The sequence below is a fragment of the Micromonospora sp. NPDC049044 genome (assembly GCF_040649215.1).
Taxonomy (GTDB): domain Bacteria; phylum Actinomycetota; class Actinomycetes; order Mycobacteriales; family Micromonosporaceae; genus Micromonospora.
The window spans coordinates 56,060-109,224 of record NZ_JBEZFA010000025.1; the positions used below are offsets into that span (position 1 = coordinate 56,060).

General features: G+C 71.8%; 45 protein-coding genes and 1 pseudogene (1 of these 46 cut by a window edge). 29 read left to right on the forward strand and 17 right to left on the reverse strand.

Features of this window, described 5'->3' with window-relative positions:
* Nucleotides 1-620, forward strand: the 3' portion of a protein-coding gene (locus AB0B85_RS21035) for an alpha/beta hydrolase (RefSeq protein WP_357409731.1). It extends 214 nt beyond the left edge of the window; only the last 620 of its 834 coding nucleotides appear in the window; the start codon falls outside the window, past its left edge; its stop codon occupies nt 618-620.
* A 73-nt stretch (nt 621-693) separates the two neighbouring features.
* Here the strand turns inward: AB0B85_RS21035 and AB0B85_RS21040 are convergent, their stop codons facing one another.
* From AB0B85_RS21040 to AB0B85_RS21070, 7 genes are all read right to left on the reverse strand, one after another.
* The gene (locus AB0B85_RS21040) at nt 694-1,023 is read right to left on the reverse strand and encodes a TraR/DksA C4-type zinc finger protein (protein WP_357409734.1); all 330 of its coding nucleotides are present in this window, start codon (nt 1,021-1,023) and stop codon (nt 694-696) included.
* A 407-nt stretch (nt 1,024-1,430) separates the two neighbouring features.
* Complete coding sequence (locus tag AB0B85_RS21045) at nt 1,431-3,398, reverse strand: discoidin domain-containing protein (protein ID WP_357409736.1); 1,968 nt, start codon at nt 3,396-3,398, stop codon at nt 1,431-1,433.
* A gap of 152 nt (nt 3,399-3,550) precedes the next feature.
* Entirely contained in the window at nt 3,551-3,730 is a 180-nt protein-coding gene (locus tag AB0B85_RS21050) for a hypothetical protein (RefSeq protein ID WP_357409738.1), read from the reverse strand.
* 19 nt (nt 3,731-3,749) lie between these two features.
* Nucleotides 3,750-4,628 (reverse strand): carbohydrate ABC transporter permease, encoded by an 879-nt coding sequence (locus AB0B85_RS21055; protein ID WP_357409740.1) that lies wholly within the window; start codon nt 4,626-4,628, stop codon nt 3,750-3,752.
* A 10-nt stretch (nt 4,629-4,638) separates the two neighbouring features.
* Nucleotides 4,639-5,613: a sugar ABC transporter permease gene (locus AB0B85_RS21060; protein ID WP_357409742.1), complete on the reverse strand. Its 975-nt coding sequence runs from the start codon at nt 5,611-5,613 to the stop codon at nt 4,639-4,641.
* A 70-nt stretch (nt 5,614-5,683) separates the two neighbouring features.
* A complete protein-coding gene (locus AB0B85_RS21065) occupies nt 5,684-7,006 on the reverse strand; it encodes a carbohydrate ABC transporter substrate-binding protein (RefSeq protein WP_357409744.1) in 1,323 nt (440 codons plus the stop codon).
* 148 nt (nt 7,007-7,154) lie between these two features.
* Nucleotides 7,155-8,132, reverse strand: a complete 978-nt coding sequence (locus tag AB0B85_RS21070; protein ID WP_357409746.1) for a substrate-binding domain-containing protein — start codon at nt 8,130-8,132, stop codon at nt 7,155-7,157.
* A 118-nt stretch (nt 8,133-8,250) separates the two neighbouring features.
* On the opposite strand from AB0B85_RS21070, the gene AB0B85_RS21075 reads away from it, so the two are divergent.
* Nucleotides 8,251-10,074, forward strand: coding sequence for a glycoside hydrolase family 35 protein (locus AB0B85_RS21075; RefSeq protein WP_357409748.1), 1,824 nt, complete (start codon nt 8,251-8,253; stop codon nt 10,072-10,074).
* Between the two features lie 61 nt (nt 10,075-10,135).
* Here the strand turns inward: AB0B85_RS21075 and AB0B85_RS21080 are convergent, their stop codons facing one another.
* Nucleotides 10,136-11,464, reverse strand: coding sequence for a hypothetical protein (locus AB0B85_RS21080; RefSeq protein ID WP_357409750.1), 1,329 nt, complete (start codon nt 11,462-11,464; stop codon nt 10,136-10,138).
* A gap of 301 nt (nt 11,465-11,765) precedes the next feature.
* Here AB0B85_RS21080 and AB0B85_RS21085 point away from each other — a divergent pair, with 301 nt between their 5' ends.
* The 8 genes from AB0B85_RS21085 to AB0B85_RS21120 all read left to right on the forward strand — a co-directional run bounded on the left by AB0B85_RS21085 (nt 11,766) and on the right by AB0B85_RS21120 (nt 18,632).
* Nucleotides 11,766-12,746 carry a DUF2804 domain-containing protein gene (locus AB0B85_RS21085; protein WP_357409752.1) on the forward strand — a complete coding sequence of 327 codons (981 nt, stop codon included), beginning with the start codon at nt 11,766-11,768 and terminating at the stop codon, nt 12,744-12,746.
* Nucleotides 12,747-12,894: 148 nt separating this feature from the next.
* The gene (locus AB0B85_RS21090) at nt 12,895-13,878 is read left to right on the forward strand and encodes a dehydrogenase (protein WP_357409754.1); all 984 of its coding nucleotides are present in this window, start codon (nt 12,895-12,897) and stop codon (nt 13,876-13,878) included.
* 2 nt (nt 13,879-13,880) lie between these two features.
* Nucleotides 13,881-14,279 carry a 6-carboxytetrahydropterin synthase gene (locus AB0B85_RS21095; protein WP_357409756.1) on the forward strand — a complete coding sequence of 133 codons (399 nt, stop codon included), beginning with the start codon at nt 13,881-13,883 and terminating at the stop codon, nt 14,277-14,279.
* Nucleotides 14,279-15,361, forward strand: coding sequence for a glycosyltransferase family 4 protein (locus AB0B85_RS21100; RefSeq protein ID WP_357409818.1), 1,083 nt, complete (start codon nt 14,279-14,281; stop codon nt 15,359-15,361). Before AB0B85_RS21095 ends, AB0B85_RS21100 begins: the two co-directional genes overlap by 1 nt.
* Nucleotides 15,358-16,176 carry a class I SAM-dependent methyltransferase gene (locus tag AB0B85_RS21105; protein WP_357409758.1) on the forward strand — a complete coding sequence of 273 codons (819 nt, stop codon included), beginning with the start codon at nt 15,358-15,360 and terminating at the stop codon, nt 16,174-16,176. Before AB0B85_RS21100 ends, AB0B85_RS21105 begins: the two co-directional genes overlap by 4 nt.
* Nucleotides 16,177-16,242: 66 nt before the next feature.
* Nucleotides 16,243-17,181, forward strand: a complete 939-nt coding sequence (locus tag AB0B85_RS21110) for a lysylphosphatidylglycerol synthase transmembrane domain-containing protein (protein ID WP_357409760.1) — start codon at nt 16,243-16,245, stop codon at nt 17,179-17,181.
* Between the two features lie 57 nt (nt 17,182-17,238).
* The gene (gene ribA, locus AB0B85_RS21115; RefSeq protein ID WP_357409762.1) at nt 17,239-17,904 is read left to right on the forward strand and encodes a GTP cyclohydrolase II; all 666 of its coding nucleotides are present in this window, start codon (nt 17,239-17,241) and stop codon (nt 17,902-17,904) included.
* Nucleotides 17,901-18,632 (forward strand): dihydrofolate reductase family protein, encoded by a 732-nt coding sequence (locus AB0B85_RS21120; RefSeq protein ID WP_357409764.1) that lies wholly within the window; start codon nt 17,901-17,903, stop codon nt 18,630-18,632. The genes ribA and AB0B85_RS21120 overlap by 4 nt, the downstream gene beginning before the upstream one ends.
* Here AB0B85_RS21120 and soxR read toward each other — a convergent pair.
* On the reverse strand, nt 18,575-19,123 hold the full coding sequence (gene soxR, locus AB0B85_RS21125; RefSeq protein WP_357409766.1) for a redox-sensitive transcriptional activator SoxR: 549 nt from the start codon (nt 19,121-19,123) through the stop codon (nt 18,575-18,577). The genes AB0B85_RS21120 and soxR overlap by 58 nt on opposite strands.
* 84 nt (nt 19,124-19,207) lie before the next feature.
* Here soxR and AB0B85_RS21130 point away from each other — a divergent pair, with 84 nt between their 5' ends.
* From AB0B85_RS21130 to AB0B85_RS21145, 4 genes are all read left to right on the forward strand, one after another.
* Nucleotides 19,208-20,095 (forward strand): NmrA/HSCARG family protein, encoded by an 888-nt coding sequence (locus AB0B85_RS21130; RefSeq protein ID WP_357409768.1) that lies wholly within the window; start codon nt 19,208-19,210, stop codon nt 20,093-20,095.
* A gap of 51 nt (nt 20,096-20,146) precedes the next feature.
* A complete protein-coding gene (locus AB0B85_RS21135; protein ID WP_357409770.1) occupies nt 20,147-20,608 on the forward strand; it encodes a GNAT family N-acetyltransferase in 462 nt (153 codons plus the stop codon).
* 71 nt (nt 20,609-20,679) lie between these two features.
* Complete coding sequence (locus tag AB0B85_RS21140) at nt 20,680-23,409, forward strand: Hsp70 family protein (protein WP_357409772.1); 2,730 nt, start codon at nt 20,680-20,682, stop codon at nt 23,407-23,409.
* A gap of 37 nt (nt 23,410-23,446) precedes the next feature.
* The gene (locus tag AB0B85_RS21145) at nt 23,447-24,019 is read left to right on the forward strand and encodes a nucleosidase (protein WP_357409774.1); all 573 of its coding nucleotides are present in this window, start codon (nt 23,447-23,449) and stop codon (nt 24,017-24,019) included.
* Between the two features lie 9 nt (nt 24,020-24,028).
* On the opposite strand, the gene AB0B85_RS21150 is transcribed toward AB0B85_RS21145, so the two are convergent.
* Complete coding sequence (locus AB0B85_RS21150; RefSeq protein ID WP_357409776.1) at nt 24,029-25,216, reverse strand: low temperature requirement protein A; 1,188 nt, start codon at nt 25,214-25,216, stop codon at nt 24,029-24,031.
* Between the two features lie 171 nt (nt 25,217-25,387).
* On the opposite strand from AB0B85_RS21150, the gene AB0B85_RS21155 reads away from it, so the two are divergent.
* The 4 genes from AB0B85_RS21155 to AB0B85_RS21170 all read left to right on the forward strand — a co-directional run bounded on the left by AB0B85_RS21155 (nt 25,388) and on the right by AB0B85_RS21170 (nt 32,031).
* Nucleotides 25,388-26,248 (forward strand): S1 family peptidase, encoded by an 861-nt coding sequence (locus tag AB0B85_RS21155; protein WP_357409779.1) that lies wholly within the window; start codon nt 25,388-25,390, stop codon nt 26,246-26,248.
* An 84-nt stretch (nt 26,249-26,332) separates the two neighbouring features.
* Nucleotides 26,333-27,358 (forward strand): sugar kinase, encoded by a 1,026-nt coding sequence (locus tag AB0B85_RS21160; RefSeq protein WP_357409781.1) that lies wholly within the window; start codon nt 26,333-26,335, stop codon nt 27,356-27,358.
* Nucleotides 27,359-27,420: 62 nt separating this feature from the next.
* Nucleotides 27,421-28,035: a bifunctional 4-hydroxy-2-oxoglutarate aldolase/2-dehydro-3-deoxy-phosphogluconate aldolase gene (locus tag AB0B85_RS21165; RefSeq protein WP_357409783.1), complete on the forward strand. Its 615-nt coding sequence runs from the start codon at nt 27,421-27,423 to the stop codon at nt 28,033-28,035.
* Nucleotides 28,036-28,320: 285 nt separating this feature from the next.
* The gene (locus tag AB0B85_RS21170) at nt 28,321-32,031 is read left to right on the forward strand and encodes a S8 family serine peptidase (protein WP_357409785.1); all 3,711 of its coding nucleotides are present in this window, start codon (nt 28,321-28,323) and stop codon (nt 32,029-32,031) included.
* Nucleotides 32,032-32,094: 63 nt separating this feature from the next.
* On the opposite strand, the gene AB0B85_RS21175 is transcribed toward AB0B85_RS21170, so the two are convergent.
* Nucleotides 32,095-34,143, reverse strand: a complete 2,049-nt coding sequence (locus AB0B85_RS21175) for a penicillin acylase family protein (RefSeq protein ID WP_357409787.1) — start codon at nt 34,141-34,143, stop codon at nt 32,095-32,097.
* Between the two features lie 279 nt (nt 34,144-34,422).
* On the opposite strand from AB0B85_RS21175, the gene AB0B85_RS21180 reads away from it, so the two are divergent.
* The 4 genes from AB0B85_RS21180 (at nt 34,423) to AB0B85_RS21195 (ending at nt 39,720) form a co-directional block, all read left to right on the forward strand.
* Nucleotides 34,423-35,961 carry an aspartate aminotransferase family protein gene (locus AB0B85_RS21180; protein WP_357409789.1) on the forward strand — a complete coding sequence of 513 codons (1,539 nt, stop codon included), beginning with the start codon at nt 34,423-34,425 and terminating at the stop codon, nt 35,959-35,961.
* Nucleotides 35,962-35,996: 35 nt separating this feature from the next.
* Entirely contained in the window at nt 35,997-37,274 is a 1,278-nt protein-coding gene (locus AB0B85_RS21185; RefSeq protein ID WP_357409791.1) for a SidA/IucD/PvdA family monooxygenase, read from the forward strand.
* On the forward strand, nt 37,271-37,879 hold the full coding sequence (locus AB0B85_RS21190) for a GNAT family N-acetyltransferase (RefSeq protein WP_357409793.1): 609 nt from the start codon (nt 37,271-37,273) through the stop codon (nt 37,877-37,879). The genes AB0B85_RS21185 and AB0B85_RS21190 overlap by 4 nt, the downstream gene beginning before the upstream one ends.
* A gap of 89 nt (nt 37,880-37,968) precedes the next feature.
* The gene (locus AB0B85_RS21195; protein ID WP_357409820.1) at nt 37,969-39,720 is read left to right on the forward strand and encodes an IucA/IucC family siderophore biosynthesis protein; all 1,752 of its coding nucleotides are present in this window, start codon (nt 37,969-37,971) and stop codon (nt 39,718-39,720) included.
* A gap of 93 nt (nt 39,721-39,813) precedes the next feature.
* Here AB0B85_RS21195 and AB0B85_RS21200 read toward each other — a convergent pair whose 3' ends face one another.
* Nucleotides 39,814-40,296: a MarR family winged helix-turn-helix transcriptional regulator gene (locus AB0B85_RS21200; protein ID WP_357409794.1), complete on the reverse strand. Its 483-nt coding sequence runs from the start codon at nt 40,294-40,296 to the stop codon at nt 39,814-39,816.
* Nucleotides 40,297-40,432: 136 nt separating this feature from the next.
* Here AB0B85_RS21200 and AB0B85_RS21205 point away from each other — a divergent pair, with 136 nt between their 5' ends.
* Both AB0B85_RS21205 and AB0B85_RS21210 read left to right on the forward strand, forming a co-directional pair.
* Entirely contained in the window at nt 40,433-40,993 is a 561-nt protein-coding gene (locus AB0B85_RS21205) for an NAD(P)H-dependent oxidoreductase (RefSeq protein WP_357409796.1), read from the forward strand.
* 84 nt (nt 40,994-41,077) lie between these two features.
* Nucleotides 41,078-42,367, forward strand: coding sequence for an MFS transporter (locus tag AB0B85_RS21210; protein ID WP_357409798.1), 1,290 nt, complete (start codon nt 41,078-41,080; stop codon nt 42,365-42,367).
* A 189-nt stretch (nt 42,368-42,556) separates the two neighbouring features.
* On the opposite strand, the gene AB0B85_RS21215 is transcribed toward AB0B85_RS21210, so the two are convergent.
* On the reverse strand, nt 42,557-42,946 hold the full coding sequence (locus tag AB0B85_RS21215; RefSeq protein ID WP_357409800.1) for a GNAT family N-acetyltransferase: 390 nt from the start codon (nt 42,944-42,946) through the stop codon (nt 42,557-42,559).
* 132 nt (nt 42,947-43,078) lie between these two features.
* Between AB0B85_RS21215 and AB0B85_RS21220 the strand changes: the two genes are divergently transcribed.
* Nucleotides 43,079-43,741, forward strand: a complete 663-nt coding sequence (locus tag AB0B85_RS21220) for a fasciclin domain-containing protein (RefSeq protein WP_357409802.1) — start codon at nt 43,079-43,081, stop codon at nt 43,739-43,741.
* 51 nt (nt 43,742-43,792) lie between these two features.
* Here the strand turns inward: AB0B85_RS21220 and AB0B85_RS21225 are convergent, their stop codons facing one another.
* Entirely contained in the window at nt 43,793-44,812 is a 1,020-nt protein-coding gene (locus AB0B85_RS21225) for an aminoglycoside phosphotransferase family protein (protein WP_357409804.1), read from the reverse strand.
* Nucleotides 44,809-45,882, reverse strand: a complete 1,074-nt coding sequence (locus tag AB0B85_RS21230) for a LacI family DNA-binding transcriptional regulator (protein WP_357409806.1) — start codon at nt 45,880-45,882, stop codon at nt 44,809-44,811. Before AB0B85_RS21230 ends, AB0B85_RS21225 begins: the two co-directional genes overlap by 4 nt.
* A gap of 216 nt (nt 45,883-46,098) precedes the next feature.
* Between AB0B85_RS21230 and AB0B85_RS21235 the strand changes: the two genes are divergently transcribed.
* From AB0B85_RS21235 to AB0B85_RS21245, 3 genes are all read left to right on the forward strand, one after another.
* Nucleotides 46,099-47,250, forward strand: coding sequence for a Gfo/Idh/MocA family oxidoreductase (locus tag AB0B85_RS21235; protein WP_357409808.1), 1,152 nt, complete (start codon nt 46,099-46,101; stop codon nt 47,248-47,250).
* 56 nt (nt 47,251-47,306) lie between these two features.
* On the forward strand, nt 47,307-48,458 hold the full coding sequence (locus AB0B85_RS21240) for a dihydrodipicolinate synthase family protein (RefSeq protein WP_357409810.1): 1,152 nt from the start codon (nt 47,307-47,309) through the stop codon (nt 48,456-48,458).
* Between the two features lie 68 nt (nt 48,459-48,526).
* A complete protein-coding gene (locus AB0B85_RS21245) occupies nt 48,527-49,291 on the forward strand; it encodes a sugar phosphate isomerase/epimerase family protein (protein WP_357409823.1) in 765 nt (254 codons plus the stop codon).
* An 87-nt stretch (nt 49,292-49,378) separates the two neighbouring features.
* Here the strand turns inward: AB0B85_RS21245 and AB0B85_RS21250 are convergent, their stop codons facing one another.
* Nucleotides 49,379-49,723, reverse strand: coding sequence for a cupin domain-containing protein (locus tag AB0B85_RS21250; RefSeq protein WP_357409812.1), 345 nt, complete (start codon nt 49,721-49,723; stop codon nt 49,379-49,381).
* Nucleotides 49,724-50,303: 580 nt separating this feature from the next.
* On the opposite strand from AB0B85_RS21250, the pseudogene AB0B85_RS21255 reads away from it, so the two are divergent.
* Nucleotides 50,304-52,454, forward strand: a pseudogene (locus AB0B85_RS21255) (S8 family serine peptidase); the annotation flags it as partial.
* 553 nt (nt 52,455-53,007) lie between these two features.
* On the opposite strand, the gene AB0B85_RS21260 reads toward AB0B85_RS21255, so the two are convergent.
* Nucleotides 53,008-53,139, reverse strand: coding sequence for a phosphopantetheine-binding protein (locus tag AB0B85_RS21260; RefSeq protein WP_357409825.1), 132 nt, complete (start codon nt 53,137-53,139; stop codon nt 53,008-53,010).
* Nucleotides 53,140-53,165 lie beyond the last annotated feature (26 nt).

Below are 53,165 nucleotides of genomic sequence, written 5' to 3' on the forward strand. Positions count from 1 at the left end.
TCACCGCCGCGCTACGCGCCGGATTCGCTGTCGCCTCAGCGCAGTACCGGCTCAGCGGCGAGGCGGCTTTTCCCGCTCAGCTCGACGACGTCAAGGCGGCCGTGCGCTGGCTACGTCGCAATGGCGACCAGGTGGGCGTGGACCGCGAACGGATCGGGGTGTGGGGAGAGTCGGCCGGCGGGCATCTGGCCGCGCTTGTCGCGCTGACCGGGAACGATCAGGACGACAGCCGCGTCCAGGCGGCGGTCTGCTGGTACGCGCCGACGAACCTGCTGACCATGCAGTCGCAGGCGCACCCGGCCGCGACGATCGACCACGACGCTGTGGACTCACCCGAGTCCCTGCTGATCGGAGCCGCGTTGGCCGAGCACCCGGAGGTGGGCCGGGCGGCCAGTCCGATCGCCTACGTGACCGGCCAGGCCCCACCCATCCTGTTGGTGCACGGCGACCAGGATCTGGTGGTGCCGGTCGGGCAGAGCGAGGAGCTTGCCGCAGCACTGGCCGCCGCGGGTGCCGAGGTCGAGTTGTCGGTGGTGCCGGGCGCCGACCACTGCTTCGCCGGCGTACCGCTGGAACCACTGGTCCAGGACAGTCTGGCGTTCTTCACCCGCGTCCTCTGATCATTGCCCGGCCGGACCGCTCGCGGGGTCGGACCGGTTCCGTCCGGTCCGACCCCGCGCGCCCTGCCCGGTGTCACCCCTTCTGCTTCTCCTGGCACGGCACGCAGCAGCGGACATGCGGGAGAACCTCGAGGCGCTCGGCCGGGATGCGCTCGCCGCACCTCTCGCAGACACCGTAGGTGCCATCCGCGATCCGGCTGAGCGCACCGGTGATCTGCTCGAGGTGGCGGCGGGTGGCCACCAGCAGAGCGGCCCGGTTGTGGGCCTCGCCGGGGTCGCCGGTGTCCGCGTTGAGTTCGGTCAGTTCCCGTAGCCGAGCCGTCTGCGTCGCGAATTCGTCCGCCAGGGACGCGCGCAGATCAGCCAGCCAACCGTGCTCGGCTGCGCGTTGGTCGATGCTCATGGTCAGCCCTTCGAAAAGAGTGGGAAAAAGAAAAAGGGCCGAAGCCTGAGTAGCTTCGCCCTGCGGTCGTTCTGGGATGCAACGATTCCGCGGGTGGGCCTCGGCCGGCGCGCACCGGGCGCGACATGCGGTGCGTGGGCACGATGTAAAGGGCGCCGACGACCGGCACTCCCATGCACGCCTTGCCGAGGGCAGCCGTCACGACCTGGACAGCACCGGCTGCCGTCACGTCAGTGACGGCTGGCGAGCGGAGGGGCACCGGCGGCATGCCTCCACCATAGGGCGGCGACTGCGCTAAAGCCAACGCCCCCTGATCGATGCCCAACGCCTCGGGACAGGCAGTGGCAGCCGGAACGGCAGGGAGCCTCCGGCGCGATGCCGGAGGCTCCCTGGTCTGTCTGCCCCGCTCAGTTGAGGGCGTAGATCTCCGCGGCGGTGGTCCACGGGTTGCCGTTGACCTCGCTCAGAGCGCGTAGCCGCAGGTACTGCCCGGTCTTCGCGGTGAACCGGACCTCCTTCTGGCTGGCGTTGTTGGCGAACGTGCCGGTAGCCACTGCCGTACCCCAGTTGGTGCCGTCAGTGCTGACGTAGACCTCGTACTGGCCGATGCGCCCGTTGGCGGCGCCGGAGCCGCTGTCCTGCCGGGGCAGGTAGCGGATTCCGGAGACGGAGTAGCTGGCACCCAGGTTGATCTGGATCTCGTGGGGCATCGGGGCGTTGCCGCCGGTGTACTTCGTGTGCCAGATCGTGCTGAGATTTCCGTCGAAGGCGTTGGTCGCGGCGCCGTTCTCGGCGGTCGTCTCCTGGCTGTCCACGTACTTCAGGGACCAGCCGGTGCGCGGGATGACGCCGGCACTGGGCACGCAGACCGTGCTCAGCTGATGCGCGCCCCGGTCGGGACGGCAGCCCGCCGTGACGGCGCCGCCGAAGTAGTCACGGCTGCCCGGGTTGGTCATGACCTGGCCGCTGGCGAGGGCCGGGGAGCCGGCGCGGAGCCGGTAGCCACCGGCGTCACTGATCGACGTGGCGGTGCCCGGCGCGACGAACAGCGGGTCGGCCGTGATCTTGTTCGGGTCGGTGGGCTCACCGGCCGGGTGCTGACCGTAGAACACGTTGGAGTCGAACAGCAGCGCCCCGGCGTTGTAGCTGGCCTGGGTCGTGGTCACGTAGAAGATGTTGTTGTAGAACTCGGCGTTGGCGCCGGTCGAGCCGTTGCTGTTGTTGATGATCTGGGCTGCCTGGCCGACGTAGAAGACGTTGTTGTAGATCTTCGTGTTGGTGATCTTCCCGCAGACGAGGTCGAAGATCTGCCCGCGGTCGTTCTGGCTGATGTTGTAGCGCACGATGTTGTCCTTGGTGGTCGATCCCCCTCCGTTGCAGAGCAGGATGAAGCCGCCCTCGTTGTCGTGGCTGTAGTTGTACTGGTAGATGGTGCGGATGTTGCCCTCGTCCAGGTCGAAGCCCTGCCCGTCGCAGGTGCTCCGGCCGCCGCTGACCTCGTTGAACTGGAACAGGGCGTCGTTGATGTTCCAGCCCCAGATGCCGGCGGCGCACTGCGCGGGCTCGCGAACCCGGAAGCCGTCGACCCGGTTGTTCTCCACCAGGGCGCTCTGGGTGTGGTGCACGTCGATGGCGTCGCCGCCGATGTCGGTGACCGTGTTGCCGCGGACGACGACCCGGGTCTGCGGAAGCCAGTTGCCGCAGGTGGAGCCGCAGTTGGGGTTGGCCAGCTCGGGCCGGACCATCCAGCGGGTCCAGAAGTGGATGCCGTAGCGGTCGACGGTGCTGATCGTGTTGTTGTTGATCAGCACGTCGTCGAACTTCGTCTGGGTGGTGTTGCCCAGGACCTCGAAGAAGATGCCGGCGCTGGCGTCGTCGTCCTTCTTGGTCTGGTTGCCGTTGACGTCGTGGACGCTGAGCCCGGTCACCCGGTAGTAGGTGCCGGTGCCGGAGTTCTCGCGGATGATGTGCACGCCGCGGCGGGTCGCGATCGCCGACCCCTTGTTGGAGATGTCCAGGTTGCGGATCTCCCAGTACTGCTGGTTGTAGAGCTTCACCACGTCGGCGACGACGCCGTTGCCGGGCAGCGCCGGCTTGGCGCCGCTGCCGTACGCGTCGATGACGATCGGTGCGCCGGCCGCGCCGGAACCCTTGGGGAAGAGTTGCTGACCGGCGCAGGTGGTGCCGCGCCGGATCAGGATCTGGTCTCCGGCGGCGAACGTCCTGGCGTTCACCGGCGTGAAGCTGTTCCAGGGGCTGGCCTGGGTGCCGCTGCCCGACGTGCTCGCGGAGCAGTCGACGTAGTAGTTCGTTGCGGCTGCCGCGGCGGGGGGCGCGGCGACAAGTATTGCGGTGGCTAGCGTGGTCAAAGCCACAAACGAGGACCTGAACAGGCGCATCGAGAGTCCTAACCGTGGGGGTGGGGAGCGGTTCACTTTCTTGGAGCTGTCCTGCGCGTACGACCGGGGGGTATCGCCAGTGACGGGGCCCGGGGGGCCGCGGGCCCGTCCGCCGACGGGGGGCCGAGTCACCGGAACTTGCGGTTGTAGTCCGCGAGAAGACCGATCAGCACGGCGAGCGCCACGAGCATGATCGCGAGGCTGCCCCAGCCGACAGTGGGTCGGACGACCACGACGGTGACGACACAGGCGAGCGCGACCAGAATCCGGGCGACGACGAGCAGCACGGCACGCGTCGGTTCCTTCATGACATCCCTTTCTCGGGCCTCAGCCCTTGACGCCGCCGGCGGCCATGCCCTGGATCAGGCGACGCTGGATCAGCGCGTAGAGGAGCAGCACCGGCACGATGACCATGACCATGCCGGCGTAGAGCCGCCCGGGGTCAGCGGCCGCCTTCTGCGCGGCCATCAGGTTGAGCAGGCCGACCTGCAACGTCTTGCCCTCGCCGGGCAGCAGCGTCAGCGCGATGATGAAGTCGTTCCAGTACGCCAGGAAGTTGAAGAGGATCACCGTGGTGACCGCCGGTCGGGCCATCGGCAGCATCACCCGCGTCATGATCCGGAACCGGGATGCCCCGTCCAGCAGCGCGGCCTCCTCGAAGTCCCCCGGAATCGACCGGAAGTACGCGGTCAGCAGGTAGATCGTGAACGGGATCGAGGTCGCCGCGTAGACCAGCGAGAGCATCGCCGGGTTGTCGAGGAAGAACCCGTCGGGGAACACCTCGACCAGCGCGCGGTCCCAGTCGACCAGCATCAGGAAGATCGGCACCACGATGTAGTTGACGTTGACGAACAGCCCGGCCAGCAGCGCCGTCTCGACGATGCCCTTGCCGCGGAACTCGTACCGGGCGACGACGTACGCCGCCGGCACCGAGACCGCCAGCACGAGGACCAGGCCGAGGAGCGTGACAAGTACCGACGTGGCGAAGTAGCGGCCCATCTGCGCGCCGCCGAACGCGTCGACGTAGTTCTGCAGGTGCAGGCCCTCGGGCAGGGTCCAGGGGCTGCCGAAGAACTCGCTCTTGCGCTTCAGCGAGGCCACCAGCACCCAGCCGACCGGGATGACGATGAGCAGGGTGATCGCACCGACGAGCAGGTGGGTGAGGCCACGGCCGGGCCGTGGACCGGATTTGTTGATCGTGGTCATGGAGTGTCCTCTAGAACTGGAGGGGCTCACGCCGGGTCGCGCGGCTCACCAGGAGCGACACGAGGAACGAGAAAGCGAAGATCACCACGCCGATGGCCATGCCGTAGCCGTAGGCCGAGTTCGTGTACGCCTGCTTGTACATGTAGCTGAGCAGCACTTCGGAGGCGCCGTCCGGACCGCCGCCGGTCATCGCCCGGACCAGCACGAAACTGAGGTTGACCGCGCTGAGGATGAAGAAGGTCAACGTGGTGCGCAGGTTCTGCCAGATCAGCGGCAGCGTGACGGCGAAGAACTGCCGAGTGGCCGTCGCGCCGTCGAGCGCCGATGCCTCGTACAACTCCTCCGGGATGCCGGCCATGCTCGACATGTAGATGACCATGTAGTAGCCGAGCGACTGCCACAGCATCGCGATCGCTACCGAATAGAGCACCAGTTTCTGGTCGCCCAGCCAGACCTGTTGCAGGCCGTCCAGCGAGAGCAGCCGCAGCGTGCCGTTGAGCAGCCCGTTCTCCTGGTCGTAGACGGCCGAGAAGATCGCCGCGATGACCACTACCGAGAGCACGTTGGGGATGTAGAGCACGAACCGGTAGAGGGTGTGGCCGCGCAGCTTCTGCCGGGTCATGACGGCCGCGAGGAACAGACCCATCCCCATCGTCACCACTGTCACGACCACGAGCAGCGCGACGGTGTTCTGGAACGCGCGGAGGAACTGCTCGTCGTCGACGAGCTTGGTGAAGTTGTCCAGGCCGACGAACCTCATCTGCGCCGAGAAACCGCTCCAGCTGTAGAGCGACATCCGGAACACGCTGACGGTCGGCCAGATCATGAACAGGGCGAACAGCCCCAGCGCCGGGAGCAGGCAGGCGGCGACGAACCGACCGTCGCCGCGCCGGCCGCGTGCGCCGGAGCCACGCGTCGACGCCGGGGATCGGGTCGGCGTACGCCTGCTGGTGCCCGTTGGTGGTGGAGTGAGGGTCGTCGTCACCGTGACCAGTCCTTGCTTCTCGCGGGGGAGGGGATCGGCGGCAGCCCGGGACCGGGCTGCCGCCGGTGCGTCACTTGCCCGCTTGCCGCAGCTTCTCGCTGGCGTCGTTCAGTGCGGTCTGCCACTGGTCGACCGTCTTGTCGCCGCTGATGATGCTGTTCGCGGTGTCGAAGAGCGTGCCCTTGATGTTCACGCCCTCGACCGGGGCGGTGCTGGCGAAGCCGCCGACCAGAGCGGTGACGGTCGGGTCCTCGTAGAGCTGGTAGAACGGGGCGATCTCGGCGGGAAGCGTCTTGGCGATGCCCTTGACCGGCTGGATCGCGTTGGACTTGGCGAAGATGCCGGTCGCCTCGTCGGAGTAGAGGTACGCGACGAAGTCCTTCGCGGCGTCCTTGTTCTGGGCTCCGCTCGGCACCCAGGCCGACTCGACGATAGTGGTCAGGTAGCGCTTGCCTCCGGCGCTGACCGCCGGCAGCGGAGCCATCGCCCACTCGAACCCGCTCGCGCGCGGCGCGTCCTTCATCTCACCGACGACCCACGTGCCGTTCGGCATGAACAGCGTCTTGTTGTCCAGGAGCGACTGCTGGTTCTTGGTGAAGTCCTGCTCGTTCGCGTACCCGACGGTGGTCTTCGCCGCGTAGCTGAGCAGCTTGGTGGTGATGTCCAGGACCTGGCGGGCCTGGGGGGTCTTCCAGACGCCGTCGGAGTAGGTCATCACGTCCTTGTAGAACTGGTCCCCGCCGACGTCGGCGAGCAGCGCGAAGAAGAACGAGTCGAGGTAGCCCGCGGTCGGGTACGTGAACAGCGCGATGCCCTCGGCCTTGGCCGTGTCGCCGAGCTTGAACATGTCGTCCCACGTGGCGGGGACCTGCCAGCCCTTCTGCGCGAAGAGGCCCTTGTTGTAGACCAGGCCGGTCGGCGCGTAGTACATCGGCATCAGGTAGGTCTTGTCGTCGTTGTACGGGTTCGTGCTGAGGTTGCCCACGATCCCGTCGGCGAGCTTGGCCCGCACCGTGGTCTGCTCGCCCGGCACTGTCATGTCCAGGACGTCGGTGAGGTTTTCCAGCGCCTTGTCCTTCACCAGCGTCTCGGCGAGCGCGGCCTTGCGGCCCTGGGGCAGCACCACGACGTCCGGGAACTTGCCGGCCTTCATGTTCGGGCTGATCTCGTCCTCGAGTGTCTTCGAGAGCTGCAGCTGTACGTCCACATCGGGGTGCTTCGCCTTGTACGCGTCGACGACCTGCACGTACATGTCCCGGCCGTAGCCGCCCTCGAAGGCCGCGATCTTCAGAGTCTTCTTGCCGTCGGCGTTCTCGTCGCCACCGGAGCAGCCCGTGAGCAGGCTGAGCGCCGTCGTGACGGCGACCGCTAGGACTATGGGTTTTCTCAACATGGGGGGTCCTCCATGGGCGGTGCGCACAACTGTGCGGGAGTCGGCGGCGTGCACGGGGCGTGGTCCGCTAGATCGCTGGGCGGGCCGCGCGTTGTTACTGTGGCACCCGTAACATGAGCCGTCAAGAACGGTGCGTCGATACCAACGGTCAGCGGGACCGCGGCGCCGCAGTGGACTCCCGGACGATCAGGCTCGCCTGCGTCAGCGATTCGCCATCTGGATCGGTGCCGAGCAGGAGCGCGACGGCGGCAGCCCCTGAGCTGTAGAAGTCCTGCCGGACGGTGGTGAGCGGCGGGTGGCAGTACGCGGCCAGCTCGATGTCGTCCACGCTCACGATCGACACGTCCTGCGGCACCGATCGCCCGCGCTCCCGCAAGGCTTTGATCACGCCGAACGCCATCTCGTCGCTGGCCACGAAGATGGCCGTGACCTCGGGAATCATTGCCAGAATCTGCCCCTGGCGGTAGCCGGACTCAGGCGACCAGTCGCCCTCCAGCGCCGGTGGCGCGTCGATGCCGGCGGCGGCCAGGCACTCCTGCCAGCCCTGTCGACGCTGTCGGGCCTCGATCCACTCGTCCGGCCCGGCCACGTGCCACACCTGGCGGTGTCCCGCGTCCAGCAGGTGCTGGGTGGCCGTACGCCCCGCCTCGTGCTGGTCGATGCCCAGCACCCGCGCCCCGGTGGTGCGCGAGCCGTCCACGGTGACTGTCGGAATGTCCCGCGTGATGTCCTCCATCCGCTGGGTCACGGAGATCAGCGGGACCGCGATGATGATGCCGTCGACGCCCTGGTCGGAGAGCTTGAGCAGGGATTTCTCCATCAGCGCGGTGTCCAGTTCGGCGAGGGTCGCGATGCTCACCGAGTAGCCCGCCTGACCGGCCGCCGCCTCCACCCCGGCCGTCACCGCCGAGCGTGAGTAGTAGCCGCCGGCCTGGAGTAGCACCAGGCCGAGGGTGAAGCTGCGTCCCGAGGACAGCAGCCGGGGTGCGCCGTTGTACCGGTATCTGAGCTGCTCGGCGGCGTCGAGCACGCGGCGTCGAGTCTCCGCGTTGACGTTGGGCGAGTCGCGCAGCGTGCGCGAGACCGTCTGTGCCGACACACCGGCGGCGCGTGCCACATCAGCCATGCTCGGCTGCTTGCCACGCATTGTCGCCTCGGTCATCCGCCCTGCCCTCCTGAGAACCCGGTACGGCGGCATCCTAGCGCCATTGTTACGAATGGCACGGGTAACATAAGCTTCCGCCATGATCGAGACGACCCGGCCGGGCAGCACAGTGACATCGTCGACCAGACCATCGCCCGCGCTCGGCTGGAGCGACCGCCAGCTCTACCGCAACGGCGTCCCGCACCGCATCCTCTCCGGCGCCCTGCACTACTTCCGGGTCCACCCGCAGTTGTGGCGCGACCGGATCCGCCGGTTGGCCGACCTCGGTCTGAACACCGTCGACACGTACGTGCCCTGGAACTTCCACCAGCCGCACGCGGACCGCGCACCCCGCTTCGACGGCTGGCACGATCTTGAGGCGTTCATCGCGCTCGCCGGGGAGGAAGGCCTCGACGTCGTCCTGCGGCCCGGCCCGTACATCTGCGCGGAGTGGTCCAACGGCGGCCTGCCGGCCTGGCTGACTGCGCGTGACGTGGTCCTGCGCAGCTCCGACCCGGCGTTCATCCGGCCGGTCGAGCGGTGGTTCGACGAGCTGATCCCCCGCATCGCACGGCAGCAGACGCATGCCGGCGGACCGGTCGTGGCGGTACAGGTCGAGAACGAGTACGGCAGCTACGGAGACGACGAGGCGTACCTGCGCTGGAATCGCTCAGCCCTTGTCGCTCGCGGCATCACCGAGCTGCTGTTTACCGCCGACGGCCCCACCGAACTGATGCACGACGCGGGCACGGTGCCCGGAACCCTCGCCGCGGCCACTCTCGGCTCGAAGCCCGAGGCCGCGCGTAGCCTCTTCGCCCAGCGCCGACCCGACGAACCCTTCGTGGTCGCCGAGTACTGGAACGGGTGGTTCGACCACTGGGGCGAGCGGCACCACGTCCGCGCGGTGGACAGCGCAGTACGCACTCTCGACGGCATCATCGGCGAGGGCGGCAGCGTCAGCCTCTACATGGCCCACGGTGGCACCAACTTCGGTTTGTGGGCCGGCGCCAACGCCGACCGGGGCCGGCTACAGCCCACCATCACCAGCTACGACTCCGACGCGCCGATCGCCGAGGACGGCGCACTCACCGCGAAGTTCCACGCCATGCGCGCGGCACTCGGCCCGACCGGGCCGCTGCGGGTGCCCGAGCGGATGCCGGTGCTCCCGCCGACGCGGGTGCCGCTGAGCCACCGCGCCGACCTGATCGCCGGTCTGCGCGCCGTGCCGGCACCGGAGTCGACAGGCCCGCGGGCGGCCACCTTCGAGCAGCTCGGTCTGGACGCCGGGATGGTGCTGCTCACCGCCCACCCGAGAATCCCCACCGGCGAGCACACCATCATCCTCACCGACGTACGCGACCGGGCTGTCGTTCTCGCCGACGGCGTACCGGTGGGCGTGGCCGACGCCGAGCACCCGGAGGTGCCGATCCGCGGCACCGGGGCGGTCGTGCGCCTGGAGGTCCTGGTCGAGAACCTCGGCCGGATCAACTACGGCCCACTTGTCGGACAGCACAAGGGTCTGCTCGGACCGGTGCTCGTCGACCGCCGGATCGTGCACGGCTGGACCAGCTCGCCGATCGCCCTGACCGAGTGGACGCCGGACGACCTGCGCCTCGCGACCACCGCCGGACCGGCCGGCACCGGCGCGGGCTTCGCGGTCGCGACAGTGCACATCGACGAGCCGGCCGACACCTTCCTGGCCCTGCCCGGCTCGGTGCACGGCCTGGTCTGGGTCAACGGATTCCTGCTCGGCCGCTACTGGGACATCGGCCCGCAGGTGACCCTCTACTGCCCGGCACCACTGCTGCGTACCGGCGAGAACACTGTCGTCGTGCTGGAGACCGACCGGCTCGGCCCGGTCCTGGAACTGCGCGACCGGCCCGAGTTGGGCCCCACCGAGGAATACGTGGAGGAGTTCGAATGACCGTCTGATCGGGGGCCCGGTCGCCCGCCGTGTCAGCGGTCGACCGGGCCCGGCGCAACGGTCAGGCGCGCTTGCGGCGACGCTTCAACAGGACGAGTCCCAGGCCGGCCGCGAGCAGCGCGGCGCCCCCGCCGGCGACGAGCGGCATTGCGGTCGAACCACCGTCGGCGGCGGCGAGATCCGCGGAGTCGAAGTCGGTGTCCGGCTCCGAGCCGTCGGTCTCGGCCTCCGTGGCGGCGTTCGCGCTCGCGCTGGCGCTCGCACTGGGGCTGGGGGTGGCGCTGGGAGACGGGGACGGGGACTTCGAGGGATCCGCGCCGACGGCAGCGAGCGAATCACCGTTTAGCGCGACCTTGACCTTGGCCTGACCACCGCCGGACGAGACGACGGCGACGGACAGCTTGCTCGCCTTGTCCGTCAGTTTGGTGATGGCGTCCGTGTTCGGCGCTGCGTTGTTGGCGGCCGTCTTGTCCGCCGTCGTGGTGTCGATGAGTGACGATGCGCCGTAGGAGCCCTTGGGGACACGGTAGGCGTGGACGCCCTCGAGCTTCGCGTCGAAGTTGCCGGCCGCGTGGCGGTACTCGATGACGAGCCGGTCGCCGCCCAGGGCGATGTCCAGGGCGCGGACTCCGCTGCCCTTGCCGTGCAGGGAGCGCAGCGTGTAGACCCCCGACTTGGTGACCTTCTGGGACGCCCCGCCGTTGAGCCACCCGGCGTGGATCATCTCGGGCGCGGAGAAGCCGGATGCCCGATAGCCGGCGCCCATGATGCTCTTGTAGCTGGAGCCCTCCGACTTGCACGAACCCAGGTTGCCGCCGGTACACAGGAAGCGACCCTGGTGACCGAAGCCCAGGTTGTGTCCCAGCTCGTGTCCGACGACGTCGATGCCACTGGCGGTGCCGTACAGGTTGATCCAGGTGGTCGGGCCGGGCACGCTGGCAAGGCCGGCCCAGGGGCAGTTGGTCTTCTGCGCCGGAAAGACGATCGAGAGACTTTCGTAGTCCTTGCCCGCGACCAGACCCCGCTTGGTGAGTTCCTCCCGGGTCATCTCGTTGATCTTGCCCTGCGGGCAGCCGGCGGCACTGAGATTCAGCTTGATCGGCCCGAGGAACTGCTCCGGGACGGCGGGTACCACCGTGTACTGCCCGCGTGACACCTCCGACAGGAACGACGCGGCCGAGTCGCTCTTCGCCCCGAAGTAGGTGTCCGGCGTGGACGCCTTCACCTTGTCCGGGAACTGGAAGGAAGCGTCGTTGAACTCCACCAGTACGGGGAGGATCTTGCGCTTCACCGGGGCGGCGGCCGCGTGCGCCGGTGCGGGGAGGATGCCGGCGGTCAGCGCGGCGATGCCGGTGGCGAGAGCGATGCGGCCAAGGGCAGACGTCTTCATGGGTCCTTTTCCTTCGAGGGGTGCCGGGCGGCCACGGGCGCCGTTGCCCGTGGCCGCCCGGACTCTGTGGCGCAGCGTCACGCCACGCGCAGCCAGCCGGGCTGAGGCAGCTGTTGCGATCGGGGTACGGGTGGATTCGGGCAGGCCCGCGACGGTGCCGTCCCCACTACGGCCGTCGAGGACCACCCAGAGTCGACACAGGCACTACATTTTTAGACATCCTATGTCCGATGTCGTATGACCGTAGGGCGCATCAATGTGCCAGTCAAGCCGGCGGGAGACGGCGGCTATCGTGCAGCTCGTGACGCATGAACGTGAATTGGTCTCGCCTGTCGAGTTGTGCCAACCGGACGGGCGGCTCAATCCCGCGGCGGTCGGCTGGACCCGCCGCCCGCTGCACACCGCGAACCTGCGTGGCTGGGGCCGGACCAAGCGGTGGGAGTACTGGGGAATCGTGACGCCGCGGCACATCATCGGGCTGGTCGCCTCGTCACTGGACTACGCCGGTGTGCACAGCGTCTATGTGCTCGACCGGGACAGCGGCACCGAGACGAAGGCCGACGTGGTGGTGCCGCTGGCGCGGGGGACGGTGCTGCCGCCGCGCAGCGGCGTGGGCGAGGCTCGTGCACAGGGTGGTGGCCTGACGATCCGGATCGCTCAGCGGCCGGACGGCACCGCCATCTCGGCGAGCGCCCCCGGAGTACGGCTGGAGGTGGACGTGCCGTTGCCGGCCGGTCACGAGTCGCTCGGCGTGGTCGTGCCGTGGAGCCCCACGCGATTCCAGTACACGGTCAAGGACCTCGGCCGCCCTGTTCTCGGCACGCTGGAACTGCACGGCCAGACGTACGAGATCGGCGGGCCGGACGCGTTCGCCGTGCTGGACCACGGTCGCGGCAGATGGCCGTACTCGATCACGTGGAACTGGGCCGCCGGTGTGGCACCCGGACGGGCGATCCAGCTCGGGGGTCGGTGGACCGACGGCACCGGGGTCACCGAGAACTGCCTGTTCGTCGACGGCCGGCTGCACAAGATCGGCGAGGAACTGCGCTGGACCTACGACCGGTCGGACTGGCGTCGCCCGTGGCGGATCAGCGGCGAACGGGTCGAAGCCGAGTTCCAGCCGTTCCACGAAAAGGTGGCCCGCACCAACCTGGGTGTCGTCGCGAACGAGACGCACCAGTGTTTCGGGCACTTCTCCGGCTGGGCAAAGACGGACGACGGGACGACGGTGAGCCTCGACGGGCTCGTCGGCTGGGCCGAGGAGGCGCGCAACCGCTGGTAGTGGCTCCGCCAGATGCCCGATCCGTCCGATCGGCGCGCCGCTTCGAACTGTGGACACCCCACCTCCGTGTTTATGATCGACGACCCCGACCGGGGCACTGAGGCATGGCCGTCGGTTCGGCCCGGAGCAAGAGGTGAGGTGCGCGACGGTGAACCGCGAGGCGTACGCCTGCTGGGTGCGTGAGCCCGGCGCGGCGGAGATCCGGCCGGTGTCGCTGCCGACGCCGGGCCCGGACGAGGTGCTGGTCCGGGCCCGCTACTCAGGGGTCAGCCGGGGCACCGAGACGCTTGTCTTCGCCGGCCGGGTGCCCGTCGACCAGTACGCCGCGATGCGCGCGCCCTTTCAGGAGGGTGACTTCCCCGGCCCGGTCAAGTACGGCTACCTCAGTGTCGGCGAGGTCGAACAGGGTCCGCCGGAGCTGCTCGGGCGCACGGTGTTCTGCCTGCACCCGCACCAGAGCGCGTACGTCGTGCCGGCCACCGCGGTGGTGCCGGTGCCGGACGGGGTGCCGCCGGCCCGCGCGGTGCTCGCCGGCACTGTGGAGACCGCGATCAACGCCCTGTGGGACGCCGCGCCGCTGGTCGGCGACCGGGTCACGGTGATCGGCGCGGGCATGGTGGGCTGCTGCGTCGCCGCCCTGCTCGCCCGGTTTCCCGGCGTGCAGGTCGAGCTTGTCGACATCGACGCCCGCCGGGCCGGGGTGGCCGGCGCGCTCGGCGTCGGGTTCGCCCAACCGGCCGAGGCGAGCGGCGACCGGGACCTGGTCGTGCACGCCAGCGCCACCGGCGCCGGCCTGCAACAGGCCCTGGACCTGCTCGCGCCCGAGGGCACGGTGATCGAGCTGAGCTGGTACGGCGACCGCCAGGTGCAGGTGTCGCTTGGCGGGTCGTTCCACTCCGGTCGGCTCACCGTCCGCAGCAGCCAGGTGGGCATGGTCGCTCCCGCCCGGCGGGGACGGCGCAGTCACACCGACCGGCTGGCGCTCGCCCTGGACCTGCTCGACGATCCGGCCTTCGACGCGTTGATCACCGGCGCGTCCCGGTTCGCGGAGCTGCCCGACGTGCTCGCCAGACTGAGCGCGGGCGACCTGCCCGCGCTCTGCCACCTCATCACCTACGACGACGGGGAGTGACAGTGTTCAGCGTGACCGTTCGGGATCACATGATGATCGCCCACAGTTTCCACGGCGAGGTGTTCGGTCCGGCCCAACGCCTGCACGGGGCGACGTTCGTGGTGGACGCGACGTTCCGCCGCGCCGACCTGGACGCCGACGGCATCGTCGTCGACATCGGCCTGGCCACCGAGCAGCTGCGGGCCGTCCTGGGTGAGCTGACCTACCGCAACCTCGACGACGAGCCGGCCTTCGCCGGGGTGAACACCACCACCGAGGTGCTGGCCCGTACGGTCGCCGACCGGCTGGCCGAGCGCGTACACGCCGGCCACCTGGGCGCCGGCGCACGCGCGCTGGCGGGCATCACCGTCACCCTGCACGAGTCACACGTCGCCTGGGCCAGCTACGAGCGGTCACTGTGATCGACGCGGGTCGGGCGACGCCCTCCGCCGGCCCGGGTAGCACCGGCCGTACGGTGCACGTCGTCCTGCCCGGCGACATCGACGACCCGGCCACGCCCAGTGGCGGCAACACCTACGACCGGCGCGTCTGCGTGGGGCTCGGCGAGCGTGGCTGGGCGGTACGCGAGCACGCGGTGCCCGGCACCTGGCCGAGCCCTCAGCCGGCCGACCGGGCGGCACTGGCCGCGGTGCTCGCCGCCGCGCCGGACGACGCCGTGGTGCTGCTCGACGGTCTGCTCGCCTCGTGCGTGCCGGACCTGCTCGTCCCGCACGCCCGACGGCTACGCCTGGTCGTCCTCGTGCACATGCCGTTCGACGACGAGGCGGAGGGCCGGGCGCTGGCCGCCGCCCGGGCCGTCGTCACCACGAGCGAGTGGACCCGCCGCCGCCTGCTCCTGCGCCACCCGCTGCGCCCCGACCGGATTCGGGTCGCGCCGCCGGGCGTGACCGCCGCTCCGCTGGCGCCTCCCGGCTCGACCGCCGGGAACCGGCTGCTCTGCGTGGCCGCGGTCACCCACCACAAGGGCCACGACGTGCTCGTCGACGCGTTGACGGTGCTGGCCGAGGTGCCGTGGACGCTTGTCTGCGCGGGCACGCTGACCCGGGAACCCGAGCTGGTACGCCGGCTGCGCGAGCGGCTCGTCGGCGCGGGCCTCGCCGACCGGGTTCGGCTGGCGGGCCCGCTCACCGGTGCCGCGCTCGACGCCGCGTACGCCGACGCCGACCTGCTGGTGCTGCCCTCGCGGAGCGAGACCTACGGCATGGTCGTCACCGAGGCACTGGCCCGGGGCCTGCCCGTGCTGGCCACCCAGGTCGGTGGTCTGCCCGAGGCGCTCGGCCGGACCGCCGACGGCGACCTACCGGGGCTGCTGGTGCCACCGGACGATCCGGCCGCCCTGGCCGGCGCGCTGAGCTGGTGGTTGGGCGACGAACTGCTGCGCGCCCGGCTGCGGTGGGCGGCTGTCGGCCGGCGGCACACCCTTACCGACTGGACAGTGACAGCCGCGTCGCTGACCGCCGTGCTGGAGGAGGTGGCGGCATGACCGTCGAGGAGACCCTGCCATTCGCCGACTGGTTGCGGTTGCGGGAGCCGGCCGACGCGGCGGCGCGGGCCGAGGAACTGCTGGACGCGGTCCGGCCCCGGTTGACCGGCACCACGCCGACAGTCATCCACGACCTGGGCAGTGGTACCGGCTCGATGAGTCGCTGGCTGGCCACCCGGCTGCCCGGCCCGCAGCACTGGGTGCTGCACGACCGCGACGCCGACCTGCTGGCCCGTGCCGCCGAGGGCATGACCGGGGTGGTCGCCGCCGACGGCGCCCCGGTCACCGTGGGCACCCGCTGCGGTGACCTCACCCGGCTCAGCGCCGCCGATTTGGCCGAGGCCTCCCTGGTCACCGCGTCCGCCCTGCTGGACATGCTGACCGCCGAGGAGATCGAACGGGTGGTGGCCGCCTGCGTCGGCCGGCCCACCCTGTTCGCCGTCTCGGTGACCGGTCGGGTGCGACTGACCCCGGGCGACCCGTTGGACGCGGCGGTCGAGGCCGCGTTCAACGACCACCAGCGGCGTACCGTCGACGGCCGCCGACTGCTCGGCCCGGACGCCGTCGCCGCCACCGCCGCCGCGTTCGCCCGGCGCGGCGTGAGCGTGCGGCAACGGCCCAGCCCGTGGCGGCTCGGCCCGGCGCAGGCCGACCTGGCCGCCGAGTGGTTCCGGGGCTGGGTGGGCGCGGCCTGCGCGCAGCGTGCCGACCTGGCCGGCCCGGCCGAGGCGTACGCCCGGCGGCGGCTGGCCGACGCGGCGGCCGGCCGGCTCACCGTGCTTGTCGAGCACAGTGACCTCCTCGCGGGTGGATGAACCGTTCACTGCCTGGGTACGTGGACTAGGGCAAGTGGACGATCTTCAAGGGGAGGGCCGGCGCCGATGTTCTGGGCCTGGGCACGAGTGGTCGGCGGGGTCGGTCTGCTCGCCGTCCTGTTGTGGCAGGTGGGCACCGGCCCGTTCCTCGCCGGGGTGCGGCTGATCGACGCGCCGGCGTTGGCCGCCGCGCTCGTCATCGGGGTGCTCACCACTGTCTGCGCGGCGTGGCGGTGGAGTCTGGTCGCCGGTGGCCTGGGTGTGCGGCTGCCGCTGCCGACCGCGGTGGCGCACTGCTACCGGGCGGTCTTCCTCAACGCCACCCTCCCGGGCGGGGTGCTCGGCGACGTGCACCGGGCGGTCCGCCACGGCCGCGACGCCGGGGACGTCAGCCGGGGCATCCGCGCGGTGGTCTGGGAACGTACCGCCGGGCAGGTGGTGCTTGTCGGCGTCGCGCTTGTGGTGCTCGCCGCCCTCCCGTCCCCGGTGCGGCAGTATCTGCCCGTCGCCGCCGCGCTGCTTGTCGCGGCCGGGCTGGTCGCCGTGCTGCTGGCCCGGGTGGTGCCGAACGCCGGCCCCTCGCGCTGGGCGCGGGCGCTGCGCACCGCCGGGGCGGACGTGCGGTCCGGGCTGCTGTCCCGGCGCACCTGGCTCGGCGTGCTGATCGCCTCCGCGGTGATGGTCGCCGGTCACCTGGCCACCTTCCTGGTGGCGGCCCGCACCGCCGGATCCGACGCCCCGCTGTCGCGGTTGCTGCCGTTGACGCTGCTCGCCCTGCTCGCCATGGGCCTGCCGCTGAACATCGCCGGTTTCGGCCCGCGAGAGGGGGTGGCCGCCTGGGTGTTCGGCGCGGCTGGCCTCAGCGCGGCCGAGGGCGTCGCCACCGCCACCGTCTACGGTGCACTGATTCTGGTCGCCAGCCTGCCCGGAGCCGCGGTGCTGCTGGTGCGACGGAACCGACATCCGGTCGCCGCCGGGGAAGCCACCCCCGGTGACGGCTGTTGACTCGGTGGTGAGGTACACGCGTCGCCGCGCGTCGGTGGCGCCGGACAGAGGAGCCCCATGCCCGAAGCATTGCCGGTCGCCACGATCCGTACCCAGGTCACTGTGCCGTTGACGTTTCCCGACGGCTACGCCACGACGGTCCGGGTGTTCTCGTTCAAGGGCCTGGTGGACGGCCGGGAGCACCTCGCGTTAGGCCTGGGTGACTGGGCCGGCGCGCTGGACCGGCTCGCCACCGGGGGAGAGCCGCCGCTGGTCCGCCCGCACAGCGAGTGCCTGACCGGCGACGTGTTCGGCAGCCAACGCTGCGACTGCGGGCCGCAGCTGCGCGAGGCGGTGCAGCGGATCGCCGAGACCGGTGGTTTCCTGCTCTACCTGCGCCAGGAGGGGCGGGGCATCGGCCTGTACGCCAAACTCGACGCGTACGCGTTGCAGGACGCCGGGCTGGACACCTACCAGGCCAACGTCGCCCTGGGCCGGGGTGAGGACGAGCGGGACTACACCGCCGCCGCGCAGATGCTCAGCACGTTGGGGGTGCCGCGGATCCGACTGCTGAGCAGCAACCCGGACAAGGCCGTGCAGCTGGCCCGCCTCGGCGTGGACGTCGCCGAACAGGTGCCCACGAGCGTCTTCCTCTCGCCGGCAAACGCCGACTACCTGGCCGCCAAGGCCGCCAAGGCGGCCGAGGTCGTCGCGGCGGCGCCCGACCTGCCTGTCGACAAGTGAGCCGCCCACCGGCGTCGACGCGGCCGTACGTGCTGCTCAGTTGCGCCACCTCGATCGACGGGTACATCGACGACGCGTCCGACACGCGGTTGCTGCTGTCCAACGACGACGACCTGGACCGGGTCGACGCGGTCCGGGCCAGCTGCGACGCGATCCTGGTCGGTGCCGGCACCGTCCGCCGCGACGACCCCCGGCTGCTGGTGCGCTCGGCGAGCCGCCGGGCCGAGCGGGTGGCGTGCGGTCGGCCCGCCTCGCCCACCAAGGTCACCCTGACCGCCCGCGGTGACCTGGACCCGACCGCCCGGTTCTTCACCGCTGGCGACCCGGCCCGGCTCGTCTACTGCGCCACCGCGGCCGTGGAGAAGACCCGGGAACGCCTCGGTCGACTGGCCACAGTGGTGGACGCGGGGGAGCCGGTCGACCCCGGGTGGCTGCTGCACGACCTGGCCGTGCGAGGCGTCCGGCGGCTGATGGTGGAGGGCGGCGGGACGGTGCACGCCCAGTTCCTCGCCGCCGGTCTCGCCGACGAGTTGCACCTGGTGGTCGCCCCGTTCTTCGTCGGCGACGGCCGGGCCCCCCGGTTCGTCGGCGAGGGGAGCTTTCCCTGGCATCCGGGCCGCCGCGCCCGGCTGGCCGAGGCCCGCCAGATCGGCGACGTGGTGCTGCTGCGCTACGCCCTCTCCGACCGCTGCGCCGACGGAGACGCCACCGCCCCGCCGACTGGTTGATCATGAGGTGGGCCCGACCGCATTGTCGCTTGTGGTCGCGGTGTGGGTAGGCGGCGGGCACCGGGGCCCTCGCGGCCGAGCACGTCGCGGGGGTTGGTGAGGTGGCACGCGCGCAGCGAGAGGCAGCCGCATCCGATGCACGCGCTGAGGTCGTCGCGAAGTGCCCGCAGGTGTTCGATCCGAGCGTCGAGGACGCCACGCCACTCGACGGACAGGCGGGCCCAGTCGTCGGGCGTCGGGGTGCGTTCGCTGGGCAGTTGATCCAGGGCCGCCCGGATCACCGTGAGCGAGATGCCGACGTGTTGGGAGGCCCGGATGAACGCCACCCGGCGCAACGTGTCGCGGCTGTACCGGCGTTGGTTGCTCGCCGTCCGGCTGCTGTGGATCAGACCCTTGCGTTCGTAGAAGTGCAGCGCGGAGACCGCGACGCCGCTGCGGTCGGCGACCTGCCCGACGGTGAGTTCGTGGAACGTGGTGCGGGCCCTCGGCATGGGACCCACTCTAGGACTTGACCTCAATCGAGGTTGAGGCCAGAGGATCAGTGCGTCCAGATCCACGAATCAGGGAGCACTGTCATGGCCAACGTTCTCGTCATCGGCGCCACCGGCAAGCAGGGCGGTGCCGTCGCCGAACTACTGCTCGACCACGGCCACGACGTCGTCGCCTACCTGCGGTCGCCCGAGTCACCCGCCGCGATGGCGCTGTCCAGCGCCGGTGTCCGGCTCGTCGCCGGCGACCTGGCCCATCCGGAGGGCCTCGCCGACGCCGCCAAGGGTGTCGACGCGATCTTCGGCCTGTCCGTGCCGTTCGGATCCGGCGGTAAGGACGAGGAGGTCGCACAGGGACGCCATCTGGTCGATGTCGCGGCGCGCGTCGACGCGCACCTGGTCTACTCGTCGGTACGCGGTGCCGGCCGGTTGGCACAGACCGATCTCGACCATGCCGACAGCAAGCAGCTCGTCGAGGCGTACCTGCGGGACCGGCAGGTCCGGGCGACAGTCCTCGGGCCCGTGTACTTCATGGAGAACGTGCTGAACGTCGGGTTCAGCCGGCTTACCGACGGGGTCCTGGCCAACCCGCTGACCGCGGGCAAGCCGCTGGACCAGGTGACCGTGCGCGACATCGCCGGTCTCGCGGTGCACGCCGTCGAGCACCCGGACCGGTTCGTCGGCGAACGGATCGACGTCGCCTCCGACCGGATCACCGGCGACGAGGCGGCCCGCATCCTCAGCGACGTGCTCGGTCGCGAGATCCCCTACCAGCAGATGCCGTTGGACCAGGTGCGGCAGTGGGCCGGCGACGAGATCGCCGACATGTTCCAACGGTTCGAGGAGAACACCGACTTCGTCGACATCGACGGGCTGCGCGCCAGGTACCCGGAGGTGACCTGGCACCGCTACGCGGAATGGGTCCGGACTGTCGACTGGGACCGTGTCCTGGCCAGCCGGCCGACCTGGCAGTAGGTCTGCCCGCCGCAGCTGGTCGGGGACGCCCACGCCGCTAGGGTGGCTCGCGTGCCACGACTCGTGCAGATCACCGCAGACAACGTCGAGGACGCGTGCCGGATCACCGTCCGACCGGACCAGCAGACGTTCGTGTCGCCGGTCGCCTGGTCCCTCGCCGAGGCGTACGCCCAGCCCGAGGTCGCGTGGCCCCGCCTGATCGTCGAGGGCGACGTGATCGTCGGTTTCCTGATGGGCTTCTTCGACATCGTCTGGGCCCCGGAGCGCTCCGACGAGCGACGATCGGGCCTGTGGCGGCTGAACGTCGCCGCCGACCAGCAGGGCCGGGGGTACGGCCGCTTCGCGGTGCGGGCCGTCGGCGACGAGGCTCGCCGACGTGGGCGGGATCGGATCTACACCACCTGGAAACCGGCGGCGGACGGTCCGGAGCGGTTCTACCTCAAGCTCGGCTTCCAGCCGACCGGGGAGACGAGCGGCGGCGAGGTCGTCGGGGTGCGACACCTGACCGACTGATCAGTCAGGGGGCGAGGGGTGCGTACGATGCGCTGTCGACTTCCCCTCGTCGCCGCGGAGGTATCGGGTAGATGGCAGGCCAGCACGAGGGTTTCGCCCTCGCCGTCGACCTGGGCACGTCCAACACGGTAGCGGTGCTGCGCTGGCCGGACGGGCGGACCCGTCCGTTGCTGATGGACGGTCAACCGGTAAGCCCGTCCGCCGTGTACGGCGACCCGGACGGCACCCTGCACTCCGGTTGGGACGCCCGCCGGTTGGCGCAGACCGACCCGGCGCGGTTCGAGGCGAACCCGAAGCGTCGGGTCGACGAACCGACGGTGCTGCTCGGTGACCGCTCGTACCCACCGTCGGACCTGCTCGCCGCGGTGCTGGCGGCGGTCGCGCAGGCAGCCGTGGGCACCGTGGGGTTCCTGCCCCCGGCCGTGGTGACCTGCCCGGCGGCGTGGGACGCGCGGCGACGGCAGGTGCTCGCCGACGCGCTGCTACAGGCGGGCTGGCCGCAGGCCGTCGAGCACACCCTCGCCGGGCCGACGCCGCCCGGCACCCGGCTGCTGCGCGAACCGGTGGCCGCCGCCCGCTACTACACGCAGGTGCTGCATCGGCCGGTGCCGGTTGGTGACGCGATCGCCGTGTTCGACTTCGGCGGCGGCACGCTCGACGTGGCGGTGCTGCGCAACGAGGGCGCGGATCCCTGGGGCGACTCCGGCTTCACAGTGGCCGCCGACGGCGGCCTGCCGGACCTGGGCGGCCTCGACCTCGACGCCGCGCTGGTGCAGCGGGTCGGCGAGCTGGTCGGGGAACACCACGCCGCGCAGTGGGCCCGGCTGACCCGACCGGAGGACCCGGCGCAGCGCCGCGACCAGGTGCGGCTCTGGGACGAGGTACGCGGCGCGAAGGAGACGCTGTCCCGTTCGACGGTGGCGCCGGTAGCGGTGCCGGGGGTGGCCGAAGCGGTGCAGCTGACCCGGGCCGACGTCGAGCGGGTGGCCACGCCGCTGTTGCGCCGCGCGGTGGACCGGGCCCGGGAGGTGATCGCCGCCGCCGGACTCCGCCCCGACCAGCTCGCCGGACTGTTCCTCGTCGGTGGCTCGTCGCGGATCCCCCTGGTGGCCCGGATGCTGCACACCGAGTTGGGGGTGGCGCCGACGGTGCTCGACCAGCCGGAGTTGCCGGTGGCCGAGGGGGCGCTCACCGACCTGCCGCTGCGCCGACCGGTGCCGGTACCGGCGTACGCCGGGCCGCAACCCGCCCCAGCCGCGCCGGCTCCGTTGAGTCCACCCGCGCCGGCCGGGCCGGTCGGACCGGTCGGGGGCGGGCCAGCCGTACCGGCTCAGCCCTGGCCGCACTCGCCCGCGCCGGCCGGCCCGGGTCGGGCCGGTGCCCCGCCGGCCGGTCCGCCCGCGCCTGGTTGGTTGGGGGCCGCGCCGGGGCCGGCCGGCGCGGCGCGCTGGCGGCGGGCGCGCTGGGTGGTGCTGGGCGTGGTGCTGGCCCTGCTCGGGGTGGGCACCGCAGCGACGCTGTACCTCACCCGGGACCGCTACCCGGACCTGGAGTTCGCGCCGCTGCGCGAGCTGTCCCGGCCGGCGGCCGGCAGCGAGCGGCCGGCCGACATGCTCACGGCGGTGCTCGATGACCGGGCCTACCTCGGGTATTCGTTGCCGGACCACCGCCTGGAGGTGGTGGCGGTCGACACCACAAGCGGTGCGGAGCTGTGGCGCAGGGCGACCGACGTGCGGGCCGACGACTGGGAGGCGATCATCGCCGTGCCGGGCGCGGTCGCGGTCCGCGCCGACGCCCCGGGCGACAGCACCACCCGGCCGCTGGCCGTGCTCGACGGCCGTACGGGCGCGCAACGCTGGCAGCAGGCGATCCGCGGCGACGACGACATCTTCTTCGCCGCTGACACCGCGGTGCTCGTGGACCGGGCCGCCGGCCAGTTGGTTGGCCTGCGGCTGAACGACGGCGCCACGAAGTGGACCCAGGCGAACCCCCGCGACCAGTACGGCGGCAGCCGCACCGCCGTCCGGCCGGTGGGCAGCGCGGAGGCGGCGGGTGGCCCGGCCTTCTTCGACGGCACGCCCCGCGACCCGTGGGCGCCCAAGGGGCGGCGACTGATCCAGGTGGGCGCGGACCGGTCCGTGCGCCTGCTCGACATGACCACCGGCGCCGTGCTGCGTCAGTGGGGCAGCGTCGCCGACTTCGACGACCTGGTGGTCGCCCACGAGGACCGCCTGTTCGTGGCCGCCAACGAGGGCGGTTACCAGCTGCTGGCGTACGACCTGGGGTCCGACGCGGCACCGGTGGTGCTCCACCGCTCCGGGGACGACAAGCAGCGCCCGAAGGCACTCGTGGCGTGCGGCGCGCGGCGGGCCTGCCTGCTGCAGGTGCCGGACAGCGACGTCGAACGCACCGAGGTGGTGGCCGCCACCGAAGGCGAAAGAATGGCGCACTGGCCGGCGCCGGGCGTGACCAACCTGGTCGCGGTGGGGGAGCAGGTGCTCGCCCAGCGGGAGTACCCGGAGCCGACCGTCACCCTCTTCGACGCCACCGGCAAGCCGGTGCTGCGGGACCGCGGTGGGGTGGCGGTCCGGCTGGACGAGGGCAACCTGCTGGTCTTCGCCAAGGCGCCCAGCGCGTTCGCGGACAACCGGGTGCTGGCCGGGGTGTGGGCCGAGTCCGGTGCGGTCGACGAGTTGGGCGAGCTGAAGGACGTACGTAGCTCGTCGTGCTCGTGGAACACCCACGTGATCGCCTGCGGCGCGGAGCAGGACTTCGTGCTGTACCGCTTCGCCGAGGACTGACGTTGGCGGTCGCCGGCCCGGCTCGTACGATGCTGCGGTGAATCTTCGGGGTACGGTCCGGGCCGATCGTCCGTTGGTGGTGCTGGCCGTCGGGGAGGAGGCCCGCTACCTGCCGCCTGACCTGCCGGTCCTGCTGACCGGCATGGGCAAGGTGAACGCCGCCAGCGCGGTGGCCGCGGTGCTGGCCGCCGGCCCCCGCCCCGCCCTGCTGCTCAACCTGGGCACCGCGGGCGCGTTGCGGCCCGGGTTGGCCGGCATCCACGAGGTCGCCACCGTACTCCAGCACGACCTGGACACCGACCTGCTGCGCACGCTCACCGGCGAGACCTACGGGGCGCCGCTGACCCTGGCCAGCGAGGGCGCGGTGCTGGCCACCGGTGACACGTTCGTGGCCGACGACGCGGCGCGGGACCGGTTGGCGCAGCGCGCCGACCTGGTCGACATGGAGGGGTACGCGGTGGCCTGGGCCGCCGCGCGGGCCGGCGTGCCGTGCCGGCTGGTCAAGCAGGTGAGCGACGAGGCGGGTGACGGCGCGGCCCGGACCTGGAAGGAATCGGTGGACGCCTGCGCCAGGGACCTCGCCGAGTGGGCCGGGCGACACCTCGCCTGACCACTCCGGTCACCTGGCGGGCTGGCGTGGTCCGAGCCCTGCAGTGGTTTCCCGGCGGCCGCCCCTGGGGATCAGGACATGCGCGGCCAGAGCGAGGGCCACGATCGCGGTGACCAGCACCGGTGGCCAGCCGCCAGCCCAGGGCAGCAGCAGCAGGGGCAGCAGTTGCGACGCCATCCGCCCCCACGGCACGCGGCCCGACAGCAGGTAGGCGAACAGTCCCCGGCCGAGCACGAACAGCAGCGGCCCGCCGATGATCAGCATCAGCCACCGTGCCGGGGTCGGTCCGGTCGGACGGTCGACGACGAGGTCGAAGGAGGCCGCCGTGACGGCCACGCCGACCAGCAGCACCAGATGGGTGTAGGGCGCGATCCGGGTGGACCGCCCGGGCACCGACGCGGCCGCGGTCTCGAGCAACTCGCCGGCCCGGTAGACGTAGATCTGCCAGAGCAGCAGCATGATGGCGAACGCGCAGAGCAGGGCGATGATCCTGAGGCGGTCGAATTCGCTGCGGCTGAGCTGCAGGGTGGGCACCAGGATGATGTCGCCGAGGGCCAGGATGACGAACTGCTGGTACCGCTCGCCCAGGTGGGCGGTGGTCCGGTCGTACTGGTCCAGCGGCACCCGGCCCAGCCCTGGTGTGGGGTAGCGCGCCGCCGCGGCGAGCAGGTCGATGGCGATCGCGACGGTCCAGATCCACCACCGCTCGGTGTCGGTCACCGCGCCGATGATCCACAGGACGCCGGACACCAGGAACCAGAACAGGAACCGGGTGGCCCGCGCCGTGGCCGAGCGGTGCTGCTGCCGGAACAACGCGCTGACCAGGACGATGCCCCGCACCACATGGGTGCCGACGTACGCGAGGGCGAAGGCCGTGGCCTGCCCGCTGCTGACCATCGGCAGCGATGCCGCCATCCCCACCGAGCCGACCATGGCGACCATCAGGATGGTCTGGATGGGGCGCTGCTGCGGGTCGTAGAACTCGGTGGTGGTGGAGGTGACCGACCAGGTCCACCAGATCGCGGTAAGCATCAGCAGCACTGTCGGGATGCGCGTCCAGGACCCCTCGTCGGCGAGCAGCTTCGAGGTCTGCGCGAGCGCGGCCACGAAGACCACGTCGAAGAGCAACTCCAGCAGCGTCGCCCGGGTCGACCCGTCCAGCCGTCGGACCAGCGCCGGGGTGCCTCTGGTGGTCATACCCGACCCTCCCGCTGCGTCCCCTGGAATTATCGGCGGCGGCGACGGCACCCGTCCGGGGATCGGCGATTCCCGCCGGTCGGGGAAGGGGACGGCCGGAGGTTGCCACGGCGTCGGACGCCGCGCGATGCTTCACCGCATCCATCAGTCTCGATCTCTTCGGAGGTTCGGATGCGCCGCTCCCCGCTTGTCGCCCTCGCCCTGACCATCCTGCTGCTCGTCGCGCCCGGTGCGGCGCAGGCCGCCGTCGCCGACCGGTCCGCCGCGCCCGCCGCCGACCCGGTGGCCCTGCTGACCGGGGTACGCACCGCGGGCACCGCCTGGGGTCTCGACCCCGCCACCGGCCGGATGACCCTCACCGTCGACGACACAGTGGCCGCCAGCGAACTGCGCGCCCTGCGGGCGGTCGCCGACCGGGCCGGGGTGCTGCTGCGTCGTGAACCCGGCACGTTGCGCCCACTGATCGCCGGTGGGCAGGGCATCTACGGCGGCGGCGGTCGCTGCTCGCTTGGCGCTAACGCGCGCAGCGGCAGCACCTACTACGTGATCACCGCCGGGCACTGCACCACCACCGCCAGCACCTGGTACACCGACAGCGCCCAGAGCACCGTGCTCGGCACCCGCACCGCCACCAGCTATCCGACGAACGACTACGGGCTGATCCGCTACACCGGTCGGATCGCCCACCCGAGCGCGGTCTACACCTACCCCGGCCTGGTGACCATCAACGGCCCCGGCACCGCGTACATCGGTCAGGCGGTGTGCCGTAGCGGCAGCACCACGGGGGTGCGCTGCGGCACCGTCACCGGCCTCAACCAGACAGTCAACTACGCCACCGGGGTGATCTACGGTCTGATCCGCACCAACATCTGCGCCGAGCCGGGGGACAGCGGCGGACCCCTCTACGTGGCCTCCACCGGCACCATCCTCGGCATCCTCTCCGGCGGCAGCGGCAACTGCACCTCCGGCGGCACCACCTACTACCAGCCGATCGGGGAGGTGCTGGCCGCGTACGGGCTGACGTTGCCCTGACCGGCGACGCGACGGGTTGCCCGTCTCGCGCGGGACACCTAGGCTCGGCGGCGCCCAGGACCCCGCCGCGAGGATGTGTGCCCGATGCCGAGCGATCCCCGACCTGACCAGGTGCGCACCCCGGCCGGCGGTGCGCCGGTCGAGGTGGCCGCGGTGGGGGAGACGATGGTGGTGCTCTGCCCCGCGCCGGGTGAGCCGCTGGAGCACGCCGCACAGGTCGCCGTCTCGGTCGGGGGCGCGGAGTCCAACGTGGCGGGTTACCTGGCCCGACTGGGGCACCGGGCCGCCTGGGTGAGCCGCGTCGGCGACGACCCCTTCGGCCGGGCCGTGGTCCGGCACGTCGCCGCCGCCGGTGTGCGGGTGGAGCAGGTGGTCGTGGACCCCTCAGCTCCCACCGGCCTGTACCTGAAGGACCCGGGCCCGCAGGGCACCGCCGTGCACTACTACCGGGCCGGGTCGGCGGCCTCCCGGATGGACCCGGGCATGCTTGCCGACCCGGGCCTGACCGGCGCCCGGGTGCTGCACCTGTCCGGCATCACCCCGGCGCTCTCCGCCTCCTGCCGGGCGCTTGTCGAGCACGCGGTGACCGCCCGCCCGCTGGCGGGGTCGCTTGTCAGCTTCGACGTCAACCACCGGGCCCGGCTGTGGTCCGCCGCGCAGGCCGCGCCGGTGCTGCGTGACCTCGCCGACCGGTGCGACCTGGTCTTCGTCGGTCAGGACGAGGCGGAGACGCTGTGGGGCACCGCGGACCCGACCGCCGTACGCCGGTTGTTGCCCACCCCGCAGACGGTGGTGGTCAAGGACGGCGCGGTGGGTGCCACCGCGTTGAGCCGCGACGCCGAGCCGGTCTTCGTACCCGCGCCCCGGGTGACGGTGGTCGAACCGGTCGGCGCGGGAGACGCGTTCGCCGCCGGTTACCTGGCGGGGTTGCTGCGCGACCTCGACCCGGTGCGGCGGTTGCGCCTCGGGCACCTGATGGCGGCGCAGGCGTTGACAAGCAGCGGCGACAACGCGCCGGTCCCGCCGTGGCCCTGGTTCGAGGATCTGCTCGACGCCCCCGTCGAGGCCTGGTCGCCGCTCGACCTGACCGGCGCGACGGCCCGGGCCTGAGTCGTCGGGTTCAGGCGGGCCACCAGGCAACGGACTCACCGCGATCTCGGATGGAGTGCACCATGACCACAGCGGATTTCGACCACATCTTCGGCGGGGCCCGGGTGATGGCCATCCTGCGCGGCCTGCCGGTCGCCGAGACCGTCCGGCTCGCCGAGCGCGCCTGGGACCTGGGCATCGACGTGGTGGAGGTCCCGGTGGCCACCGCCGACGCGGTGCCGGCGCTACGCGCCGCCGTCGAGGCGGGCGCCGCGCGTGGCCGCATCGTCGGCGCGGGCACCGTGCTCGACGTCGAGCAGGTGCACGCCTCGGCCGACGCGGGTGCCGCGTTCACCGTCGCGCCCGGCCTGGACCTGGCGATCGCCGACGCCGCCGCCGGGCGGGGCCTGCCGCACCTGCCCGGTGTGGCCACCCCGACCGAGGCCCAGCAGGCGCTGCGGCACGGCCTCACCTGGCTCAAGGCGTTCCCCGCGATCTCCCTCGGCCCGGCCTGGTTCAAGGCCGTTGCCGGCCCGCTGCCGCAGTTGCGCTTCGTCGCGACCGGCGGCCTCGACGCGGGCAACGCCGCCCCGTTCCTGCAGGCGGGCGTACGAGTGGTGGCGGTCGGCTCAGCCCTGTCCGACCCGAGCCAGCTCGACCGGCTCGCCGAACTAGCCCTCAAGCCCCCAACCCCCTAACCCATACCCCCTACCCCTACCCCCGCCCCCGCCCCCGCCCCTCGCCCCCGTCGATCATGGACATGTGGTGGTGTGCGAAAGCGGCAATTCACCTGACCTCGGGCACCACAACTCCATGATCGACGGGGGAGGTGGGTGGGGGGAGTGGAGGGGTGGGGTGGGGGAGCGGGGTGGGGTGGCGGGTTTGTGCCATGGCTCATACGCGCCGCGGTTTGGTGGGGGACGAGGGGTGGGCGTGGCATCGATGCTGTGCTGCGTACCACTTCTCGACACAAAGAGGTCATCTTGGCTCTGTCTCACCGGCGCCGCCGATCCGGGCTGATCGCCCTCGGTGCCGCCCTCACCCTGGCGGCCGGGTTCACCCCACCCGCCGCGGGAGCGTCCGCCGCCCCGCCCCGCACCCCCGAGCGCCCGGCCGGGATTCCTCCCGCCGCCGCCGGACGCGCGTCCACAGTCACCCTGATCACCGGTGACACCGTCACTGTCACCACGGCGGCGGACGGCAGCACCGTCTCGACAGTGCGTCGGCCGGACGGCAGCACCCCGAGCTTCCACCGCACCGTGCTCGACGGCGACACCTACGTCTACCCGGACACGGCGCTGTCCTACGTCACGAGCGGCCTGCTCGACCGGCAACTGTTCAACATCACCGAGCTCGTCGCCGACGGGTACGACGACGCGCACACCGACAAGTTGCCGCTGATCGTCACAATGACCGACGCGGCGGCCCGCGCCCGCACCCGCCCCGCCGTGGACGGCGCCACGCTGGTCCGGTCGTTGGACAGCGTGCAGGGCGCGGCACTGACCCGCGAGCGCTCCACCGCCGGCCGGTTCTGGGCCGCGCTCACCGCGGGCTCGGCCCGTCGTACCGGGGACGCCCCGGTCCTGGCCAACGGCATCGCCAAGGTGTGGCTGGACGGCCGGGTGCACGCCGACCTGGCCGAGTCCACCGCGCAGATCGGCGCGCCGAAGCTGTGGGCCGACGGCAACACCGCGACCGGTGTCGACGTCGCGGTGCTCGACTCCGGTGCGGACGCCGAGCACCCGGACCTCGCCGGCCAGATCGCCGAGTCCAGCAGCTTCGTGCCCGAGGAGCCCGACATCCTCGACTACAAGGGACACGGCACGCACGTCGCCTCGACGATCGCCGGCACCGGCGCGGCCTCCGGCGGCGTCGAGAAGGGCGTCGCGCCCGGCGCCCGACTGCACATCGGCAAGGTGCTCAACAGCGAGGGCAGCGGGCAGAACTCGTGGATCATCGCTGGCATGGAGTGGGCCGCCCGCGAGCAGAAGGCCCGGATCGTCAGCATGAGCCTGGGCGGCGAGGCCACCGACGGCAGCGACCCGATGAGCCAGGCCGTCGAACGGCTCAGCGCCGAGACCGGCGCCCTCTTCGTGATCGCGGCCGGCAACAGCGGCCCGGCGAGCATCGGCAGCCCCGGCGCCGCAGACTCCGCGCTGACAGTGGGCGCTGTCGACTCCACCGACCAGTTGGCCGACTTCTCCAGCCAGGGCCCGCGCGCGGGCGACGGTGGGCTCAAGCCTGAGATCACCGCACCCGGCGTGGACATCCTGGCCGCCCGGTCCCACCAGGTCCGCGGGTCCGGCGACTACACGGTGATGAGTGGCACGTCGATGGCGACCCCGCACGTGGCCGGCACGGCCGCGCTGGTCGCCGCCGCGCACCCCGACTGGACCGGTCAGCGCATCAAGGAGGCGCTGGTCAGCACGGTCAAGGCCACCCCCGGTTACACCCCGTACCAGGCGGGTGCCGGTCGGGTGGACGCGGTCGCCGCCGCGCACGCCACCGTCTTCGCCACCCCGAGCGCCTACTCCGGTTTCCAGGCCTGGCCGCAGCAGCCGGGGGCGACTGTCGACCGGAAGGTCACCTACACGAACGTCGGCAGCGCGCCGGTCACCCTGAAGCTGACAGTCGACGCGGCCACCGCACCGGCCGCCCTCTTCGCCCTCTCCGCCGACACGGTCACCGTGCCGGCGGGCGGCACCGCCACCGTGACGGTGACCGCGGCGTACGACAAGCTGCCGGTGGAGAAGCAGGTAAGTGGCACGATCGTCGCCACCGACGACACCGGAACGGTCCGTGGACGCACCCTGATCGGGGCGGGCAAGGAGGGCCAGCGGCAGAACCTGACGCTCGTCGCCAAGGACCGGGACGGCAAACCGCTCGCCGGCAAGGTCATCCTCACCACCGACGGGCTGTTCACCGCCGTGGACCTGCCCGAGAGCGGCACCGCCACGCTGCGACTGCCGGTGGCGAGCTGGAACGGCTGGATCTCCGCCGACGTGCGTGGCACGCACGGCCCGCACTCCAAGGGCATGGCGATGCTCAGCTTCACCGATGTCGTGTTGGACACCGACCGCACCGTCACCCTGGACGCCCGCGCCGCCCGACAGGTGCAGGCCCGGGTGCCGCAGGAGACCACCGCCAGCGCGCTGCGGATGGACATCCACCGGTCCACGAAGAACGGTCTCACCGAGAGTCAGGTGCTGCCCGACGACTCGTACGACAGCATGTGGGCGTCGCCGACGAGCCGCCCGGTCACCGACGGCGAGTTCGAGTTCGGCGCCCGGTGGCGCCTCGAACAGCCGGCGTTGACCATCTCGGCGGGCGGTCGCTCGTACGACGATCTGTTGGTGAAGCGGGCCACCCCGGCGTTGCCGGCGGGTCGTCGCGAGCTGGACGCGGTCTTCGTCGCCGACGCGTCGGCGGCCGGGCTGGCCAAGCGGCCGGTCCGGGACCGGGCCGTGGTGGTGCGCCGCAGTGACAGCGTCGACATCGCCACGCAGGCGCAGGCCGCCGCGGCGGCCGGGGCGAAGCTGCTGCTCGTGGTCAACGACGGCGTCGGTCGGCTCCAACCCTGGGACGAGGCGGCGTGGAGCCCGGAGAGCCCGGCCCCGGTGACCGTGGCGACGCTCACCGCCGACGAGGGCGAGCAGCTCGTCGCGGAGCTGGGCCACGGCCCGGTGCGGGTCACCGTCGAGTCGCACCCGGAGACCACCTACCTGTACGACGTGGCGCACCACTGGACCGGCACGGTGCCGGCCGACCCCACCTACCGCCCGACGAAGCGGCAGTTGGCCCGGGTCGACGTGGAGTTCCGCAACTACCGGCAGGGCAAGGCGCTGGAGTTCCGCACCGACGTCTGGCGCGGCTGGGCGTCGAGCAACCAGGAGCCGGCCCCGGCGCAGGGCCGGCGGACCGACTGGGTGAGCGCCGACCAGCTGTGGGTCGACGACGCGTTCATCACCGGCGAGACCGGCCAGCACCTCCAGGCGGTGACGACGTACCCGGCGGGCAAGCCGAACGCCGTCAGCTGGTTCGGGCCGATCCAACGCCCCCGCATGGGCGGAAACTACCTGCCCGTGCGGTACCTGGACACCGTCTACCTGCCCGCGCCCGGCTGGGGCGACGGCGGCGGGCACATCGGCGAGGCGTACGCCAACTACGACATGGTCAACCGGACCACCCTCTACCAGGGTGAGCAGGAGCTGAACTGGGGCAACGCCGAGTACCTCCAGGTCTCCGGCCTGGCGGCGCAGCGACTGCCGTACCGGCTGGTGGTGGAGAACGACAGGGCCGCCTGGACCAACCCGTACTCCCGGCAGACCCGCACCGAGTGGGGCTTCACCTCGGCGGTCACCGGGGAGGAGTCGGCCGAGGTGCTGCCGATGCTCCAACTGGACTACCAGGTGGCCATCGACTCCGCCGGTCGGGCGTCACGCGGAGCACCGCTGACCGTGGTCGCCTCCCACCTGCCCGACGTCACCGGCACGATCGGCACGGTGACCGTCGAGGTGTCCTACGACGACGGGGCGACCTGGCACAAGCAGCAGTTGACCCGGCACGGCGACGGCTGGCGTACCTCGCTTGCCGCACCGGCGAAGGCCAGCTTCGTGAGCCTGCGTACCACCGCCCGGGACACCGCCGGCAACACCGTGAGCCAGCGCATCACCCGGGCGTTCGGCCTGCGCTGACGCCAGCCTGGCCGGCCGCCGGTCGGGGTGCCCCGCGCACCCCGGCCGGCGGCCGGTCCGGGGTCAGTCCCGTTCCTCGGTGAGCTGGTCCCAGGAGGTGGTCACTGGCAACAGTTCCCCGGCCAGCCAGGCGGGAAGCTGGTCGTCGTGGTGCGGGTCGCCGGGCACCCCGCAGGCGCCCAGCGGCACCACCCAGCGGCTGTCCTCGCGCCGGCCCAGATCCCAGACGAAACGCGCCGCCGGCCCCCGGAAGCACCAGTGGGTCACGCCGGGCACGCTCGAGGTGGCAAGCACACAGTCGTGGTCGCCGTCGAGTCGCGGGCCGGGTCCGGCGTCCGGGTCGGGCAGCGCCCGCCACGCCGCGAGCCGGTGCAGGTCCCCCCACCGCACCGGGCCGTCCGCCGCGCCGGCGACCTCCTCGGCCGCCGCCCGCACCAGCGCGGCCACGTCCACCCCGGGCAGCGGCGCCGCGCCGAGCAGGTGCTCAAGGGCGTGACCGACGCGCGGTGTCAGCGCCAACCAGGGCGCGAACACCTCCGGGTACGCGGGCGGCTCGGCAAGCGCGGCGAGCGTCGGGTGGGCGGCGATCCGGCGGACGACGGCGGCCCGCAGGCGGGCGAAATCCGCCGCGTCGGTGCTCTCCGCGGCCATCCGCCGGTCCCAGCGCAGCAGCCGTTCGCGCAGCGCGGCGGCGGTCGGGCCGAGCCCGGTCGACTCGGCCAGCACCGTCAGCAGCGGCCCGGCCGAGCCCAGGTACGTGTCGGTGTGCACGCGTGCCAACTCGTCGGCCGTCCAGTCGTGGCCGGCGTCGAGCAGTTCGGCGATCCGGTGTGCCCGGTGCGGCGGGGCGAACTCGACGCCGAGCGGGGCCGCCAGTCCTCGCTCGTTTGCCATCACCGCCCGGCCGCGCACGTCGGCCCGTGGCATCGGCGCATACCAGCCCTGCCAGGCGTACGCGGCCTCCCAGGCGGGGACCACGCGCCGGCAGTTGTCCGGATGCCGTACCGGCACCGCCCCGGCGACCCGGTGCAGCAGCCCACCGGCGGTGTCCGCCGCCTGCACCACGTTCACCGGCTCCACCCAGTGCCGCAGCGCATGGTCCACATCGGCCACCGTTCGGGCGCGCAGCAGCTCCGGCAGTGCCGCGAACCCCAGTTCGGCGCGGACCCGGGGCGGGTAGCGCAGGCTGATCGCCGACGCGTCGTCCGGCCCACCGCTGATCACCGGACCCCGGTCGGTCTCCACCACCTCGACCTGGACCGGGTCGGCCCCGGCCACCAGGATCGTCTCGACGTGGACGGGCACCGGCCGCCAACCGTCCGGGCCGAGGGCCTGCACCTGGTCGCCGTCGCGGCGCAGCCGCTCGGCGTACAGGTCCTGGTAGTCGGCCATCGCGTTGGTGATCGCCCAGGCCACCGCACCGGTGTGCCCGAAGTGCGCGATGCCCGGCACGCCCGGCACCGCCAGCCCGACCACGTCGTACTCCGGGCAGGCCAACCGGATCTGCTGGTAGACGCCGGGATCCTCAAGGAACCGGTGCGGGTCGCCGGCGAGCAGCGCGGCCCCGGTGCCGGTGCGCTCGGCGGCGAGCAGCCACCCGTTGCTGCCGGCCACTGCCGGTCCGTCGGTGGCGAACGCGTCGACAGCGTCCGGGCCGAGCCGCTGCGCCACGTGCGCACGCCAGAGCTTGCCGGGGAACCCCGCGAAGAGGATGTGGTGGCCCAGCCAGACCGCCAGTGGTGTCCACGGCTCCCACCGGCCCGGGCTCAGCCCGGTCGCGGCGAACTCCGGCGCGCGGGCCGCCCCGGCGGCAAGGCCCGCGTTGACCCCGTCCACGTACGCGCCCACCCACTCGGCGGTCGCCGGGTCGAGTGCCGCGTGGCAGCGGCGTGCGGTGTCGTCGAGGCGGACCTGCCGGGCGAACCGGTCCCAGCCGAGCGCGTCGACGCCGAGGAAGGCGGCGCTGCTGCCCTGGGCGCGGTGCCGTTCCACCTCGAGCTGCCACGCCCTGTCGTACGCGGTGACCCGGCCCTGTGCCGCCGCCAGCGTGAGCGGGTCGTCGGCCCGCAGGTGCGGCACCCCCCACGGGTCGCGGAACCGCCGCGCGTTCATGCCGGTCTCCGGGTGGCGGGGCGCGGGCCGGGGTGGGCCGGGGAGGGGGTCGTACCGGCGCGCGGCACCGATGGTGCCGCCCTGGTGACGGTGGGTGTGGCGTCCAGTGTGGGCTCCGGGGTCAGGGGACGCGGCGGACCGCTGTTGACAATAACCGAGGTTAGGCTAACCTAACCCCGCGCCGCGAAGAAGGTCAGCTGAACGGCAGCACCGCCCCCGAGGCGCGACCGCCCGGGGGCGGTTTCTGGCTGCCCTCGTCGAACGTGGAAGGACACACCCGTGACCGTGCCGACGTACCCCGGCGAGACCATCGCGCCGCCACCGGCGCCGGCCACCGCTCGGGCACACCTGCTGCACGACGGCTCGGTCGAGCAGTATCGACTCACAATCGCCGACGGCGTCGACCGGGTCGCCCGCCGGGTGGCCACTGTGCACCGCCCGGCCACCGGCATCACCCCCGCCGAGCTGGCCCCCCTCATCGACCGGGTGGACCTGGACCGGCCGCTCGGCGACGCGGGCGCCGCGCTCGACGAGCTGGAGGACGTCTACCTGCGCGACGCCGTCTGGTTCCACCACCCCCGGTACCTGGCCCACCTCAACTGCCCGGTGGCCATCCCGGCGCTGCTCGGCGAGGCGGTGCTCACCGCGGTGAACTCCTCACTCGACACCTGGGACCAGAGCGCCGGCGCGACCCTCATCGAACGGCGGCTGATCGACTGGACCGCCGAGCGGATCGGCCTCGGTCCCACAGCTGACGGCGTCTTCACGAGCGGCGGCAGCCAGTCGAACCTCCAGGCCCTGCTGCTGGCCCGGGAGGAGGCGTGCGCCGAGGCGACCGGACCGGCGGCACGCGCGGAGCTGCTGCCCCGGCTGCGGGTGCTCACCTCCGCCGCCGGCCACTTCAGCGTGCAGAAGTCGGCAAAGCTGCTCGGCCTCGCCCCGGACGCGGTGATCGCGGTGCCCACCGACGCCCGGCGGCGGATCCGTCCGGCCGCGGTCCGCGCGGAGATCGCCCGGTGCCGGCAGGCCGGCCTGGTGGTGATGGCCGTCGTGGCCACCGCCGGCACCACCGACTTCGGCTCCATCGACCCGCTCGCGGAGCTGGCCGAGATCCGCGCGGCGACCGGCGTCTGGCTGCACGTCGACGCCGCGTACGGCTGCGGTCTGCTCGTCTCGCCGACGCGGCGACACCTGCTCGACGGCATCGAACGGGCCGACTCGGTGACCGTCGACTTCCACAAGTCGTTCTTCCAGCCGGTCAGCTCCAGCGCGCTGCTGGTCCGCGACCGGCAGGCGCTGCGGCACGCCACCTACCACGCCGACTACCTCAACCCGGCCCGGATGGTCGAGCAGCGCATCCCCAACCAGGTCGACAAGAGCCTGCAGACCACCCGCCGCTTCGACGCGCTGAAGCTGTGGCTGACCCTGCGGGTGATGGGCCCGGACGCCCTCGGTGCGCTCTTCGACGAGGTGGTCGACCGGGCCGCCGACGCCTGGGAGCTGGTGAGCGAGGACCCCCGCTTCGAGGTGGTGACCCGCTCCGAGCTGAGCACCGTGGTCTTCCGCTACCTGCCCACCGGGGCGGGTCGGGGCCTGGCCGACGCCGCCAACCTGCACGCCCGGGAGGCGCTTGCCGCATCCGGCCTCGCCGTGGTCGCCGGGACCCGGGTCGACGGCCGGCACTTCTTGAAGTTCACACTGCTCAACCCGGCCACCACAGTCGACGACGTCGGCCACGTGCTCGACCTGATCGCCACCCACGCCGGCCGGTACGTGCACGACCACGCCGCCGCCGAACTGACCTGCCACGTCGGCTGATGCCGACGAACCCGAACTCGCGCCTGGAGACCCGAATGTCCACCCACGACTTCATCGCCATCGGGTTGGGCCCGTACAACCTGGGGCTGGCGTGCCTCACCGCGCCGATCGACGAGCTGGACGGGGTGTTCCTCGAGGCCCGGCCCAGCCTCGCCTGGCACCCGGGCATGCTGCTGGAGTCGGCCCGGTTGCAGACCCCGTTCATCGCCGACCTGGTAAGCCTCGCCGACCCGACCTCGCCGTACTCCTTCCTCAACTACCTCAAGGAGATCGGCCGGCTCTACCCGTTCTACATCCGGGAGAGCTTCTACCCCCTGCGCAGCGAGTACGACGCGTACTGCCGGTGGGCGGCGGCCAAACTGCCGAACCTGCGCTTCGGTCAGACGGTGACCACCGTCGAGTTCGACGCCGCCGACGACAGGTACGTGGTGCGGGCCAGCACGGGCGACGGGGAGAGCGTCGAGTACCGGGCCCGGCACCTGGTGCTCGGCACCGGCACCCCGCCACACCTGCCCGACGTCGTCGCCGACCTGCCCGGCGACGCCGTGCACAACTCCCGCTACCTGGAAAACCGGGATGCGCTGCGCACCAAGCGGAGCATCACCGTCATCGGCAGCGGACAGAGCGCCGCGGAGATCTACCAGGACCTGCTCGGCGACATCGACAGGTACGGCTACCAGCTGAACTGGGTGACCCGCTCGCCCCGGTTCTTCCCGCTGGAATACACGAAGCTGACGCTGGAGATGACCTCACCGGACTACGTGGACTATTTCCACTCACTGCCCGAGGTGACCCGCTACTGGCTGGAGGCCGGGCAGAAGGGCCTGTTCAAGGGGATCAACGCCGACCTGATCAACGACATCTTCGACCAGCTCTACGCGTACACCGTCAACGGGCCGGTGAACACCCGGCTGCTCACCAACGCCGAGCTGGTCACCGCCGCCCACGAGGACGGGGCGTACACCCTGGGGTTGCGCCAGGTGGAGCAGCAGCGCGACTTCACGCTGCGTACCGAGGGCCTGGTCCTGGCCACCGGCTACCACTACCGGGTGCCGGAGTTCCTCGACCCGGTGCGCGAGCGGATCCGCTGGGACGCGCACGGGCGGTTCGACGTGGCCCGCAACTACAGCATCGACCACACCGGGCGGGGGATCTTCCTCCAGAACGCCGGCACCCACACGCACAGCATCACCTCACCGGACCTGGGGATGGGCGCCTACCGCAACTCCTGGATCATCCGTGAACTGCTCGGCCGGGAGCACTACCCGATCGAGAAGAGCGTCACCTTCCAGGAGTTCGGGGTGTCGTCGTGAGCGACCTCTTCACCCGCGCCGACCACCGGCTCGGTGAGTTCACGCTGCGTCCGCTCGACCCGGACGCCGACGCCGTGCTGCTGCATTCCTGGGTGACGCACCCGAAGGCGGCGTTCTGGCTGATGCAGGACGCCGACGTGGCCCGGGTCGCCGAGGAGTACCGGCGCATCGCCGCGCACCCGCACCACGACGCGTACCTGGGGCTGTGGCGGGGGAGTCCGGCGTTCCTCGCCGAGCGCTACGACCCGGCCCACGTCGAGCTGGTCGGTCTCTACGACCACCAGCCAGGTGACGTGGGCATGCACTTCCTCTGCGCGCCGGTCGACACGCCCGTGCACGGCTTCACCCGGGCGGTGCTCACCACAGTCGTGGCATGGCTCTTCGCCGACCCGACGACCCGGCGGGTGGTGGTCGAGCCGGACGTCCGCAACACCGCAGTGCACGCGGTGAACGCCGCCGTCGGCTTCGCGGTCGTCGGCCCGATCCGCAAGCCCGAGAAGGACGCGCTGCTCAGCGTCTGCACCCGGGCCCAGTTCGAGGCCGCCACCGACCGCACCGCCGCCGACCGCGCCGCCGCCACCCGAACCGAAGGAGCCCCGGCGTGACCGCCACCGCCGTCCCCACCCCGACGTCCGCCGCCACCGGGCCCGCCGCCGGCAGCCCGGTCGGGCATCTCACCCCGCAGCGTTGGGCCCTGGCCAACCGGCTGCTGGTCCGCAAGGCACTCGCCGAGTTCACCCACGAACGGCTGCTCACCCCGCAGCCGGTGCCAGGTCCGGACGACCGGCAGTGGTACGCGGTAGGCAGCGACGACGGTCTGGTCACCTACCGGTTCGCCGCGCGGGTCCTGGCCCTGGAGCACTGGCAGATCGACGCGGACAGCATCACCAGACACCGTGACGGCGCGTCGCTCGCGCCCGACGCGGTGGACCTCATCGTCGAGCTGCGCGGCACCCTCGGGCTCTCCGCGCGGGTGCTCCCGGTCTACCTGGAGGAGATCACCTCCACGCTTGCCGGCACCGCGTACAAACTGGCGCAGGCCGCGCCGAGCGCCGCCGAGCTGGCCGACGCGGACTTCCAGACCATCGAGACGTCGATGACCGAGGGCCACCCGTGCTTCGTGGCCAACAACGGTCGGCTCGGCTTCGGCGTCGACGAATACCACAGGTACGCCCCGGAGGCCGCCGCCCCGGTCCGGCTGGAGTGGCTCGCCGCGCACCGGGACCACTCGACGTTCAGCAGCGCCGCCGACCTCGACTACGACACGCTCATCGAGGGCGAGCTGGACGCCGAGACCCGCGCCCGGTTCGCGGCCACGATGGCCGACCTCGGTCTGGACCTCGCCGACTACCACCTGATCCCGGCGCACCCGTGGCAGTGGTGGAACAAGCTCGCGGTCACCTTCGCCGGGGAGTTGGCCGCCCGCCGGCTGGTGCACCTCGGCCCAGGGCCGGACGTCTACCTCGCCCAGCAGTCCATCCGCACCTTCTTCAACGTCACCGCGCCGCACCGGCACTACGTGAAGACCGCGTTGTCGGTGCTGAACATGGGATTCATGCGGGGGTTGTCGGCCGCGTACATGGCGGCCACCCCGGCGATCAACGACTGGCTGGCGGACCTGATCGCGCACGACGAGGTGCTTACCGGCACCGGTCTGAGCGTCATCCGGGAGCGGGCCGCCGTGGGTTACCGGCACCGGCAGTACGAGGCGGCGACCGAGCGCACCTCCCCGTACCGGAAGATGTTTGCCGCCCTGTGGCGGGAGAGCCCGGTGGTCGACCTGAAACCGGGGCAGCGCCTGTCCACGATGGCCGCGCTGCTGCACGTGGACCGCGACGGCGGCTCGCTGGCGGCGGCGCTGATCGCCCGGTCCGGGTTGGCGCCCGAGGTCTGGCTGCGCCGCTACCTGGACGCCTACCTGACCCCGCTGCTGCACAGCTTCTACGCCCACGACCTGGCCTTCATGCCGCACGGTGAGAACGTCATCCTGGTCCTCGACGAGCACGACACCGTCGAACGGGTCATCTTCAAGGACATCGCCGAGGAGATCGCGGTGCTGAGCGCCGACGTCGAGCTGCCCGCCGAGGTGGAGCGGATCCGGGTCGACGTGCCCGACGACACCAAGCTGTTGACCATCTTCACCGACGTGGTGGACTGCTTCCTGCGCCACCTCAACGCGGTGCTCGTCGAGGCCGGTGTGCTCGCCGAGGACGACTTCTGGCGTACCGTCGCGGCCTGCGCCGCCGACTACTTCGACAGGGTGCCGCAGCTGGCCGAGCGGGTCCGCCACTACGACCTGTTCGCCCCGGAGTTCACGCTGTCCTGCCTCAACCGGCTCCAGCTGCGCGACAACCAGCAGATGATCGACCTGGCCGACCCGTCGGCGGCGCTCCAGTTCGTCGGCACCCTGGTCAACCCCCTCGCCGCCCACGCACCGACCCGCTGACCATGATCGGGTCTGGTCAGGCTGCTGGCGTGGGCGCTTGTCGCTGCCGGAGGGCTGCCCGGCTGAGTCGCCGGACGTCCGGCTGAGCCGGGCTCAGCCGGTCGTTTCGGGGCTCTCGGCGGTGCCGGCGCGCTGGAACGCCCGCGCCAACCGGGCCAGGTCGAAGCTCTCGAAGTGCTGCAGGAAGCGGCGGCGGACGGAGTTCAGATGACTGGGCCAGGCCTCCTCCAGTCGGGCGAATCCCGCTTCGGTGAGCACGGCGTTCCAGCCGCGCGCGTCCTGGGCGCAGCGCTCCCGCCTGACCAGGCCCTGCGTCTCCAGCCGGATGATGGTGCGGGTCATGCCGCTGAGCGAGAGGTAGCAGGCCGCGGCGAGCTCGTTCATCCGCATCCGCCGCCCCGGTGCCTCGGATAGGTTCATCAGGGCGGTGTATTCGGTGAGCGGTAGCTGACGGTCACCGACCATGTCGGCATCGATCGCGCGGGGCAGCACGTGCATCACCTGGCCCAGGGCGCGGACCAGGGCCTCCTCGTTGGGGTTGAGGGGCTGCGGAGGTTCTGCGGCGGGGCTGGACATCCTCATATCATACTTGCTTGATTGAGCAAATGCTTACCCAGAGTGTGACAGTGGCCATGGACAGAACATTTGCTTGACCAAGCAATGACCGGTTAGCGTCGGCTGGTCAGCCCACGTACCGAGGAAAGGCGCCACCATGACCAGGATCGGGATCATTCTCGGCAGCACCCGCCCGGGGCGTAACGGTGAAGCCGTTGCCCGCTGGGTGCTCGAGATCGCCAAGCAGCGCTCCGACGCGGAGTACGAGCTCGTCGACCTGCTCGACTACCAGCTGCCGCACCTCGACGAGGCGTACCCGCCGTCGATGGGCCAGTACACCCAGCCGCACACGCTGCGCTGGGCCGAGACGATCGCCTCCTACGACGGGTTCATCATCGTCACCCCCGAGTACAACCACTCGACCTCGGGTGCCCTGAAGAACGCTATCGACTTCCTCTACGCCGAGTGGAACAACAAGGCCGTCGGCTTCGTCAGCTACGGCTCGGTCGGCGGCGCGCGGGCCGTGGAGCACCTGCGGTTGATCTCCGGCGAGCTGCAGATGGCCGACGTGCGTTCGCAGGTCGCGCTCTCGCTCTTCACCGACTTCGAGAACTTCAGCGTCTTCAAGCCCAACCAGTTCCAGCAGGACGCGCTGACCACCACCCTCGACCAGGTGGTCGCCTGGAGCACCGCGCTCGCGCCGCTGCGCCAGGCCTGATCGTTTTCGAACTGCCGCAGCCGGCCGCGGGAGGATCCCGCGGCCGGCTCACCTCGCGACGCGTTGCCCACTACCCTCATCGTGATGAGCCGATCCGCCCACGCTGGCCGGCCGCCGCTGTGGCGGGACCGCACCTTCGGCACCTACTGGGTCGCCCAGTCGCTCTCCGCGGCCGGTGACTCGTTCGCCTACCTGGCGGTGCCCCTCCTCGTGCTCCAGGCGACCGGGTCGGTGGCGCAGATGGGCCTGCTCACCGCCGTCGCGGGGGCGGCGTCAGTCGTCGCCGGAATTTTCGGCGGGGTGCTTGTCGACAGGTACGACCGCCGCACCCTGATGATCGTGGCGGACCTGGCACGGCTGGTGCTCTACGCCCTGGTGCCACTGGCCTGGCTCATCGGCCCGCAGGTCTGGCTGCTCTTCGTCGTCCTGCCGATCTGCGAGGCGGCCGGCATGGTGTTCCAGGTCGCCGCGGTGACCGCGGTCCGCAACCTGGTCGACTCCGACCGGATCACCGAGGCCAACGGCCGGTTGCAGGCGACGTACGCGGCGGCGGCCGTCCTCGGGCCGCTGCTCGCCGGCGTGGTGTCGGCCCGCTTCGGCCCGGCGCTCGCCATCGCCGTGAACGCGGCGAGCTTCGCCCTCTCGGCAACCGGTCTGTGGCTGATCCGGCTGCGATCCGTGCCGGCCGGTGCCGCCGCGCCGGCGGCCCGGGAGCGGCCACTCGCCGAGTTCCTGGCCGGGGCGCGGTTCCTGTGGCGGCAGCCCGTGCTGCGGGCACTCACCGTCCTGTTGTCGGTGTTCATCTTCCTGACCTACGGCTTCACCGACGTGCTGATCTACCACGTCACCCACGACCTCGGCGGCTCCGAGGGCACCGTCGGCGTGGTGCTCGGCCTGGCCGCGCTGGGCACGGTCGCCGGTGCGCTGCTGGTGGCCCCGCTACGGCGCCGTCGTGGCTTCGGCGCGACCTGGATCGGCGCGCACGCCGTCTGCGGGTTCGCGGTGGCGGGCGTCGGCCTGGCGACGAGCGTGCCAGCGGCCACCGCGTTGACCGGTGTGTACCTGTGCTGTCTCAGCATCGGCGGGATCTGCTCGATGTCGCTACGCCAGGAAATCACCCCCGATCACCTGCTCGGCCGTGTGACGTCGGCGTTCTGGAGCACGCACTACGCCCTCGGTCCGGCCGGGGCGGTCGTGCTGACCTGGGCCGCCGCGCGGTTCGGGGTCGCTGCCGTCACCCTGGCGGCGGGCGCGGGATGCCTGCTGGTGGCGGTCGCCGGCCTGTTCACCCCGGTCCGCCGCGCGGGCGCGGAGCCGGCGGTGCCGCAGCCTGGAGTCCGCGTCTCCCCGGCCGCCGGCACCGCTGGTGGTTGAGGCCCTGTCGAGCTGATGTCGCAGACGATTCACCTGGCGGAGGCGATTGTTCTGGCGGCGGCGATTCACGTGGCGGAGGCGATTCATCTGGCGGAGCCGATTCGGTCGGCGCGACGGGCAGCCGATTCGTTTACGACATCAGCTCCAAAGGACCCGACCACCGCCATGCGGCCCGAGCGGGAGCCCCGTTCAGAACTCCTGGTACATCACGTGCAGGCCGACCCGGCCGAGAGTGGGGTGCCGGAACGCGCCCGGCACCGTGCCGATCACCGTGAAGCCCTCCCGCCGGTACAACTCCACCGCCGACCGGTTGCTCTGCGCGACGGCGTTGAACTGCATTCCCGCGTACCCCTGGTGGCGGGCCCAGGCCAGGGCGTCGCGACACAGCGCGGTGCCGAACACCCGCCCGCCCTCCACCGCGACGACGGTCCGACCCGGCGCCGCCTCGACCCAGATGGCGTACGACTGCTCGGCGGTCATCGCCGGGTCGTAGGTGAACGTCTCCTGCGCCCGGATCACCTCCTCGGTGATCGGCCACACCTGCGACCAGTCCTGGTCGACGAACTCCCGAATCAGCACCGGGGGAGGTTAAGTCCGCGACAGTCCCCGGACAATCGGTTAACCCTGGGTGCATCCGAGCGGCGTCCCCGGTGCGAAGCATGGGTCGTGACGAGACGTCACGGATCCGTCGCTTCGACGAAAGGCCCGTTGATGAAGATCGCACGACTCGCCGCCAGGATGGCGGTGGGCGCCATGGCCACCGCGCTGGCCACCACGGCCATCGCCGTGCCGGCCGCCCAGGCGACCGGCAAGGCCAAGCCGCTCGGCACGACCTCACTCGCCGAGGTGCTCACGAAGGACACCAGCGGCTTCGACCGCAACTCCCGGGACTTCGACGTCCTGACCGCGGCCGTGCTGGCCGTGCTGGAGGCCAAGCCGAACTCGCCGGTCAAGGTGCTCACCGACGGCACTGTGGCACTGACCGCGTTCATCCCCACCGACGCGGCCTTCCAGCAGTTGGTACGCGAGATCACCGACGCGAAGAAGCTGCCGAGCGAGAGCGCGGCCTTCACCGCCGTCGCCGGGCTCGGCATCGACACCGTCGAATCGGTGCTGCTCTACCACGTGGTGCCCGGCGCCACGATCGACCGCAAGACCGCGGTCCGCGCCGACGGCACGGACCTGAGCACCGCGCTCGGCTCGACCGTCGAGGTCGACGTGCGCACCTACCTGTACATCTTCCGCCAGGTGCGGCTGATCGACGCCGACACCAACGACCGGGACGCCCGCGTCGTCACCTTCGACGTCAACAAGGGCAACCGGCAGATCGCACACTCGGTGGACCGGGTGCTGCGCCCGATCGACCTGCCCTGACCGGGGGCGGGTGGCGTCCGACCCCGCGTCGGGCGCCACCCGCGCCGGCCGTCAGTCCGAGCCGAGCGCGGCGACCTCCTGGTCGAGCAGCTCGGCCAGTCGCGCGTGCCGCCCCGGGTGGCTGTGCACTGTCATGCCACGGCTGGGCATCTCCGCAGTCATCAGCAGGTACAGGTGCAGCCGGTACAGACCCAACCGGTGGTGCGCCGAGGCGTCCAGCAGCAGCGGCTCGGCGGACGCGGAGCGGTAGCCGCGCAGCAACGGATGCTCCGGCTCGTCCTCGGCGCGGCGAAAGAGCAGCGGCGAGACCAGGTCCAGCAGCGGATCGCCGTACAGGAACCGCTCACCGTCCACCAGGCCGGACAGCCGCAGCCGACCGTCGGAGTCGGGCTCGGCCAGCACGTTGCCGTCCCAGCAGTCGAAGTGCAGCAGCGCCGGGCGGCGTACCTCGTCCAGCACGTCGGCGTGCCGATCCACCAGCGCGTGCAGGTGCTGCGGCGTGAACGGCAGTCGCACGTTCCAGTCGGTCGCGTCGGCGAGCAACGCGTCGAGCATCGCCGTGAACGCCGCCCGCCAGGTCGCCCCACCGGCCCGGTCGTCGTCGTACCCGAACCGGTCGCCGGTGACCCGGTGCAACGCGGCGAGGGCCGCGCCGAGGTCGGCGCGCACCGGGCCGTCGTCGACCGCCGGGTCGGCACCGGCAAGCTCGGACAGGGACCGGCCGGGCAGCATCCTGGTGACCAACCACTCGCCGTACGCGGGGTCGGTGCCGTGCCGCAACACCGACGGTACGGGCACCTGCGGGGCGTGTTCCGCGACGAGCCGGAAGTATCGCGCCTCGGCGGCACAGAGCCCCTGCTCGTAGCGCAGCAGCGGCGTCCCGGGCGGCGGGGCGAGTTTCAGCACCACCCGGCGGTCGTCGTCGAGGTGTGCCCACCAGACCGTCGCGTACCCGCCGCCGGCCAGCGGTCCGGCGTCCCGGACCCGGGTGTGCGGGCCGAACGACGCGCGGAGCAGGTACGCCACGTCGTCGCCGGTGAGCGGACGCTGCGTGGGACTGACGCCGGTCATGAGTCGGCCTCAGCGCGGCGGGCGCGCGGCGCGGCGCCGGCGCTCACCCGGGCGGCGGGCGGGACGGGACCGGCGGTGTCCCTGCGGACCAACTCGGCGGGGAGCACCTCGACGCGCGGGGCCGGACCCTCGGCGTCGAGCACCAGGGACATCGCCCGGACTCCCATGTCGACGAGCGGCAGCCGCACAGTGGTCAGCGCCGGGGTGACGTCCCTGGCGATCGGCATGTCGTCGAATCCCAGCACGGAGATCTGCTGCGGCACGGCCAGGCCACGTGCCCGCAGGGTGGCGAGCGCCCCGATGGCCATCGAGTCGTTGAGGGCCACTATCGCGGTCAGCTCCGGGTCGGCGTCGAGCAGCCGGGCGGTCGCCTCGGCGCCACCGTCGCGGTCGAACTCGGCGTACCGGATGCGCCGTTCCGGCAGGTCCCGGCCCTGCTCGGCGAGGGCCTGCCGCAGTCCGGCCAGGCGGTCGGTAGTGGTGGTCAGGATGCGCGGGCCGGCGACCACACCGATCGTCCGGTGCCCCAGCCCGCACAGCTCCCGTCCGGCGAGGTATCCGCCGGCCCGGTTGTCCGGCATCACCGCGTCGCCTGAGTGTTCGTGCCTGCCGATCACCGCCACCCGCCCGCCGGTGGCCTCGTACGCGGCGAGTTTCTCGTTGAGCTGCCGGGTGAACGCCTCGTCGTGGTAGCCGGACCCGGCCAGGATCAGCGCCGCCACCTGGTGGCCGCGCAACAGCTCCACGTACTCCAGTTCGCGGTCCGGATCGCGGTAGCTGTTGCAGATCATCAGCAGCCGGCCCCGGTCGGTGGCGACGCGTTGCAGGCCGCGGGTGATCTCGGCGAAGTACGGGTCGGAGACGTCGTGCACGATCACGCCGACCGCACTGCGGTGCGAGCGGGCCAACAGCTGAGCGTGGGCGTTCGGCACGTACTGCAACTCGGCGACGGCGGCGAGCACCCGCTCCCGCAGATCGTCGGTCACCGGTTTGCTGCTGCCGTTGATCACTCGGGAGGCGGTGGCGGGAGAGACGCCCGCTCGACGGGCCACATCGGACAGGGTCGCCATGGCCCGCCCCCCTCGGTCTGTTGACGGCGTTTCGCCGTGCCGGCTAGCGTCACGGTACCGCAGAGAAAGCCCTTTCCCGCCGGGAGGCCCGGCCAGTTCCGACCGCTTCGCGGCCCCGCTGCCCGACGTGGGGCGCTGCTTCACAAGGCTGTGCGGCGGTGTGGCCGCCAACCACCGAGCGCGGCTCGGCACGACCAGCACGACGGAAGGAGCACCATGACCCGCAGGTCGATCGGCATCATCGTCAACGGCGTGACCGGACGGATGGGCTACCGGCAGCACCTCGTCCGCTCGCTGCTGGCCATCCGCGAGTCCGGTGGTGTGACGATGGCCGACGGTACGACCATCTGGCCGGAACCGGTCCTGGTCGGGCGCAACGAGACGAAGCTCCGGGAACTCGCCGAACGGCACGGGCTTACCGACTGGACGACCGACCTGACCTCGGCGCTGGCCCGCGAGGACGTCGAGATCTACTTCGACGCCCAGGTCACCCAGCAGCGGGAGAAGGCGATCCGGCGGGCCATCGAGGCAGGCAAGCACATCTACACGGAGAAGCCCCTCGCCGAGGACACCGCCGCCGCGCTGGACCTGGCCCGGGCCGCGGACGCGGCAGGCCTACGCACCGGCGTCGTGCAGGACAAGCTGTTCCTGCCCGGTCTGCGCAAGCTCAAGCGTCTGATCGACGGCGGCTTCTTCGGCCGGATCCTCTCGGTGCGCGGCGAGTTCGGCTACTGGGTCTTCGAGGGCGACTGGCAGCCCGCTCAGCGTCCGTCGTGGAACTACCGGGCCGAGGACGGCGGCGGCATCACGTCCGACATGTTCCCGCACTGGCACTACGTGCTTGAGGAGCTGTTCGGCCGGGTGAACGCGGTCTCGTGCGTGACCGCCACGCACGTGCCCGAGCGGGTCGACGAGGACGGCCGCACCTACGCGGCCACCGCCGACGACGCCGCGTACGCGGTCTTCGAACTCGACGGCGGCATCATCGCCCAGATCAACTCGTCGTGGGGCGTGCGCGTGTACCGCGACGAGCTTGTGGAGTTCCAGGTCGACGGCGTCGAGGGCAGCGCCGTGGCCGGGTTGCGCACCTGTCGCGTGCAACACCGTGCGGTCACCCCGAAGCCGGTGTGGAACCCGGATCTGCCGGCCACCGAGGACTTCCGGGCCCAGTGGGCCGAGGTGCCCGACAACGAGGAGTTCGACAACGGTTTCAAGGTGCAGTGGGAGGCGTACCTGCGGCACGTCGTGGCGGGTGAGCCGTTCCGGTGGGACTTCCTGGCCGGTGCCCGCGGCGTGCAGCTCGCCGAGTTGGGGCTGCGCTCGGCCCGCGAGGGTCGCCGCGTCGAGGTGCCGGAGCTGCGGCGGTGAGCGCGAGGAGTGAGCCGGGGTTGCGAGCCCCGCAGTCGCGAACGAAAGGTGGCTCGGTGAGCGTCGAGGTGGCGCTGCCGGGCGGGCGACGGCACCGGCTGGCCGGGGGCGGTGGGTTCGCCCGGCCGGACGCGCCGGCGCGGAGCCGGATCGCGTACGCCGCCGCGCACGTGGTCGCCGACCCGAACGCGGAGAACGTGCCGGGTGCCCCGGCGGCGGTGGACTGGACCAGCACGCTCGCGTTCCGCCGGCACCTGTGGTCGTACGGGCTGGGGGTCGCCGAGGCGATGGACACCGCCCAGCGGGGGATGGGGCTTGACTATCCGGCCACCCGGGAGCTGATCCGGCGCAGCGCCGCAGAGGCCCGCGCGGTGGGCGGGCGGATCGTCGCCGGGGTCGGTACGGATCAGCTGCCACCCGGGCCGGCGACCCTGTCGGCGATCACCGCCGCGTACACCGAGCAGCTCGGCGACGTCCGCGCGGCCGGCGCCCGGCCGGTGCTGATGTGCAGCCGGCACCTGGCCGCCGCCGCCCGCGGCCCGCAGGACTACCTCCGGGTGTACGACGAGCTGCTGACCGCCGCCGACGGGCCGGTGCTGCTGCACTGGCTGGGCCCGATGTTCGACAGGGCGTTGACCGGTTACTGGGGTGCTGTGGACCTGGACGTGGCCGCTGACACGGTCATCGAGCTGATCACGGCGCACGGGTCGAAGGTGGACGGGATCAAGGTGTCGTTGTTGGACGCCGGCCGGGAGGTCGCGCTGCGCCGCCGGTTGCCGGAAGGGGTGCGCCTCTACACCGGTGACGACTTCCACTACCCGGAGCTGATCCGGGGCGACGGGTCGGGTCACTCGGAGGCGCTGCTCGGGGTGTTCGCGGCCATCGCGCCGGCCGCCGCCGCCGCGTTGGCCGCCCTGGACCGGGGGGACCTGACGGCGTACGACGAGATCTTCGCGCCGACGGTGCCGCTGGCCCGGCACCTGTTCGCGGCGCCGACCTGGCACTACAAGACGGGGATCGTGTTCCTGGCCTGGCTGGCCGGGCACCAGGACAACTTCACAATGGTCGGTGGTGCCCAGTCCGGCCGGTCCGCAGCGCACCTGGCGACCCTGCTCGTCCTGGCCGACCGGGCCGGGTTGCTGCCCGACGCCGAGCTGGCCGCGGCCCGCGCCCGGTCCTTCTTCACTGTGGCGGGAGTGGCGCAGTGAGCGCCGGCCCATTATCGCGTGCCGGCGTCGAGCAGCTGCGCCGCTTCTCGTTCAACCAGGCCACCGCCATGCGCTGGCCGTTGCCGGAGGTGGTGGCCGGCTGTGTGGCGGCCGGGGTGCCGGGCATCGGGTTGTGGCGTGAGCCGGTCGCCGAGTACGGGCTGGCCCGTTCGGCGAAGCTGGTCCGCGACGCCGGCCTCACCGTCACCTCGCTGTGCCGGGGTGGCTTCTTCTCCGCCGACGACTGGCGCGTCGACAACCTGCGAGCCATCGAGGAGGCGGCCATCCTCGGTGCCCCGGAGTTGGTGCTGGTGTCCGGTGGGCTGCCGCCGGGCAGCCGGGACGTCGACGGCGCCCGTCGTCGGGTCGCCGACGCGATCGCTGAGCTGGCCCCGCACGCCGAGGCGGCCGGGGTGCGGCTGGCGATCGAGGCGCTGCACCCGATGTTCGCCGCCGACCGCTGCGTGATCGCCACCCTGGGTCAGGCGCTGGACATCGCCGAGCGGTTCGACCCGTCGGTGGTCGGCGTGGTCGTGGACGCGTACCACGTCTGGTGGGACGACACGGTGTACGCGCAGATCGCCCGGGCCGGCGAGTGGATCGCCGCGTTCCAGGTCTGCGACTGGGTGACGCCGCTGCCGCAGGGGGTGCTGCTCGGCCGGGCGTTGCCCGGTGACGGCTGCATCGAGCTGCGTCGGCTGCGCGAGGCGGTGGACGCGGCCGGGTACGCCGGCCCGATCGAGGTGGAGGTCTTCTCCGCCGAGGTGTGGGCGCGTCCGGGCGCGGAGGTGCTGGACGCGGCGATCACCGGCTACCTGCGCCACGTTGTCTGAGCCTGCCGAACGGAGTGGGCCAGCTGCGGTCGGCGGACGGCGGTGGGCAGGGAGACGCCGACCGTCGGGCGGGCGACCTCGACCGCCCTACTCGGCTGGCCCACCCGGGGCGCGCGAGCCGTACGCCGGGCCGAACACCACAAGCAACGCCAGGTCCTCGGTCACCTCGTCGAACCGGTGCTCCTCGCCAGCCGGCACGAAGATCACCGAACCCGGGCCGACCTCGGCCGCGCCGTCCGGGGTCACGATCCGGGCCCGCCCGGTGGTGACCACGTAGATCTCGTCCTCGGTGTGCGGGCGCTGACCGTCCCGACCGCCCGCCGGGATGCAGTACGTCCCCACCGACAGGTCCGGCACTCTCAGCTGTTCGACCCAGTCGCTGGTGGTCCCGGCGGGTGCGGTCCACCGGCCCGCGCCTTCGATGATCAGCATGGCGGAAGCCTAGTGCCGCATCGGCGGTCGGCAAACCGTCGGCGGCCCGGGTTCGTTGGCGCACTGCCGTCGACCGGCGGGCGGGCCCGCCGCGGGGGAGGTGCCGGCGCGGGCCGCCAGGGGTTCCCGCCCTGCTCCGGGCGGCATCGGCAAAACATGATCTAGGCGCGGCCGACAGAACGTGATCTTATACGCACCAGCGATCCGTAACACCGTGCAAACCATCGATTAACCGTCGGCGGCTTAGGTGGGGGAGCGCTCCCATGAGCGGATCGTGATCGAGGAACAGCTCCACAAGGGAGCCATCGAAAGGAGCCTCGTGGCTACAGGCACGAGCGGAAAAAGGCTGCGACGACTAGCGATACCGACGCTTGTCGTAGCGCTGATCACCGGCACCACCGGGGTCGCGGGATCGGCGTCGGCAGCCCCCGCAGGGGCGGCGGGCAACGGCAGCGGCAGCGGCGGCTACTTCACCGCCGGGCAGGACAAGAAGGTCACCCTGACCGACGGGGCCGACCGTCGACCCGACGGCCGGAACGCAGCAGCCCAACGGGGTACGGCCGACGCGACAGGTGCGGGCATGTACGTCGTCGAGCTGGTTGAGGACCCGCTCACCGCGTACGCCGGCGGGGTGTCCGGGCTGGCGCGGACCCGTCCGGAGGCGGGCCACCGACTGGACGTGACGTCGGCACCCTCGCGGGCCTACCGGGGACACCTCGACGCGCAGCGTACGGCCGTCGCGGCCGCCGCCGGGGTCACCGTCAACGCGGTATACACCACCGCCTTCAACGGATTCTCCGCGAAGCTGACCGCCGAGCAGGCGGCCACCCTGCGGGCGGACAAGCGCGTCCGCGCGGTGACCGCCTCGCGGGCCCTCGGCACCAGGACACCGCCGCCCTCGGCGCCGTCGACAGCGCCGACTCCCGGTGCTCCGGCCGCCACCGCCCCGGCCGCCCCGGAGCGCCAGCCGGCGGGAGGTCCCGCCGGCAAGCCGGCCACACCCGGCCCCGGTACCGGCGCGGGCATGGTGATCGGTGTCCTGGACACCGGCATCTGGCCGGAGAGCGCGTCGTTCGCCAAGACGATGCCGGCTCCCTCGACCTGGCACGGCACCTGCCAGACCGGTGTCGCCTTCGTGGCCGAGCACTGCAACGGCAAGATCCTCGGCGCGCGGTACTTCGCTGACAGCTGGCTCGCGGGCGGCGGTTCCGTGCCCGAGGGCGAGGTCCTGTCGCCCCGCGACATGTCCGGGCACGGCACGCACACCGCCTCCACGGCGGCCGGTCTGCCGATCCCGAACGTCACAATCGACGGTCGGCGCTTCGGCCCCGTCTCCGGGGTGGCGCCGGACGCCCAGATCGCCGTCTACAAGGTGCTCTGGAGCGGCATGGGCTACGACGCCGACATCATCGCCGGCATCGACGCCGCCGTCGCCGACGGCGTGCAGGTCCTGAACTTCTCGATCGGCAGCGACCTCGGCGACTGGGAGGCCAACACCCCGATCGGCATCGCCTTCCTCAACGCCACACTGGCCGGAGTCTTCGTGGCGGCGTCCGCCGGCAACACCGGCATCGTGAGCGGGGCGATCAGCAACGCGGCGCCGTGGGTGACCACTGTCGGCGCGGCGGTGACCAACCTCGACGAGGCGACGGTCAAGCTCGGTGACGGCACGAAGCTCGTGGGCGGGTCGCTCGACGCGCTGCCCGGTGGTGACGCGCGGCCGATGGTCTTCGGCGAGCAGGCCGGGTCACCGGATCTGGGTGCGGTCTACTGCGAGCCGGGCAGCCTCGACCCCGCCAAGATCAAGGGCAAGGTGGTCGCCTGCGCGCTGTCCGACATGTTCGGTTCGGCCGCCGAGATCAAGGCCAAGGGCGGCGCGGCGATGGTGGTGTTCGAGCCGACCGGCAACTACCGGATCAACTCGATCTTCAACTTCCCGGTCGTCTACCTGCCGACCGAGAAGCAGGCCGGCACGCTGTTCAACTACCTGATGCGCCACCCGACCGACGCGCGGGTGTCCCTGCGCAGCGGCGGTGACGGCTCCAGCGTCCCCGGCGTGCCAAGCGTCGCGGACTTCTCCTCCACCGGCCCGGACAAGGTGACCCTCGGCGTGCTGAAGCCGGACCTGGTCGCGCCGGGTTCGGACATCATCGCCGCGGTCTCCCCGGCGGGCAACTTCGGGCGGAACTACGACGCGTACTCCGGCACCTCGATGGCCTCGCCGTACGTGGCCGGCGCGGCGGCGGTGCTGCGTGCCGCGCACCCGGACTGGTCGCCGGGTGCGGTCGCCTCGGCGCTGCGGACCACCGCGACCGACACTGTCGGCACCAGCAGCCCGCTCGACCAGGGCAGTGGTTTCATCAACCTGGCCGGCGCCACCGACCCCGGCCTGGTCATCCAGCCGACGGCGGCGGACCTGGTCGCGTTCAGCGAGACGGCCGTGCCGGACGGCAAGGAACTCAACCTGCCGGCCATCTCGTTGCGTGAGTACGACGGGACCCGCCCGGTGACCCTCACCCGCACCCTGACCAACGTGGGTAAGGCGAAGGAAACCTACCACTCCTCGGTGTCCGGTCTGCCCGGCATGAAGGTCACCGTGACGCCGGCGTCGGTGACGTTGGCACCCGGCAGGTCCGCGACGGTGACCATCACGTTGCGCCGGGTCAGTGCGCCCTGGGACCGGTACGTGACCGGTTCGATCGGCTGGCGCGGCAAGGCCCACAGCGCCCGCATCCCGGTCGCCGCCCGGCCATGGGGGATCATGCCCCGGCCGTACGGTGACGACGGCGAGGAGTTCGGCCGGATGACAAACGGTGCGTTCGGCTCGATCCAGCCGGGCTTCACCGGAGCGCTCGCCGGTCGCAGCACCGGTTACACGCCGATGCAGCGCTCGTCGCACTCGATGCCGGCCGGCGTCTACGGCGGCGTGTTCGACCCGGCCGCCACCGGAGTGAAGAAGTTCGACCTCACGGTGCCGACGAACACCGCCGGCATCATCGTCGAAGCCAACACCGACGACCCGAACACGAACCTGGACCTCTACCTGTACAAGGGCGACACCCTGATCTACAGCAGTGACAGGTACTGGACCAGCACGGAGCAGGCGTACAAGTTCCTGCCCGAGCCGGGGCGCTACACCGCGTACGTGTTCGCGCAGTTCCCCGGTGCGCCGGTCGTCGACTTCCAGTTCGGTCACGCGATCATCGGGCGGGACGCGAAGTATTCGGCCGCCACGCTGACGCTGCCGTCCAGGGCGGAGCGCGGTGCGACGCAGGGATTCACGCTCAAGCCGAACAAGCCGCTGCCCGAGGGCGACTTCTGGTCGTACACGGAGTTGAACACCAACGCCGCGACACCACCTGCGTCGCGCTCAGTGAGTGGCCGCCGAGCGCGAAGAAGTCGTCATCGAGCCCGATGTCGGTGACACCCGTGACGTCGCGCC

Bases quoted from the DNA above. Each gene is read 5' to 3' on its own strand.
- AB0B85_RS21040 (WP_357409734.1), bottom strand. From the start codon at position 1,023: ATGAGCATCGACCAACGCGCAGCCGAGCACGGTTGGCTGGCTGATCTG.
- AB0B85_RS21050 (WP_357409738.1), bottom strand. From the start codon at position 3,730: ATGAAGGAACCGACGCGTGCCGTGCTGCTCGTCGTCGCCCGGATTCTG.
- AB0B85_RS21055 (WP_357409740.1), bottom strand. From the start codon at position 4,628: ATGACCACGATCAACAAATCCGGTCCACGGCCCGGCCGTGGCCTCACC.
- AB0B85_RS21065 (WP_357409744.1), bottom strand. From the start codon at position 7,006: ATGTTGAGAAAACCCATAGTCCTAGCGGTCGCCGTCACGACGGCGCTC.
- AB0B85_RS21070 (WP_357409746.1), bottom strand. From the start codon at position 8,132: ATGGCTGATGTGGCACGCGCCGCCGGTGTGTCGGCACAGACGGTCTCG.
- AB0B85_RS21075 (WP_357409748.1), top strand. From the start codon at position 8,251: ATGATCGAGACGACCCGGCCGGGCAGCACAGTGACATCGTCGACCAGA.
- AB0B85_RS21080 (WP_357409750.1), bottom strand. From the start codon at position 11,464: ATGAAGACGTCTGCCCTTGGCCGCATCGCTCTCGCCACCGGCATCGCC.
- AB0B85_RS21105 (WP_357409758.1), top strand. From the start codon at position 15,358: ATGACCGTCGAGGAGACCCTGCCATTCGCCGACTGGTTGCGGTTGCGG.
- AB0B85_RS21110 (WP_357409760.1), top strand. From the start codon at position 16,243: ATGTTCTGGGCCTGGGCACGAGTGGTCGGCGGGGTCGGTCTGCTCGCC.
- ribA (WP_357409762.1), top strand. From the start codon at position 17,239: ATGCCCGAAGCATTGCCGGTCGCCACGATCCGTACCCAGGTCACTGTG.
- soxR (WP_357409766.1), bottom strand. From the start codon at position 19,123: ATGCCGAGGGCCCGCACCACGTTCCACGAACTCACCGTCGGGCAGGTC.
- AB0B85_RS21130 (WP_357409768.1), top strand. From the start codon at position 19,208: ATGGCCAACGTTCTCGTCATCGGCGCCACCGGCAAGCAGGGCGGTGCC.
- AB0B85_RS21140 (WP_357409772.1), top strand. From the start codon at position 20,680: ATGGCAGGCCAGCACGAGGGTTTCGCCCTCGCCGTCGACCTGGGCACG.
- AB0B85_RS21150 (WP_357409776.1), bottom strand. From the start codon at position 25,216: ATGACCACCAGAGGCACCCCGGCGCTGGTCCGACGGCTGGACGGGTCG.
- AB0B85_RS21155 (WP_357409779.1), top strand. From the start codon at position 25,388: ATGCGCCGCTCCCCGCTTGTCGCCCTCGCCCTGACCATCCTGCTGCTC.
- AB0B85_RS21160 (WP_357409781.1), top strand. From the start codon at position 26,333: ATGCCGAGCGATCCCCGACCTGACCAGGTGCGCACCCCGGCCGGCGGT.
- AB0B85_RS21165 (WP_357409783.1), top strand. From the start codon at position 27,421: ATGACCACAGCGGATTTCGACCACATCTTCGGCGGGGCCCGGGTGATG.
- AB0B85_RS21175 (WP_357409787.1), bottom strand. From the start codon at position 34,143: ATGAACGCGCGGCGGTTCCGCGACCCGTGGGGGGTGCCGCACCTGCGG.
- AB0B85_RS21185 (WP_357409791.1), top strand. From the start codon at position 35,997: ATGTCCACCCACGACTTCATCGCCATCGGGTTGGGCCCGTACAACCTG.
- AB0B85_RS21200 (WP_357409794.1), bottom strand. From the start codon at position 40,296: ATGTCCAGCCCCGCCGCAGAACCTCCGCAGCCCCTCAACCCCAACGAG.
- AB0B85_RS21205 (WP_357409796.1), top strand. From the start codon at position 40,433: ATGACCAGGATCGGGATCATTCTCGGCAGCACCCGCCCGGGGCGTAAC.
- AB0B85_RS21210 (WP_357409798.1), top strand. From the start codon at position 41,078: ATGAGCCGATCCGCCCACGCTGGCCGGCCGCCGCTGTGGCGGGACCGC.
- AB0B85_RS21220 (WP_357409802.1), top strand. From the start codon at position 43,079: ATGAAGATCGCACGACTCGCCGCCAGGATGGCGGTGGGCGCCATGGCC.
- AB0B85_RS21225 (WP_357409804.1), bottom strand. From the start codon at position 44,812: ATGACCGGCGTCAGTCCCACGCAGCGTCCGCTCACCGGCGACGACGTG.
- AB0B85_RS21230 (WP_357409806.1), bottom strand. From the start codon at position 45,882: ATGGCGACCCTGTCCGATGTGGCCCGTCGAGCGGGCGTCTCTCCCGCC.
- AB0B85_RS21235 (WP_357409808.1), top strand. From the start codon at position 46,099: ATGACCCGCAGGTCGATCGGCATCATCGTCAACGGCGTGACCGGACGG.
- AB0B85_RS21245 (WP_357409823.1), top strand. From the start codon at position 48,527: ATGCGCTGGCCGTTGCCGGAGGTGGTGGCCGGCTGTGTGGCGGCCGGG.
- AB0B85_RS21250 (WP_357409812.1), bottom strand. From the start codon at position 49,723: ATGCTGATCATCGAAGGCGCGGGCCGGTGGACCGCACCCGCCGGGACC.